General features: G+C 69.8%; 53 protein-coding genes and 5 pseudogenes. 28 read left to right on the forward strand and 30 right to left on the reverse strand.

Features of this window, described 5'->3' with window-relative positions; all coding sequences use genetic code 11:
• A partial coding sequence (locus tag AB0I21_RS45265) for a polymorphic toxin-type HINT domain-containing protein (protein WP_360570301.1) occupies window positions 1-1,029 on the forward strand: 1,029 nt, incomplete at its 5' end.
• On the opposite strand, the gene AB0I21_RS45270 is transcribed toward AB0I21_RS45265, so the two are convergent.
• The gene (locus tag AB0I21_RS45270) at window positions 1,001-1,915 is read right to left on the reverse strand and encodes an IS3 family transposase (protein WP_360570303.1); all 915 of its coding nucleotides are present in this window, start codon (window positions 1,913-1,915) and stop codon (window positions 1,001-1,003) included. The genes AB0I21_RS45265 and AB0I21_RS45270 overlap by 29 nt on opposite strands.
• Window positions 1,912-2,223 carry a transposase gene (locus tag AB0I21_RS45275; RefSeq protein WP_360570304.1) on the reverse strand — a complete coding sequence of 104 codons (312 nt, stop codon included), beginning with the start codon at window positions 2,221-2,223 and terminating at the stop codon, window positions 1,912-1,914. Before AB0I21_RS45275 ends, AB0I21_RS45270 begins: the two co-directional genes overlap by 4 nt.
• Window positions 2,224-2,290: 67 nt before the next feature.
• Between AB0I21_RS45275 and AB0I21_RS45280 the strand changes: the two genes are divergently transcribed.
• From AB0I21_RS45280 to AB0I21_RS45370, 19 genes and pseudogenes are all read left to right on the forward strand, one after another.
• Window positions 2,291-2,554: an RNase A-like domain-containing protein gene (locus tag AB0I21_RS45280; RefSeq protein ID WP_360570306.1), complete on the forward strand. Its 264-nt coding sequence runs from the start codon at window positions 2,291-2,293 to the stop codon at window positions 2,552-2,554.
• 10 nt (window positions 2,555-2,564) lie between these two features.
• On the forward strand, window positions 2,565-3,179 hold the full coding sequence (locus AB0I21_RS45285; protein ID WP_360570308.1) for a hypothetical protein: 615 nt from the start codon (window positions 2,565-2,567) through the stop codon (window positions 3,177-3,179).
• 162 nt (window positions 3,180-3,341) lie between these two features.
• Window positions 3,342-3,867 (forward strand): annotated as a pseudogene (locus AB0I21_RS45290) (transposase); the annotation flags it as partial.
• 160 nt (window positions 3,868-4,027) lie between these two features.
• Complete coding sequence (locus AB0I21_RS45295; RefSeq protein WP_360570310.1) at window positions 4,028-4,561, forward strand: hypothetical protein; 534 nt, start codon at window positions 4,028-4,030, stop codon at window positions 4,559-4,561.
• Window positions 4,562-5,281: 720 nt separating this feature from the next.
• A complete protein-coding gene (locus AB0I21_RS45300) occupies window positions 5,282-5,476 on the forward strand; it encodes a hypothetical protein (RefSeq protein ID WP_360570312.1) in 195 nt (64 codons plus the stop codon).
• A gap of 587 nt (window positions 5,477-6,063) precedes the next feature.
• Window positions 6,064-6,891 carry a polysaccharide deacetylase family protein gene (locus AB0I21_RS45305; RefSeq protein ID WP_360570314.1) on the forward strand — a complete coding sequence of 276 codons (828 nt, stop codon included), beginning with the start codon at window positions 6,064-6,066 and terminating at the stop codon, window positions 6,889-6,891.
• 498 nt (window positions 6,892-7,389) lie between these two features.
• Window positions 7,390-8,343, forward strand: coding sequence for an ABC transporter permease (locus AB0I21_RS45310; RefSeq protein WP_360570316.1), 954 nt, complete (start codon window positions 7,390-7,392; stop codon window positions 8,341-8,343).
• Window positions 8,344-8,472: 129 nt separating this feature from the next.
• Complete coding sequence (locus AB0I21_RS45315) at window positions 8,473-9,264, forward strand: ABC transporter ATP-binding protein (RefSeq protein WP_360570318.1); 792 nt, start codon at window positions 8,473-8,475, stop codon at window positions 9,262-9,264.
• Entirely contained in the window at window positions 9,264-10,073 is an 810-nt protein-coding gene (locus tag AB0I21_RS45320) for an ABC transporter permease (RefSeq protein WP_360570320.1), read from the forward strand. The genes AB0I21_RS45315 and AB0I21_RS45320 overlap by 1 nt, the downstream gene beginning before the upstream one ends.
• A gap of 55 nt (window positions 10,074-10,128) precedes the next feature.
• On the forward strand, window positions 10,129-11,280 hold the full coding sequence (locus tag AB0I21_RS45325) for an ABC transporter substrate-binding protein (protein WP_360570322.1): 1,152 nt from the start codon (window positions 10,129-10,131) through the stop codon (window positions 11,278-11,280).
• A gap of 121 nt (window positions 11,281-11,401) precedes the next feature.
• The gene (locus AB0I21_RS45330) at window positions 11,402-12,193 is read left to right on the forward strand and encodes an IclR family transcriptional regulator (RefSeq protein ID WP_360570324.1); all 792 of its coding nucleotides are present in this window, start codon (window positions 11,402-11,404) and stop codon (window positions 12,191-12,193) included.
• 50 nt (window positions 12,194-12,243) lie between these two features.
• Window positions 12,244-13,728, forward strand: a complete 1,485-nt coding sequence (locus AB0I21_RS45335; RefSeq protein WP_360570326.1) for an NAD-dependent succinate-semialdehyde dehydrogenase — start codon at window positions 12,244-12,246, stop codon at window positions 13,726-13,728.
• Window positions 13,725-14,552 (forward strand): nitrilase family protein, encoded by an 828-nt coding sequence (locus tag AB0I21_RS45340; RefSeq protein WP_360570329.1) that lies wholly within the window; start codon window positions 13,725-13,727, stop codon window positions 14,550-14,552. Before AB0I21_RS45335 ends, AB0I21_RS45340 begins: the two co-directional genes overlap by 4 nt.
• Window positions 14,553-14,642: 90 nt before the next feature.
• Window positions 14,643-15,206, forward strand: coding sequence for an amino acid synthesis family protein (locus AB0I21_RS45345; RefSeq protein WP_360570331.1), 564 nt, complete (start codon window positions 14,643-14,645; stop codon window positions 15,204-15,206).
• Entirely contained in the window at window positions 15,203-16,570 is a 1,368-nt protein-coding gene (locus AB0I21_RS45350) for an aminotransferase class III-fold pyridoxal phosphate-dependent enzyme (RefSeq protein WP_360570333.1), read from the forward strand. Before AB0I21_RS45345 ends, AB0I21_RS45350 begins: the two co-directional genes overlap by 4 nt.
• A 32-nt stretch (window positions 16,571-16,602) precedes the next feature.
• The gene (gene hydA, locus AB0I21_RS45355) at window positions 16,603-18,021 is read left to right on the forward strand and encodes a dihydropyrimidinase (RefSeq protein ID WP_360570335.1); all 1,419 of its coding nucleotides are present in this window, start codon (window positions 16,603-16,605) and stop codon (window positions 18,019-18,021) included.
• Window positions 18,022-18,038: 17 nt separating this feature from the next.
• A complete protein-coding gene (locus AB0I21_RS45360; protein WP_360570337.1) occupies window positions 18,039-19,046 on the forward strand; it encodes an LLM class flavin-dependent oxidoreductase in 1,008 nt (335 codons plus the stop codon).
• Complete coding sequence (gene npdG / locus AB0I21_RS45365; protein WP_360570339.1) at window positions 19,043-19,759, forward strand: NADPH-dependent F420 reductase; 717 nt, start codon at window positions 19,043-19,045, stop codon at window positions 19,757-19,759. The genes AB0I21_RS45360 and npdG overlap by 4 nt, the downstream gene beginning before the upstream one ends.
• On the forward strand, window positions 19,756-20,586 hold the full coding sequence (locus AB0I21_RS45370; RefSeq protein WP_360570341.1) for a nitrilase-related carbon-nitrogen hydrolase: 831 nt from the start codon (window positions 19,756-19,758) through the stop codon (window positions 20,584-20,586). Before npdG ends, AB0I21_RS45370 begins: the two co-directional genes overlap by 4 nt.
• An 85-nt stretch (window positions 20,587-20,671) precedes the next feature.
• Here AB0I21_RS45370 and AB0I21_RS45375 read toward each other — a convergent pair whose 3' ends face one another.
• The 4 genes from AB0I21_RS45375 to AB0I21_RS45390 all read right to left on the reverse strand — a co-directional run bounded on the left by AB0I21_RS45375 (window position 20,672) and on the right by AB0I21_RS45390 (window position 23,819).
• Entirely contained in the window at window positions 20,672-20,986 is a 315-nt protein-coding gene (locus AB0I21_RS45375; RefSeq protein ID WP_360570343.1) for a hypothetical protein, read from the reverse strand.
• 53 nt (window positions 20,987-21,039) lie between these two features.
• Complete coding sequence (locus tag AB0I21_RS45380) at window positions 21,040-21,246, reverse strand: hypothetical protein (RefSeq protein ID WP_360570345.1); 207 nt, start codon at window positions 21,244-21,246, stop codon at window positions 21,040-21,042.
• Between the two features lie 182 nt (window positions 21,247-21,428).
• Entirely contained in the window at window positions 21,429-22,739 is a 1,311-nt protein-coding gene (locus AB0I21_RS45385; protein ID WP_360570346.1) for a ricin-type beta-trefoil lectin domain protein, read from the reverse strand.
• 213 nt (window positions 22,740-22,952) lie between these two features.
• Entirely contained in the window at window positions 22,953-23,819 is an 867-nt protein-coding gene (locus tag AB0I21_RS45390; RefSeq protein ID WP_360570348.1) for a carbohydrate-binding protein, read from the reverse strand.
• Between the two features lie 72 nt (window positions 23,820-23,891).
• Between AB0I21_RS45390 and AB0I21_RS45395 the strand changes: the two genes are divergently transcribed.
• Window positions 23,892-24,152: a hypothetical protein gene (locus AB0I21_RS45395; protein WP_360570350.1), complete on the forward strand. Its 261-nt coding sequence runs from the start codon at window positions 23,892-23,894 to the stop codon at window positions 24,150-24,152.
• Between the two features lies 1 nt (window position 24,153).
• Here the strand turns inward: AB0I21_RS45395 and AB0I21_RS45400 are convergent, their stop codons facing one another.
• The 6 genes from AB0I21_RS45400 to AB0I21_RS45425 all read right to left on the reverse strand — a co-directional run bounded on the left by AB0I21_RS45400 (window position 24,154) and on the right by AB0I21_RS45425 (window position 33,970).
• Window positions 24,154-29,112 (reverse strand): carbohydrate-binding protein, encoded by a 4,959-nt coding sequence (locus AB0I21_RS45400; protein WP_360570352.1) that lies wholly within the window; start codon window positions 29,110-29,112, stop codon window positions 24,154-24,156.
• Between the two features lie 8 nt (window positions 29,113-29,120).
• Complete coding sequence (locus AB0I21_RS45405) at window positions 29,121-29,882, reverse strand: cobalt transporter (protein WP_360570354.1); 762 nt, start codon at window positions 29,880-29,882, stop codon at window positions 29,121-29,123.
• 168 nt (window positions 29,883-30,050) lie between these two features.
• Window positions 30,051-30,704 carry a hypothetical protein gene (locus tag AB0I21_RS45410; protein ID WP_360570356.1) on the reverse strand — a complete coding sequence of 218 codons (654 nt, stop codon included), beginning with the start codon at window positions 30,702-30,704 and terminating at the stop codon, window positions 30,051-30,053.
• Between the two features lie 576 nt (window positions 30,705-31,280).
• Window positions 31,281-32,981: a helix-turn-helix domain-containing protein gene (locus tag AB0I21_RS45415; RefSeq protein ID WP_360570358.1), complete on the reverse strand. Its 1,701-nt coding sequence runs from the start codon at window positions 32,979-32,981 to the stop codon at window positions 31,281-31,283.
• A 550-nt stretch (window positions 32,982-33,531) separates the two neighbouring features.
• A complete protein-coding gene (locus AB0I21_RS45420; protein WP_360570360.1) occupies window positions 33,532-33,759 on the reverse strand; it encodes a hypothetical protein in 228 nt (75 codons plus the stop codon).
• Window positions 33,760-33,796: 37 nt separating this feature from the next.
• A complete protein-coding gene (locus AB0I21_RS45425; protein WP_360570361.1) occupies window positions 33,797-33,970 on the reverse strand; it encodes a hypothetical protein in 174 nt (57 codons plus the stop codon).
• A gap of 42 nt (window positions 33,971-34,012) precedes the next feature.
• Between AB0I21_RS45425 and AB0I21_RS45430 the strand changes: the two genes are divergently transcribed.
• Window positions 34,013-34,204 (forward strand): hypothetical protein, encoded by a 192-nt coding sequence (locus tag AB0I21_RS45430; protein WP_360570363.1) that lies wholly within the window; start codon window positions 34,013-34,015, stop codon window positions 34,202-34,204.
• Between the two features lie 60 nt (window positions 34,205-34,264).
• On the opposite strand, the gene AB0I21_RS45435 is transcribed toward AB0I21_RS45430, so the two are convergent.
• Entirely contained in the window at window positions 34,265-36,253 is a 1,989-nt protein-coding gene (locus AB0I21_RS45435) for a DUF4153 domain-containing protein (protein ID WP_360570365.1), read from the reverse strand.
• Between the two features lie 492 nt (window positions 36,254-36,745).
• Complete coding sequence (locus AB0I21_RS45440; RefSeq protein ID WP_360570367.1) at window positions 36,746-37,123, reverse strand: hypothetical protein; 378 nt, start codon at window positions 37,121-37,123, stop codon at window positions 36,746-36,748.
• Here AB0I21_RS45440 and AB0I21_RS45445 point away from each other — a divergent pair.
• Window positions 37,116-37,327: pseudogene (locus AB0I21_RS45445) on the forward strand (IS21 family transposase); the annotation flags it as partial. The gene AB0I21_RS45440 and the pseudogene AB0I21_RS45445 sit on opposite strands and share 8 nt — an antisense overlap.
• 105 nt (window positions 37,328-37,432) lie before the next feature.
• Here the strand turns inward: AB0I21_RS45445 and AB0I21_RS45450 are convergent.
• The 3 genes from AB0I21_RS45450 to AB0I21_RS45460 all read right to left on the reverse strand — a co-directional run bounded on the left by AB0I21_RS45450 (window position 37,433) and on the right by AB0I21_RS45460 (window position 38,792).
• Complete coding sequence (locus AB0I21_RS45450; RefSeq protein ID WP_360570369.1) at window positions 37,433-37,645, reverse strand: hypothetical protein; 213 nt, start codon at window positions 37,643-37,645, stop codon at window positions 37,433-37,435.
• 196 nt (window positions 37,646-37,841) lie between these two features.
• Entirely contained in the window at window positions 37,842-38,012 is a 171-nt protein-coding gene (locus AB0I21_RS45455) for a hypothetical protein (RefSeq protein WP_360570371.1), read from the reverse strand.
• Between the two features lie 465 nt (window positions 38,013-38,477).
• Window positions 38,478-38,792 (reverse strand): STAS domain-containing protein, encoded by a 315-nt coding sequence (locus AB0I21_RS45460; protein WP_360570373.1) that lies wholly within the window; start codon window positions 38,790-38,792, stop codon window positions 38,478-38,480.
• Between the two features lie 744 nt (window positions 38,793-39,536).
• Between AB0I21_RS45460 and AB0I21_RS45465 the strand changes: the two genes are divergently transcribed.
• Both AB0I21_RS45465 and AB0I21_RS45470 read left to right on the forward strand, forming a co-directional pair.
• On the forward strand, window positions 39,537-39,839 hold the full coding sequence (locus AB0I21_RS45465; protein ID WP_360570375.1) for a MerR family transcriptional regulator: 303 nt from the start codon (window positions 39,537-39,539) through the stop codon (window positions 39,837-39,839).
• Between the two features lie 457 nt (window positions 39,840-40,296).
• Window positions 40,297-40,620 (forward strand): hypothetical protein, encoded by a 324-nt coding sequence (locus tag AB0I21_RS45470; protein ID WP_360570377.1) that lies wholly within the window; start codon window positions 40,297-40,299, stop codon window positions 40,618-40,620.
• A 300-nt stretch (window positions 40,621-40,920) separates the two neighbouring features.
• Here the strand turns inward: AB0I21_RS45470 and AB0I21_RS45475 are convergent.
• From AB0I21_RS45475 to AB0I21_RS45495, 5 genes and pseudogenes are all read right to left on the reverse strand, one after another.
• A pseudogene (locus tag AB0I21_RS45475) lies at window positions 40,921-41,163 on the reverse strand (transposase); the annotation flags it as partial.
• A gap of 103 nt (window positions 41,164-41,266) precedes the next feature.
• The gene (locus tag AB0I21_RS45480) at window positions 41,267-42,256 is read right to left on the reverse strand and encodes a tyrosine-type recombinase/integrase (RefSeq protein WP_360570379.1); all 990 of its coding nucleotides are present in this window, start codon (window positions 42,254-42,256) and stop codon (window positions 41,267-41,269) included.
• On the reverse strand, window positions 42,253-43,161 hold the full coding sequence (locus AB0I21_RS45485) for a tyrosine-type recombinase/integrase (protein WP_360570381.1): 909 nt from the start codon (window positions 43,159-43,161) through the stop codon (window positions 42,253-42,255). The genes AB0I21_RS45480 and AB0I21_RS45485 overlap by 4 nt, the downstream gene beginning before the upstream one ends.
• A gap of 38 nt (window positions 43,162-43,199) precedes the next feature.
• Window positions 43,200-44,465, reverse strand: coding sequence for a site-specific integrase (locus tag AB0I21_RS45490; protein ID WP_360570383.1), 1,266 nt, complete (start codon window positions 44,463-44,465; stop codon window positions 43,200-43,202).
• Between the two features lie 157 nt (window positions 44,466-44,622).
• A pseudogene (locus tag AB0I21_RS45495) lies at window positions 44,623-44,898 on the reverse strand (transposase); the annotation flags it as partial.
• A gap of 592 nt (window positions 44,899-45,490) precedes the next feature.
• On the opposite strand from AB0I21_RS45495, the gene AB0I21_RS45500 reads away from it, so the two are divergent.
• Window positions 45,491-46,456: a histidine kinase gene (locus tag AB0I21_RS45500; RefSeq protein ID WP_360570385.1), complete on the forward strand. Its 966-nt coding sequence runs from the start codon at window positions 45,491-45,493 to the stop codon at window positions 46,454-46,456.
• A 423-nt stretch (window positions 46,457-46,879) separates the two neighbouring features.
• Window positions 46,880-47,089: a hypothetical protein gene (locus tag AB0I21_RS45505; RefSeq protein ID WP_360570387.1), complete on the forward strand. Its 210-nt coding sequence runs from the start codon at window positions 46,880-46,882 to the stop codon at window positions 47,087-47,089.
• A gap of 184 nt (window positions 47,090-47,273) precedes the next feature.
• On the opposite strand, the gene AB0I21_RS45510 is transcribed toward AB0I21_RS45505, so the two are convergent.
• The 5 genes and pseudogenes from AB0I21_RS45510 to AB0I21_RS45530 form a co-directional block, all read right to left on the reverse strand.
• Window positions 47,274-47,558 (reverse strand): VOC family protein, encoded by a 285-nt coding sequence (locus tag AB0I21_RS45510; RefSeq protein ID WP_360570389.1) that lies wholly within the window; start codon window positions 47,556-47,558, stop codon window positions 47,274-47,276.
• Window positions 47,559-47,671: 113 nt separating this feature from the next.
• Window positions 47,672-48,511 carry a M15 family metallopeptidase gene (locus AB0I21_RS45515; protein ID WP_360570391.1) on the reverse strand — a complete coding sequence of 280 codons (840 nt, stop codon included), beginning with the start codon at window positions 48,509-48,511 and terminating at the stop codon, window positions 47,672-47,674.
• Between the two features lie 780 nt (window positions 48,512-49,291).
• A pseudogene (locus AB0I21_RS45520) lies at window positions 49,292-50,619 on the reverse strand (ISL3 family transposase).
• A gap of 163 nt (window positions 50,620-50,782) precedes the next feature.
• Complete coding sequence (locus AB0I21_RS45525) at window positions 50,783-51,259, reverse strand: nitroreductase/quinone reductase family protein (protein ID WP_360570393.1); 477 nt, start codon at window positions 51,257-51,259, stop codon at window positions 50,783-50,785.
• Window positions 51,256-52,035, reverse strand: a complete 780-nt coding sequence (locus tag AB0I21_RS45530) for a glucose 1-dehydrogenase (protein WP_360570395.1) — start codon at window positions 52,033-52,035, stop codon at window positions 51,256-51,258. The genes AB0I21_RS45525 and AB0I21_RS45530 overlap by 4 nt, the downstream gene beginning before the upstream one ends.
• 145 nt (window positions 52,036-52,180) lie before the next feature.
• Here AB0I21_RS45530 and AB0I21_RS45535 point away from each other — a divergent pair, with 145 nt between their 5' ends.
• Entirely contained in the window at window positions 52,181-52,825 is a 645-nt protein-coding gene (locus AB0I21_RS45535) for a TetR/AcrR family transcriptional regulator (protein ID WP_360570397.1), read from the forward strand.
• Between the two features lie 219 nt (window positions 52,826-53,044).
• Here AB0I21_RS45535 and AB0I21_RS45540 read toward each other — a convergent pair whose 3' ends face one another.
• The 3 genes from AB0I21_RS45540 to AB0I21_RS45550 form a co-directional block, all read right to left on the reverse strand.
• Window positions 53,045-53,941: an MEDS domain-containing protein gene (locus AB0I21_RS45540; protein ID WP_360570399.1), complete on the reverse strand. Its 897-nt coding sequence runs from the start codon at window positions 53,939-53,941 to the stop codon at window positions 53,045-53,047.
• A 55-nt stretch (window positions 53,942-53,996) separates the two neighbouring features.
• A complete protein-coding gene (locus tag AB0I21_RS45545; RefSeq protein ID WP_360570401.1) occupies window positions 53,997-54,437 on the reverse strand; it encodes an STAS domain-containing protein in 441 nt (146 codons plus the stop codon).
• A 64-nt stretch (window positions 54,438-54,501) separates the two neighbouring features.
• Window positions 54,502-56,838 carry a LuxR C-terminal-related transcriptional regulator gene (locus AB0I21_RS45550; protein ID WP_360570403.1) on the reverse strand — a complete coding sequence of 779 codons (2,337 nt, stop codon included), beginning with the start codon at window positions 56,836-56,838 and terminating at the stop codon, window positions 54,502-54,504.
• Window positions 56,839-56,852 lie beyond the last annotated feature (14 nt).

Here is a 56,852-nt window from a genome sequence, read left to right on the forward strand (position 1 = left end):
GGCCTGTCCTTTCTGCTCGACTTCCTCGGCATCACCGACATCGTCAACTGCATCACCAAGGGCGACGTCGGCGCCTGCGTGAACACCCTCATCGGGATGATCCCGTGGGGCAAGGTGTTCAAGGCCGGCAAGGCCATCGTCAAGGGCATCAACAAAGCGTTCGTCGCATACAAGTCATGGCAACGCGCGATCAAGATCGCCGACGACGTCATCCGACGCACCGACGACCTGATCGCCGCGGCCAGGAAGAAGGCCGACGAACTCGCGCAGAAGGCCGGCGCGGCCGCCAAGAAGGCCGACGACGCACCAGGTGGCCTCGCCGACGACACCGCCGGCGCGGCGGCCGGAGGGGGTAAGCCCGGCGGGGGCGGTGGGGGATGCAAGTGCAAGTGCCACAGTTTCGACCCTGCGACGCCGGTGCAGATGGCCGACGGTTCAACCAAGCCGATCGGCGACGTCGAGGCGGGCGACCAGGTCCTAGCCAGCGACCCGTCGTCCGGTGCGACGACGATCCAGACGGTGGAGCGCAAACACGTCAACCTGGACAGTGACCTGGTCGACGTCACCCTGGCAAACGGTGACGGCGTCGCGACCCTCCACACGACACAGCATCACCCGTTCTGGTCCGAGACCCGGCAGGCATGGGTGGACGCGGCCGACCTCCAACCGGGCGAGCAGGTCCACACCCTCGACGGCACCACGACGGTGGTGCTCGACGTCGAGTTCCGCAACGCCACGAAGGTCATGCACGACCTCACCGTGACTGACGTGCACACGTACTACGTCGCGGCAGCCAGCACGCCGGTGCTGGTCCATAACTGCGATAACCTGAGTGCTGATGACCGGGAATTTCCCGGAGCGCACGTCATCGACGAACACGTCAATCCTTCGATTCAGGAGGCGAACCGCCTGGCGCTGTCGAAGGTGAGGACCCGACGGGATGGCACGCGGACGACCGGCGTCAACAGTGTGAGCTTCCCCCGCTTTGATGGAGCGGTGGTTACCTGCCTCCGGTCGGGGCAGGGGTGAGGTTGTCTGGCTCGTTCAGGGCGTGCCAGGCGGTCTCGTATTCGTCGGGGCTGCGGTAGCCGAGTTCGCGTTGGATGCGGCGGGTGTTGTACCAGCCGTCGATGTATTCGAAGATCGCGTTCTCGGCTTGGTCGCGGGTCTGCCAGCTGGTGCGGTAGACGAGTTCGATCTTGAGCGTGGACCAGAAGTTCTCCATCAACGCGTTGTCGTAGCTGTCGCCGACCGAGCCCATCGAGGGCAGGATCCCGTTGTCGGACAAGCGTTGCGTGAACCGGAACGACGTATAGTTCGAGCCCCTGTCGCTGTGGTGGATCAATGCCTGATCCCGCACGTCGCGGGTCCAGATGCCGTACTCGAGGGCGCCGAGGATCAGGTCGGTGTCGCAGCGGTCACCGGCCTTCCACCCAACGATCCGGTTGGAGTACGCGTCGCGGACCGCGGCCAGCCAGAACACACCCTCACCGCAGCGGATCCGGGTGGCGTCAGCGACCCACAACCGGTTCGGCGCGGTAGCGGTGAACTGCCGGTTGACCAGGTCCGGCGCCGGCGTCGCGGTCGGGTCCTGGACGGTTGACCCGCCGCGCCACCCGCGGCGCAGGAACGCACCCTGCCAGCCCTGAGCGGCCATCAGCCGCTCGACACGTTTGCGGCCGACCCGGATCCCGTCACGGCGCAGCTGCCGGTGCACCCGGTCCGCGCCATACGTGCAGCCCGACGCGGTCCAGATGTCATGAATGTTGGACAGCAACCCGCGGTCGACCAGGTCCCGGTCACACGGCTCGATGAACCGGGCGCGCCACGCGTAGTAGGTGGAAGCACTGATCTGCAGGACCCGTAGCAGGAGCGCGACCGCGAAGCGGCCAGTGTGTTCGTGGATGAACGTCATGACCGTCGCCGGGTCGGGTCGAGCTCCGCGGCGAAATACGCGCTCGCCGCCTTCAGGATCTCGTTCGCCCGCCGCAGCTCAGCGTTCTCCCGCGCCAGCCTGCGGTTCTCCTCGAGGAGATCGCTGGACGGCCGGTCGGTACGCTCCCCAGCGTCAGCCTCCGCCTGCCGGATCCAGTTCCGCAACGCCTCCGGATGCACGTTGAGCTGCTCAGCCAACCGGCGGATCACCGGCTTCGGGTCTGACTCCCGATACAGCCGCACAGCGCGCTGCCGCAGATCGGGTGAGTACTTCTTCGGTGGTGCCACGGATCTTCCCTTCCCACGGCCATCAGACCATGATCAAGAATCTCCATGAAAGCGGGGGTGGCTCAGTGTGTGGCGGGATGCGCAAACAGCCCAGGCGGTGGCGACGCAAGCCATCCAAGACAACACCCGTCTGATTCAAAGGTGGCTGAGAGGATCTGACCAGCAACTGGAGATCACCGGGACCTACGGTCGCCCAGGCACTTCTCTGGGGGCGGTCTTCACCTCTGCCGGTATGAATCCGACCAGCGCCGGCAACGGCTTTGTCATGGTCCTGCAGCGTGCACGCGGCCACCGAGGTGGCTACTACATTCACACACTGATCCCGAGATAGGAATCTGGCGATGGACCAGCCATTCTCCGATCTTGACTACGGGCTGAGCTCGCTCGCGGCCTTGTTCCACCAGGACTGGATGTTGGACGGTGACCACACGGCGACGCTGGACATCGTGCTGTGGCCCGAACAGTCGCCGTCCGCGGTGTTGGCGCTTCGCGACGACGCGACGGTCGTGGGAAATCTCGCGAACGACGAAATCGAACACCTGTGGGTAGTCGCCACAGATGAGTATTTCGTATTCAACGCGGGGACGGGATCGGGTGCGGAGTGGATCGAGTCCGTGATCGATCGTTGTGATGGCTGGCTCAGGGCACACGGACTGGACCCGGCTGGGCGCCTCGCGCGCCCGCCGGGCCCGGTCTTCCGCGGGGCGGTCGTGCCGGTGGTGAACGCGATCATCGATGCGCATGTCGAGGACGGTCACCTGCTCCTCGCAAGGCCTGGATTGATCAAATGCTCGGAGCTCGGGGCCGACAATCTCGCGCTCCGGCTGCTCGTGCGAATCGCCGCGGCCAGAGTGCTGTCGCTCACGCACGATCAGTACGCACAGTTGGACGCCTTGGGAAGGCAGCTCGGCTGCGGGGAGTTCGTGGTGTCCGCTGTCGAATACCTCGTGACATAGGCGGTGAAAGACATGGTGGGCGGTGACCGCCAAGACACCGCCCACCATGCCGGTCCTTATCCCGGGTCTTTCAGTAAGCCCGTGCGCGGTTCATGATCGGAAATGAGGAAGGCGCCTGCCATCTGGGATGATCTGGCTTGTCGAAGGCGCTGATCGTCCGCCATGGAAGGCACCTGCCGAGTGAAGGCTACCGGATCGCGTCCGAAGATCATCGTGAGTGCCGACGGGCGTGGCGTGGTCGGTCACGCCGGCGCACGGCTCCTCGCCGACGTCGCGGAGGTGACCGGCCTGACCGCGGCGTGCGGCGAGGCGTTGGCCGGGTTGCGGCAGCGACGCGGTGTGCATGACCCCGGCCGGGTCGCGGTGGATCTGGCGGTGATGCTCGCTGACGGCGGTGCGACGATCTCCGATCTGGCGGTGCTGCGGGACCAGGCCGCCCTGTTCGGGCCGGGCGTCGGACCCGACCGCGTGGCGGCTGCTGTCCAACATGGACGGTGCGGTCCTCGGCCGGCTCCGCGTCGCCCGCGCCCAGGCCCGGGAACTGGCGTGGGCGCAACGCCTCGAAACCCACGGTGCTCTGCCCGAGGCGTCCGCGGCGGGCCGGACGGTCCCTGGCCTGGTTCTGGATGTGGACGCGTCCATCGTCATCTGCCACTCGGAGAAGGAAGCGGCGACCCCGACCTGGAAATGAGCCGGCGGCAGTTCAACATCTTCTCATCGGGCAGGCCCCAGATCGACGATCCGGGCGTCGCAGACGACCTCTACGGCATCCCATCGAATTTGTTCGGTGGGGACAACTTCTCTGCGCTGCTCGAGGCCGCGATTCCCGGCTCTGGGAGAGTGGTCAGATGATGTCTTCGCCGGAGCTGGCCAGGGTCGCCAGGCGTCCCGATGGCCCCCCTGAAGGATTGCTTTCGGTCTTCTATGTCGAGGTGGAGGCGTGGAACAAGGCGGAGGCCTTCGGGGAGCGTCTGAGGGAGCTGGTCGCAGCTGGGCTGAAAGCCTGCATGGAGGCTGATTTCCAAGCTGAGACGGTATCGGAGGCCGACGTCCCTGCCTGGTCTGCGGACGCCTGGTTGAAGGCGGCCCCGAAATATGCAGCACATCGGGGTGATGAAGAGTGGACGGTTCAGGACTTCCTGTTTTCGTTCGAGCCCGGCCAGCGAACTTGGGCCTGGTGGGACGTGACATTGTCATGCGGCAATGTGGCGTGCATCTGGGTCGATTCAGGTGGGGAGCCCGTTTTCGGCTGCGAGGAGCTCCGGTGGATGGCTTATGTGGCTGGCGCCCGTTCGTTGGTCGGGCCGCTGCTGAGGGAAGCGGACGAATGGGAGCGGTCAGAGAGCCTCGGGGTGAGATCGGGAAACGACCTGCAAACCTGACGCGTGAGCACCGTCAAGCGTCAAGCGCCCGGCAGGCTGCGGCGGAGAACTCGGGTAACTGAATAGGTGTCTCGCGACGGAGTGGTGCCATCACCTTGAGTGTTGATCCCACTCTGTCGGCGTCGAACTGATCACCATCAAGGAACTTCTTGGACACGCGAACACCGGAGCGCCCCGTCCCGCGGCACCCAAGCCAGGGACGGGGCGCTTCACGTCGCCAACCGATTTCTCGGTACGGCTTGGCTGCCGTCATCGCGTCCCCACCGCAGTCACAGACCCGCCTCCGCGGGCGTATCCGCCGTCCACGTGCACCGACGTGCGCCGGCGTTGATGTCGCCGCTGATGTCACCATCGCCAGTCCTCTATGTCGGATCGGAGACGGTGACTACGAAACTCCAGGTCAACGGCACCATTCGGCCAATATCCCCGCCTCGCATTCCGTGAGAACTCCACACGTACTACGTGATTGCCGGTGACCAGTCGGTTCTGGTTCACAACTGCAACACGGCCGAAGAGGGCATGGCCGATATTGAAGAGAAACTCGGAATCGTTCAAGCAGCCGATCCGACTGTAGCGGTCATGGCGAGACTTGATGTGGGCGGCCGGTCTATGGGGGAGACGCGGGGTACGCGGTCATCCGCAACCCGGAAGACACGATAACCATCACCAGTCATCGAACGACCATGACCGCTGTGCACAAAAATCAAAAGGGCAGGTGGCGTGTCTTCTGATCTCAGCGGCAAGTTCATGTGCTGCTTCTGTTTAAAAGTCATCCGTCTTGAAGAAGATGGATATGCGATGCGAATGCGGCTCGCCAGCCTGTCGGACCTGCACACCCAGCAGGAAATGTACACCCATTCGACGTGCCTGAAGGAACGGCTTTACGGCGATTTCAATGTCTGGTGGGAGGAGTAGGAGCACATCCACCGATGAATGATTGCTCCCGGGGAGGCCCAGTGGCTGGGCTTCCCCGGACGTCGAGTCCCTGAGAAGGTGCCTGAGACGGGTGTCGCACGGCGTGTCCGGCTGGTTGGCGGTTCTGCCGGGGACGCTCCTGTCGGGTGCGGTTCGCCGGGTTCGGCCTGTAACGGCCGACGGCGACGGCCCGCCGGCACAAGCACCGCAACGCCGCGATCAGGTTCTCCGCCGACCCGTGCCGCGTTGCGCCGCTGCACCCGGTTGGCCTTGACATGCTCGGTCAACCGCTCGAAATCGACGGCCGAACCTCGTCGATGCGCCGCTCCGATCAGTGCTCCAGGACCCGGTTCCAGTACGTGCCGTACGCCTGACGACTGCCGTCGGTGACCGCTTCCCGCCCGACCGGGATGTACTCGGCGAACGTCGGCGCTGCCGGCCGCCCGGCGCCGAGGAGGTCGGCGGGGGAGACGCCCGATCGTTCCGCCGCGCCGGCCGGAACCTCGGCAACCGGAGAGCTCGGGCATCCGTCTGGTCTGTAGCATCGTCGAGTCCCGACGGGGCCGGACCGAGTTTGGAGTACCTCCGTGCCGTTGCGCCGCATCGCCGTACTCGGGTTGACCATCCTGGCCCTGACGCTCGGCGGCAGCCGCGGCGACAGCGGGCCGCCCGCGTCTGCTCCGGACGCGCCGGTCGCGGCGGCGCCGGTGGTCGCCGAGCACCCGGAGCCGACGGTCCAACCGAGCGTGCCGAGTCCCACGCCCTCGCCGTCCGCGTCAGCGCCGGTCATCATGACCGGCGACGGCCCGGTCGGAACGGTGCGCAAGACCGGGTCGGACGCGGTCGCGCTGACCTTCGACGACGGCCCGTGGGACGACACCCCCGCCGTGCTGGACCTGCTGGCCAAGCACCACGTCAAGGCCACCTTCTGCATGGTCGGCCGGCAGGTCGCGGCGCGCGCCGAGATGGTCCGGCGGATGGTCGCCGAGGGGCACACCCTGTGCAACCACTCGTGGAGCCATGACGAGATGCTGCGCACCCGTACGCCCGATCAGATCAGATCCGACATGCAACGCACCAACGACGCGATCCGGGCGGTCGCACCCGGCGCGGTGATCGGCTACTTCCGCGCCCCCGGCGGCAACTGGTCGCCCGGCATCGTGAGCATCGCGGCCGGCCTGGGCATGACGTCGATCTCGTGGACCGTCGACCCGCGGGACTGGAGCGGCCCGGGTGTCCAGTCGATCGTCAACACCGTGCTGACGAAAACCGGTCCCGGCGGGATCGTGCTCCTGCACGACGGCGCGGGGCCGCAGACGGTCGCCGCGCTGCGCACGATCCTGCCCGGCCTGGCGGGCCGGTTCACCCTGATCGCCCTCCCGGCGCCGACCGGCGTGGCCCAGACCTTGCGATAGGAGACCGCCGGGCAACTCAGCCGGTCCTGACGGCGGCCGGGTCGAAGGACGCCTGGCCGGCCCAGCACGATGACGTGGTAGGGAATCGGGCCGAGACCTGACGTCGGCCCGAACCGGTGCCGCCGCGGACCGGGGTGCGCCGTCCATGGGTCCGAAGTCCAGAGACCCGGAAGCCAGGCCCGCCCGCGGTTCCGTCACGCCGGCCTCAACGGCCCACGGGTGCCCCAGGCCGAAGAACGGCACCCCCTGGGCCGATCCCCGGCCCAGCTGGACGGCCGACGCGAAACATGCTCGCAACAGGCGGAAACTTGCAGGTCAACAGCGGTATGAAGGTCCGCCGAAACGTTTGAGATCCGCGTTGCCGGATGCATTGACGTGTCGTGAGTCACGGCTCTATCGTGAACCACCAGTTCACTGAGTGATCCGATCCAACGGTTCACTGAGTGAAACACTACCGCCGGACGACGGCTCCCGAGAGGTTTCGGAGAGTGCCTGCACATGACCGCGACAAAGATCGTTCCGCCGCCGACGTCGGCCGAGACGGGGCGCGCCCAGCGCGGGCGGCAGCAGTTGGCGCAGGGCCGGTCCCTTCGCGAACCTAACGTGAAGAAGCACGTCATCAACACCGTCGGCTCGATCGGGGTCGTCGCGCTGCTCGCCGGGCTCTGGGAGGGGTACAAGGCGCTGGGCCAGGCGGTCGGCGACGTCATCCCCGGAACCAGGATCGGCTTCCCGGTGGCCACCGACGACCTGTCGATGCCCCACCTCTCGACGATCCTGCACTCGCTGATCGAGCCGGCCCGGCGCGGCGACTCGATGTCCCTGGGTGCGTACCTGATCGGCGAGACCACGGTGACCCTGCGCGAGGCCCTCTACGGCCTCGTCGCCGGCTCCGTGCTCGGCCTGCTGCTCGCGATCGTGTTCCTCAACGTGGTCCCGATCAGCAAGGGCCTGATGCCGTGGCTGGTGGCCTCGCAGACGGTGCCGCTGGTGGCGATCGCCCCGATGATCGTGATCTGGGGCGGCAAGGCCGGCGCCCCGCCGTGGATCGCCGTGACCGGCATCGCCGCCTACCTGGCGTTCTTCCCGGTCACGATCAACACCCTGCGCGGCCTGAAGTCGCCGCAGAAGGTGCACTTGGAGCTCATGCACAGCGTCGGTGCCAAACGCCGCCAGGTGCTGTGGTGGCTGCGAGTGCCGGCCTCGCTGCCGTTCGTGTTCGCCGGGCTCCGGCTGGCCGCGACGGCGAGCGTCGTCGGCGCGATCGTCGGCGAGCTGTCGGCGGGCACCGGTCGCGGCATCGGCCGGTCGATCCTCACCTTCGCCTACTACTACTCGAACGGCCCGGAGAAGCTCTACGCGGCCGTCCTCGTATCCGCGGTCGCCGGCATCGTCTTCGTGCAGCTGCTGGGCCTGATCGAGCGATTCGCGCTCCGGCACCGCCATGCGTGAGCAGTCCAGAAAGAGCCAAGAACCCATGGCTCGGACCGCGTCAGCGGCGGACCGTCGCTCCCGCCAGGTATCCCGGCGTCCGCGGTGGCAGCACCGCACCGAACCTTCGACATGTGCCTGGAGTAGCTGATGACTGAGCCCGCCATCATCTCCGTCCGCGGAGTCAACAAAGAGTTCAACAGCGGCGGCAAGCGCTCGGTGACCGCGCTGCAGAACATCGACCTGACGATCGAGCGCGGCGAGTTCGTGTCGCTGCTCGGCCCGAGCGGCTGCGGCAAGAGCACCCTGCTGCGCGTGCTGGCCGACCTCACCGAGCCGACCAGCGGCACGGTGACGATCAACGGCAAGACGCCCCGCGCCGCCCGGACCGACCGCGACTACGGGATGGTCTTCCAGCAGGCCGGCCTGTTCGACTGGCGCAGCGTCCAGCGCAACGTGGAGCTGCCGCTGCAGGTCGCCGGGGCCGACAAGCAGGCCCGCCGGGCGAAGGCGCAGGAGATGCTGGAGCTCGTCCGGCTCTCCGAGTTCGCCAAGCACTTCCCGTGGCAGCTCTCCGGCGGCATGCAGCAGCGGGTGGCGATCGCCCGCGCGCTCTCCGCCGATCCGGCGATCCTGTTCATGGACGAGCCGCTGGGCGCGCTGGACGAGATGAACCGGGAGCGGCTGCAGGGCGAGCTGCTGCGGATCTGGGCCGACACCCGGACCACGGTCGTGTTCGTCACCCACAGCATCTCCGAGGCGGTCTTCCTGTCCTCGCGGATCGTCGTCATGTCGGCCCGCCCGGGCCGGATCGCCGCGAGCATCGACGTGGACCTGCCGTACCCGAGGACCGCGGCCACCCGCACCACCGAGGCGTTCTTCGCCAAGGTGACCGAGGCCCGCACGGCGCTGCACAGCGAGCTCGCCGAGCAGGCCGTCTGATGGCCGTCACCCAGGCCGTCCAGCCGTCCCGGCTGCGGGCCCAGCTCGGCCGCGTCCTGCCGGTCGTCGTCACCGCCCTGGTGATCCTCGGCGCGTGGCAGCTCGCCGTCATCGTGTTCGACGTCCCGTCGTTCATCCTCCCGACGCCGACCGCGATCCTGTCCGCGTTCGCCGGCCAGCTCGGCACGATCATGTCGGCCTCCCGGATCACCGTGGAGGCGGTCCTGCTCGGCCTGCTCATGGGCGTGGTCTGGGGCGTCGTGGTGGCGCTGGTGCTGAGCCGGTTCCCGAGCATGTCCGGGCCCGTGCTCACCGTGGCCGTCATCGTCAACTGCGCCCCGATCGTGGCTCTGGCGCCGATCTTCAACAACTGGTTCGGCGTCACCAGCCTGGTCTCCAAGGCCGGCGTCGCCGCCGTGATGGTGTTCTTCCCCGTTCTGGTCAACACGACCCGGGGACTGCTCCAGGTCTCACCCTTGCACCTGGAGCTCATGCAGTCGCTGGCGGCCAAGCCCCGACACGTGGCGCTGATGCTGCGGCTGCCCAACGCGCTGCCCTTCCTGTTCAACGCGTTGAAGCTCGGCTCCACCCTCGCCGTCATCGGGGTGATCGTGACCGAGTACTTCGGCGGCCCGAGCAACGCACTCGGCGTCTACATCGCCTCGCAGGCGTCGCTGCCCCGGTTCGACTACGCCTGGGCCGGAATCCTCGTGGCGAGCGCGCTCGGCCTGGCCATGTTCGGCGTCGTCTCGCTGCTGGAGCGCCTCCTCATGCCCTGGCACTCCTCGCTGCACGACGAGAACCCGTAGGCGTCGCACCCCCTCCCTCAAAGCCCCCGAACTCTTCTCTGCTTTGGAGTCACCAATGTTCCTTCGTAGACGGCCGGGCCGGTTGGCAGCCGGTCTGAGCGCCCTCACCGCCACCGCGCTGCTCGCGACCGGCTGTGGCGGCATGTCCGACAGCGGCACGCAGGCCGCGTCCGACGCCGGCAAGGACTGCAAGTCGAAGACCAAGGTCCGCGTCGTGCTCCAGTGGGTCGCCCAGGCCCAGTTCGCCGGCTACTACGCGGCGAAGGACAAGGGCTTCTACGACGCGGCGTGCCTGGACGTGAACATCCAGGAGGGCGGCGTCAACATCGTCCCCCAGCAGATCCTCTCCTCCGGCAACGCCGAGTTCGCGGTCAGCCACGTCACCAAGACGATGGCGACCCGCGAGCAGGGCGCCGACCTCGTCAACATCGGCCAGGTCTTCCAGCGCGGCGCGTACCTGCAGGTCGCCTGGGCCGATTCGGGCATCAAGACCCTCGCCGACCTCAAGGGCAAGAAGACCGGCAGCTGGGGCTACGGCAACGAGCTGGTGCAGTATGCGGCGATGCGCGGCGCGGGCGTCGAGCCGGCCAAGGACACCCAGATCATCCAGCAGCCGTTCGACATGTCGCTGCTGCTCAAGCGCGAGGTCGACAGCGCGCAGGCGAAGACGTACAACGAGTACGCCCAGCTGCTGGAGACCAAGAACCCGAAGACCGGCAAGCTGTACCAGCCGTCGGACTTCACCGCGATCAGCCTGCAGGACGCCGGCTACACCAGCCTCGAGGACGGCATCTACGCCCGCGGGGACTGGCTCAAGGACCAGGCCAACCAGGACACCGCGGTGAAGTTCCTCAAGGCGTCGTACCAGGGCTGGGCCGCCTGCCGCGACGACCTCAAGGGCTGCGTCGACATCGTGCTCAACCACGGCAGCGCGCTGGGCACCGGTCACCAGACCTGGATGCTCACCGAGGTCAACAAGCTGATCTGGCCGTCGCCGAACGGCATCGGCGCGATGGACCAGAAGTCGTGGGACTCCACCATCGACATCGCGATCAAGGGCGGCGTGCTCAAGAGCAAGCCGGACAGCAGCGCGTTCCGCACCGACCTGTCCGACAAGGCCCGCGAGGAGCTCAAGGCGGCCGGCGTGGACGTCGCGGGCAGCTCCTACCAGCCCGAGACGCCGACGATCACCGAGGGCGGCAAGTAGCCGCGCGGGGTGCCGGACGGGGTAACGGCCTCGTCCGGCATCCCGGTGGCCGCCGCGCCTGCCAGGATGGCATCGAAAGAATTGCCGCTGACGATGGCAAGCGGATAACGGGAGGAACTCGATGGTATCTGGTGAAGCCGGCCTGGTCCGGCGCACCATCTGGCTGCTGCGCGCGGTGGCCGCCCACCCCGAGGGCGTCGGCCTCAGCGAGGTCGCGCGCGAGGCGGGCATTCCGAAGGCGACCTGCTACCGGGTGCTGACCGTGCTCGAGCGGGAGAGCTGGCTGACCCTCGACCCGGTGACGCGGCGGTACCGCGTGTCCCTCGGCCTGCTGTCCATCGTGGGCGGCCTGCTCGACGGCGGCGGCGCCTATGGCCACATGCGTGACGTCCTGCGCGGCCTGGCGGGGGAGACCCGGGAGACGGCGGGATTCGACGTCCTGCTCGCCCCGAAGGTGATGGTCGTGGCCCAGGTGCCGGGACCCTCGCTCATCGGCCAGACCGTCAAGCCCGTGCCGCGGACCCAGCCCGTGTGGGCCACGTCCACCGGCAAGGTGCTGCTGGCCGCGCTCGACCCGGCCGAGGTCCGGGCCGACTTCGCCGAGGAGTTCGCCGCGTTCGCCCCGCCGGAGGTCGGCGACCTGGACACGTTCATGGGCTCGCTGGCCGCGGTCCGCGCCCGCGGGTTCGCGTTCGCCTACGACGAGCTCGAGGTCGGCGCGGCCTCGGTGGCCGCGCCGGTGCGAATCCGGGGCACCACGCCGTACGCGGTCTGGATCGGCGGCCCCACCTACCGGCTCACCCGAGACCGGATCGACGAGGTGGCGGAGTCGGTCATGAAGGCCGCCCGGCAACTCAGCGAGCTGCTCAGCAATACCGACATCGAGCTGCCCAGTGGGCTAGGCCGGCTGTAACGCCGGCGATGGACCGGACCGGGGACGACCGGCCGGTGGAGGAGGAAGCAATGGCCTCATTTGACGAGGCGCTGGCCGCGGCGACGGCGGCGGCCGGCCGGGTGCCGAAGGGCCTGTACATCGACGGCGAGTGGCGGGCGGCCCAGGGCGGCAAGGCCCTGGCGGTCGAGGACCCGGCGACCGGCTCGGTGATCGCGGAGGTCGCCGACGCATCCGTCGCCGACGCGCTCGACGCCCTGGCCGCCGCCGACCGGGCCCAGCACACCTGGGCCGCCACGGCGCCGCGCGAGCGGGGCGAGGTGCTGCGCCGGGCGTTCGAGCTGATGGTCGAGCGCCGCGACGACCTGGCCGGGCTGATGACCCTGGAGATGGGCAAGGCCTTCGCCGAGTCGCAGGCCGAGGTCACCTACGCGGCGGAGTTCTTCCGCTGGTTCGCCGAGGAGGCCGTCCGTATCGACGGCGGCTACCTGCCGGCCCCGGCCGGCGGCTCCCGGGTGCTGCTCATGCGCCAGCCGGTCGGCCCGTGCCTGCTCATCACCCCGTGGAACTTCCCGATGGCGATGGGCACCCGCAAGATCGGTCCGGCGCTCGCGGCCGGCTGCGCGGTCGTGGTGAAGCCGGCCAAGCAGACCCCGCTGTCGATGCTGGCGCTGGTGGCGATCCTCGAGGAGGCCGGCGTCCCGCGGGGCGTGGTCAACGTGTTCACCACGGCCCGCTCGGGCGAGGCCAGCTCGGCGCTGCTGGACGACCCGCGGTTGCGCAAGGTGTCGTTCACCGGCTCGACCGAGGTGGGCCGGACCCTGCTGGGCCAGGCCGCCCAGCGGGTGCTGCGCACGTCCATGGAGCTCGGTGGCAACGCGCCGTTCCTGGTCTTCGGCGACGCCGATCTCGACCTCGCCATCGAGGGGGCCGTCCAGGCCAAGATGCGCAACGTCGGCGAGGCCTGTACCGCCGCCAACCGCTTCTATGTCCAGCGCTCCGTCGCGGAGCGGTTCGTCAGCGGCCTGGCCGAGCGCCTGGGCCGCCTGCGCGTCGGTCACGGGCTCGACCCGGCGACCGAGGTGGGCCCGCTCATCGACGGCAACGCCGTGAAGTCGGTCGGTGAGCTGGTCTCCGACGCGACCGCGGCCGGCGCCCGGGTCGTGACCGGGGGAGCGGCCGTCGACGGCGACGGGTACTTCTTCGCCCCGACGGTCCTGGCCGACGTGCCCGGCGATGCCCGGACGGTCCGCGAGGAGATCTTCGGCCCGGTGGCCCCGATCGTGGTCTTCGACGCCGAGGACGAGGCGGTCGGCCTGGCCAACGCCTCCGAGTACGGCCTCGCCTCCTACGTCTTCACCGAGAACCTGGGCCGCGGCCTGCGCGTCAGCGAACGCCTCGAGAGCGGCATGGTCGGGCTCAACCAGGGCGTCATCTCCAACCCGGCGGCGCCGTTCGGCGGGGTGAAGCAGTCCGGGCTCGGCCGCGAGGGCGGGCGGGTCGGCATCGACGAGTACCTGAACATCAAGTACACGGCCGTCCGGGCGAACTGGTGACCGGCTTCGTCCTGGCCGGCGTCCAGTGGGAACCGGTGCTCGGTGACGTCGAGGGCAACCTCGCGGCCTCGTCGGCCTGGATCCGGCGGGCCGCGGCCGAGGGGGCCCGGCTCGTCGTGCTGCCCGAGGCGTCCTCGGCCGGCTACGTGTTCGAGGACCGGGCGGAGGCGGTGAAGTACGCGGAGCCGATACCCGACGGCCTCACGACCACCGGCTGGGCCGCGCTCGCGGCGGAGCTGGGGATCTGGATCGTCGGCGGCCTGACCGAGCTCGACGGGGAGCGGGTCTACAACTCCGCGGTGGTGCTCGGGCCGGACGGCCACCTGGGCACGTACCGCAAGGCCCACCTCTGGAACGACGAGAAGCGCATCTACGACCCGAACACGGCCGGCTTCCCGGTGTTCGACACCCCGCTGGGGCGCATCGGCGTCGGCATCTGTTACGACGCCTGGTTTCCCGAGATGTTCCGCAGCGCGGCCGTACAAGGTGCGGATCTTCTCGTGCTGCCGTCGAACTGGGTGCCCGTGCCCGGGCAGCCCGACACCGGGCCGGCGATGGCGCACCTGATGTGCATGACGGGCGCGCACAGCAACCAGTTCTTCGTCGCCGGCGTCAGCCGGATCGGCGTCGAGCGCGGGCAGGAGTTCGTCGGGCGGTCCGTGCTCGTGGGCCCCGACGGCTGGCCGCTGGCCGAGCCCGCGAGCCGCGACCGCGAAGAGCTGGTGCTGGCCGAGGTCGACCTCATCGGCACCCGCCGGGAGCGCCGGGAGAACCCGTTCAACCAGCCGCTGGCCGACCGGCGGACCGACCTCTACTCGAGCTGAGCTTCGAGTCCTCACGGCTCTTGACAGCCCCCCGCAGTGTCTACAGTATTTGAACCGACGGTTCGTTCAATGAACCACAAAGGAGTGATCGTGATCAGGGTCCGGAAGATCGTTCGCCACATCGAGGAGACCTGGCTCGAGAACGGTCAGGACGTGCAGCCCCGCCACCGCGTCGCGTTCGTCGGGGTCGTCATCGAGAACCCCTACCCCAGCGAGTACGTGCAGGATCTGGTGACCCTCGCCGACGAGCTGGGCGAGGAGATCGGCAGCCTCATCGGCCCGGCCTGCGTCGAGCTGCTGGGCGACGAGGTCGAGGCCTTCGGCAAGGCGGCGCTCGTCGGCATCGACGGGGAGCTCGAGCACGGCTCGGCGCTCATTCACAACCTGCGGTTCGGCAACATGTTCCGCAACGCGGCCGGCGGCACCGAGCTGCTCCCGGCGGCCGAGAAGGTCGGGCTCACCGGCAGCCCGATCGACATCCCGCTCAAGCACAAGCTGGACTCGAAGACCCGCTCGCACCACCAGACGGTGACGCTGCAGGTCGCCGACGTCCCGCGCCCCCGCGAGATCTTCGTGATCGTCGCCGCGGCCAACGCCGGCCGCCCGCTCGCCCGCCTCGCCACGTTCGGCGCCGAGGTCAAGGCCGGCGCATGACCATCACCGAGAACCAGATCGGCACCGACGCCTGGACCGCGGAGCGGGTGAAGGCGGTCGACAAGGAGTACGTCATCCACTCCTGGTCGGTGCAGGGCTCGCTCGACCCGATCCCCGTCGCCGGCGGCTCGGGCTCGTGGTTCTGGGACTACGACGGCCGCAAGTACCTGGACTTCCAGTCGCAGCTCGTCAACCTGAACCTGGGCCACCAGCACCCCCGCCTCGTCGAGGCGATCCGCGCCCAGGCCGAGGAGCTGTGCTACATCGGCCCCGGCTTCGCGGAGCGCTCGCGGGCCGAGCTCGCCGAGATGATCGCGAACCTGACCCCCGGCGACCTGAAGATGAGCTTCTTCACCACCGGCGGCGCGGCAGCCAACGAGAACGCGGTGCGGCTCGCCCGCCACGTGACCGGCCGGCACAAGATCGTCGCGCGGTACCGCTCCTACCACGGCGCCACCGCCGGCGCGATGTCGCTCACCGGCGACCCGCGCCGGTGGGCCGCGGAGCCGGGCATCAGCGGCGTGGTGCGGATGCTCGACCCGTACACGTACCGCTGCCCGGCCGGGCACCCCGACCCGTGCCCCGTCTGCTCGGGCGGGCCGCACCTCGAGGAGATCCTGCAGTACGAGAACCCCGAGACCGTCGCCGCCGTCATCGTCGAGCCGGTCACCGGGACCAACGGCCTGCTCTACCCGCCGGACGGGTACCTGCAGTCGCTGCGCGAGGTCTGCGACCGGTACGGCATCATCCTGATCTTCGACGAGGTCATGGCCGGCTTCGGCCGCACGGGTGAGTGGTTCGCCTGCAACCACTGGAACGTCACGCCCGACATCCTCATCACCGCCAAGGGCCTGAACTCGGGCTACGTCCCGCTGGGCGCGATGACGGTGAACGAGCGGATCTCCGAGTGGCTGCGGACGAACATGTTCTGGGGCGGCATGACCTACGCCGGTCACCCCCTCGCGTGCGCCTCCGGCGTGGCCTCGCTGCGGATCATGCAGGACGAGGGCGTCGTCGACAACTCGCGGGCGATGGGCGAGCGCCTCGGCGCCGGCCTGGCCCAGCTGGCCGGGCGGCACCCGAGCATCGGCGACATCCGCGGCCGCGGCCTCTTCTACGGCGTCGAGCTGGTGAAGAACCGCGCGACCAAGGAGCCGCTCGTCCCGTTCAACGCCAAGGGACCCGCGGCCGCCCCGGTCGGCAGGCTGCTCAAGGCCGCGATGGAGCGGGGCGTGTACCTCACCGCCAACTTCAACGTCCTGCGCCTCACGCCGCCGCTGGTCATCAACGCCGCCGAGATCGACCTGGCGCTCGGCGTGCTCGACGAGGTCCTCGCCCTCGCCGACGAGCACTACCAGGGCTGAACGCGACACAGGCGCAGTGACAGGGGAGTGACATGGGATCGACACTGATTCGCGGCGGCACCGTCGTCAACGCCGACTCGGCGATCCGCGCCGACGTCCTGGTGCGCGACGGGCGGATCGTCGCGCTCGGTATCGGTTCGGACTGGACCGCCGCCGAGGTGATCGACGCGACCGGCATGCTCGTCATCCCGGGCGGGATCGACGCGCACACGCACCTGGAGTACCCGATCGACGGGTTCACCACCAGGACGGCCGACGACTTCTACACCGGGACCGTCGCCGCCGCGCACGGTGGCACCACGACGATCCTGGACTTCGTCAAGAAGGAGCCGGACCGGTCGCTGTACGACACGTACCTGCGCCGCCGCGACGCGGCCCTGGAGCGCTCGGTCATCGACTTCGGTCTGCACGCCATCGTCCCGCCCCGCGCCCAGCAGCCCGACGTGCTCGACGACCTGCGCCGGCTCGTCGGGGAGGGGGCGGCCAGCTGGAAGTTCTTCATGGCCTACCCGGGCACCCAGATGGTCGACGACGGCGAGCTGCTCGAGGGCTTCGACCTCGCCCGTGAGCTCGGCGTGCTGCCGATGGTGCACGCCGAGAACGGGCACATGGTGGCCCGGGAGACCCAGCTGCTCATCGACCGCGGGGACACGGCCGAGCACTTCCACGCGACCGCCCACGGCCACGACTCCGAGGCCGAGGCGGTGCACCGCGCGATCGTGCTCGCCGAGGCCGTCGGGGCGCCGCTGTACGTCGTGCACGTCTCCAGCGCCGCCGCGGCCGACGAGATCAGCCGGGCCCGGGCCGACGGCCGCCGGGTGTGGGCGGAGACCTGCCCGCAGTACCTGCAGGTCGCCTACGAGGACTACGAGGGCCTGGGCGAGAAGGCCGCGGCCTACCTGTGCTCCCCGCCGATCCGCGAGCGCAGCAACCAGGAAGGCCTGTGGAAGGCGCTCGTCACCGGCGCGGTGGCGACGGTCGCGACCGACCATGCGGGCTTCTGCCTGCACCAGCCCGACGACCTGCCCCCGCAGAAACTGCGCAGCCCCGGGTACTTCCCCAAGGTGCCCAACGGCGTGCCCGGCATCGAGGACCGGCTCATGGTGCTCTGGGAGGGCGGCGTGGCGAGCGGACGCTTCGACGCCTGCCGGTTCGTCGACCTGGTCTCGACCCGGCCGGCCAAGCTCTTCGGCCTGTTCCCCCGCAAGGGGATCGTCGCCGTCGGGGCCGACGCCGACCTGGTGGTGTGGGACCCGGCGGCCGACCACGTCATCACCACCGAGAACACCCACATGCGCACCGACTACAACCTCTACGACGGGATGCGGGTGACCGGCAAGCCGGTCCACGTCCTGTCCCGCGGCGACCACCTGGTCGGCGCCGACGGCTCCTTCTCCGGCGCCGCGGGCCGCGGAGTCTTCGCCGAGCGCGGCGCGCCGCACCTCTTCTGAACGGAGCGTTCTTCGCAATGAAAATTCCTCTTGGCATCCATGTCGGCGAGCGGCTCAGCCTCGAGCAGACCTACTGGCAGGCCGAGTTCGCCGACCAGAACGGCTTCGAGTCGGTCTGGGTCGCCGAGGGGCGCCTCGCCCGCGACGGCATCGTGCCCGCCGCGATCATCGCGAGCAAGACCCGCAACGTGAAGATCGGCACCGGTGTCGTCAACAACAAGAGCCGCAACGCCGCGCTCATGGCGGTCACCTTCAAGACCCTCGACGAGGTCGCGCCCGGCCGCGCGATCCTGGGCATCGGCGCCTGGTGGGAGCCGCTCGCGACCAAGGTCGGGCAGCCCCTCGTCAAGCCGATCGCGTCGATGCGCGAGTACATCACCGTCCTGCAGTCGTTCTTCCGCAACGAGCTCGTCGACTTCGAGGGCGACTTCGTGCAGATGCGCGGCGTGCGGTTCGACAGCATGTACCGCGAGAACAAGCCCGTCGACATCCCGATCTACATCGGCGCCGTGGGCCCGAAGATGCTCGAGCTGGCCGGTGAGATCAGCGACGGCGTGCACATGGACTTCCTGCTGCCGCCGTCCTACCTCGTCGGCGCGAACGCCGCCATCGAGCGCGGCCTGGCCAAGCGCACCGACGGCAAGACGTCGATCGACCTCACCCAGATCGTCTCGTGCAGCATCAACGACGACGACCCGCAGGAGGCCATCGACGCCTGCAAGGCCTTCCTGACGCTGTACCTGTGCCAGCAGCCCCACATCGCCGAGCACTGCGGCGTCGAGCGCGAGCTGGTCGACCGGCTCCAGGAGATCGCCGGCTGGCCCGCGACCCCCGAGGACATCAAGCGCGCGATGCAGCTCGTCCCCAACAGCCTGGTCCAGAACGTGACCGCCTGTGGCTCGACGGACGACGCGTTCGAGAAGCTGATGTCGTACCACGAGGCCGGCGTCCGCAGCCCGATCATCTCGACGCTGGGCGACAAGGAGCAGACCCTCACCCGGCTCGCCCAGGCGGCCAAGGCATGAGCGTCACCACGATCGCCGTCATCGGCGGGACCGGTCCCCAGGGCCGCGGCCTGGCCTACCGCCTGGCTCGCGCCGGACACTCCATCGTGCTCGGCTCCCGCTCGCCCGAGAAGGCCGAGGCCGCCGCGGTGGAGCTGCGCCGCGGACTCGAGATCGCGTCCGTGGAGCTGCGGCACCAGGCCGGGGACATCACCGGTGCATCCAACCTCGACGCGGCCGCCTCGGCACCCGTCGTGCTGCTCGCCGTGCCCTACGACGGCCACACCGAGCTGCTGGAGGCCCTCGCCGGCAAGCTGGCCGGGAAGGTCGTCATCAGCTGCGTCAACCCGCTGGGCTTCGACAAGCAGGGCCCGTTCGGCCTCGACGTCCCCGCGGGCAGCGCCGCCGAGGAGGCCGCGTCCCTGGCCGACGGCGCCACGGTGGTGGGCGCGTTCCACCATCTCTCGGCCCCGCTGCTGCTCGACCCGGACGCGGACCTGAGCCACGAGGACGTCCTGGTGTGCGGCGACGACCGCGAGGCCAAGGAGCTCGTCATGGGCCTGGCCGCCGACGTGACGGGCGGCCGGGGCGTCGACGCGGGCCGGCTGCGGCTGGCCCGTCAGCTGGAACCGCTGACGGCCGTGCTCATCTCGGTGAACAAGCGGTACAAGACCCGTTCCGGGGTGTCCATCACCGGCCTGACCCAGGCCTCCCACGAGAGGGCCCCCGCGTGAAACTCGCCGCGCTGCAACTGCAGGCCTCCAACGACCGCAAGGAGACGATCGGCCGCGCCGCCGACCTGATCGACGCCGCCGCCGGCCAGGGCGCCCGGATCCTGCTGCTGCCGGAGCTCTTCGCCGTGCCGTTCGTCCAGCCGGAGCCGGACCTCGACTACTTCGAGCTGGCCGAGCGCATCGACGGCCCCTCGAACCAGATGGCCGCCGAGCGCTCGCGGCAGCACAACATGACCGTCGTCTCGTCGATCTTCGAGGCCGCCGACGTGCCGGGCGTGTACTACAACACGGCCTGCACCTACGTGGCCGGCGAGCTCAAGTCGGTGTACCGCAAGTCGCACCTGCCCTTCTCCAACGGCTTCCCGGAGAAGTTCTACTTCCAGCCCGGCGGCGCGGAGCCCGAGGTCGTCGACACCGGCGAGACCGGCGTCGGCACCATCATCTGCTACGAGCGCCACTTCCCGGAGCTCAGCCGGATCGTGGCCCTGCGCGGCGGCTCGGTGCTGTGCGTCCCGGTCGCCTCGGCCAGCGCCCCGATGCGCGAGGTCTTCCAGCTGGAACTGCGCGCGCACGCGGTGTTCAACGGCCTGTTCGTGATCTGCTCGAACCGGGTCGGCAAGGAGGGCGTCAAGGACTACTTCGGCCTCAGCGCCGTCTACGGCCCGGACGGCGACGTGCTGGCCGAGGCGGCGGACGGCGCCGACGGCCTGGCGGTCGCGGAGGTGGACCTGAGCCTGATCGACCGCACCCGGCGCAAGCGGCCGTTCCTGCGGGATCGGCGGCCCGAGCTGTACTCGCGCCTGACGAAGATGGGCCCGACGGCCTGACCCCGAGCCGGTGCGGCGCATGCGATGTCATGGCTCATTGCATGCGCCGTGCCGTTCCACCCACCCCTGCGTCCGCCTCGCGGCATCACAGGGCGAAGCGGTCGACCTGCTCCTGGATCTGCCCGGCGAAGCCCTCCGCCATGGCGAGCTGGTCGCGCAGGGTCTGCACGCGGGCCTGGGCGGCCTGGTGGAAGCCGTGCAGCCGGGCGACGGTTCGGGCTGGGTGGATGAGCAGCAGGTCGCGGCCGGGTTGGGCGAGGAGGACGACGAGGTCGCCGGCGGTGAGGTGACACAGCTGCCGGATCTGTGCCGGGGTGGCGAGGAGGCCGGTGGCGCCGATGGTGTGCCGTCCGGCAGGGTCGGAGGTCGCGGTGATGACGCCGGCCGTGATGTCGAACATGGCGGGCCGGCGGTGTGGACCTACCCCGGCAGGCTCGGGGCGCAGTGTTCCCCTCAGTCGCAGTCGTGTCCGCTTTTCGACTTCGATCCGCTCTTCGACTTGCTCTTGCTGCTGCCACCGCTCTTCCCGCCTGGTTTGCCGGCGATGCTCATGGTGATCGTGTCGCAGGTGCCGCCCGAGACGAGGTTGCAGGCGCTGAGGGCCGGCGTGAGCAGCAGGGCCGCGAAGGCGGCGGTGATGGCTTTGCGGGTGCGGGTCATGGCGGTTTCCGTCCGTGGTTGGCGCTGTCCTCGGAATGATGCACGGCGTTGTCAATTCCGTGGATCAGGTCTCCGACACACGGATGCGGCGTTGCTCACTCATCCACCCAGCAGGGCGCGGAAGGGGCGCGGGAGCGTGTCGCTCCCGCGCCCTGACCGTCAGCGTGCCCCTCGGCCGGCCGTCAGGCGGCCTTCACGAAGTACTGTGCGGCCGATCCGTTGCAGTCCCAGATCTGCAGTCGCGCGCCGTCCGCTGTCGAGCCTGACGGGGAGTCCAGGCACTTGTTGGAGTTCGGGTTGCGCAACCGGTTACCTTCCTGGACCCAGTTCTGTGCGCCGCTGCCGTTGCAGTCCCAGAGCTGCACCTGCGTGCCGTTGGCCGTGCCCGCGCCGTTGACGTCGAGGCACCGGCCCAACGTCCGCAGGGTCTGGCCGTCCCGGCTCCACTGCTGGTCCTTCGAAACAGCGGACCCCTGGCACGTCCACAGCTGCACGGCCGCGCCATTGCCGCCCGTGTCGTTTCCGGCCACGTCCACGCACTTGCCGCCCGGCCCGTTGATCTGCGTCGCGGGTCCGCCCGGCGTCGTGCCCCCGTCCTGGTAGTAGCGCACGTAGTCGATCGATGCGGTGAGCGGGAACTGGCCCTGCACGGGGTTCTGTCCGGGGTACGAGCCGCCCAGCGCCAGGTTGAAGATGATGTGGAACGGCTTGCGGAACTCCTCCAGGGTCGCCGGTGTCGTGTCGATCACGTGCGTTTGCGTACCGTCGACGTACCAGCGGATCTGTGCGGCCGTCCACTCGATCGCATAGACGTGGAAGGCCGCGGCGTTGTTGACGGCGGGGTTCGCGACGTAGTTCGCGTTCTGGCCCGCTGTCCACGGGAACACGCCGGTCCGCAGATCCCAGAAGATGTTGTTCGTGACGGTCGCGTTCGCGTTCGCGTGTTCCATGATGTCGACCTCGCCGCAACTGGCCCAGTTGGTGGGCAGGCGGTCGTAGTAGGTCTGCGCCGGGTTGTAGGCGCTCGTGGACGTCTCGTCGCACGCGTCACCGAGCATCCAGAATGCCGGCCACGAGCCGGTGGCGGTCGGGAGCGCCATGCGGGCCTCGATGCGGCCGTACTGGAAGGACCGCTTCGTGTCCGTCGTCATGCGGCACGACGTCTGGTACCAGTTGCGGCCGTTGACCACGATGGGCGTCGTGAGCCAGTTGGCGCGCATCACGAGGTTGCCGCCGGACTGCGAGCAGTTCTCGGGGCGGTACCATTCCCACTCGCCGTTGCCCCAGCCGTCGAACGTGTTGAGGCCAGGGTTGAGGCCGTTGCCGACGTTGTAGTTCCAGTTGGCGCTGCTGGGCGCGCCGGACCCGTTGAACTCGTCGGACCACACGAGGTTCCATGCGGCGTGTGCGGGCTGCTGCAGGACGACCGCGCTGCCGACGAGCGCAGTGACGGCCGCGGTGAGCAGGATCATGAGACGTCGGCGGCGGGGCATCCGGGGTGTGTGTTCCTGTCGGGTCTCCACAGCGATTGTGCCCTTCTCGAGCAGGGGCCTCACGTGGCGGCGTGAGAGCGCTCTCAGCATCGTCATCGACTGGAAACCTTGTTGTCAACAACCTGTCATGCTTCAGTAACGGACTTTGTGCAAGACGCGACGAACTGGTGTCGCCGCACGGAAGCAGGCGGCGACACCAGCGTGCGCGTCAGCTCAGCCGCGGGCCTGTCCGGTGACCTCCGGCGGGTAGGTGGGTTCCAGCCACTCGCCGTGCAGCTTGAAGTCGCCGAATTTCGCTCTGGTACGGATGTTTCCGCCGAGCGATCCCATCGATCCGCCCGCTACCGGCCAGGTCGCAGGGTTGCCGTCAGTGGTCTCCCAGGCCGCCAGGCCGGCGCCGTCGAACAATGCGATGCGCGGTACCGCAGCGACGGCGACGTTGTCGAGGTTGGCGCCGTTGGCACCCGTCGTCGTCACCCGGATCTTGCTCTGCCCGGCCGGTAGCGTCGCGGACAGCGATACGGTTCGCCAGGTGTTCCACGCGTTTGTCAGCGGGAACGAAAACGCTGGGCTGGCAGTCGTGCCGTTGACCGCGACGGCCAGCGGGCGGTCGGTGGTCCCGCCGTTGGCGTAACGGAATGCCAGCGAATAGCTTCCCGCGCTCGGCACGTTGGCGGTCCATTCGGTGTACCCGCCGGTGTTGGCCGTCGTTGCGAAGTCCGCGTAACCGGTCCCGCTGTACCCGGCATGCTCGGTCGACACGGTCGCGCCGCTGAGCGCCGCCTGCTCAGCCTCGTAGGTACTGCCAGGCAGCGCATTGAGCGTGTACCAGGCCTCCGTGCTCCACAGGGTCTGCCCCGAAGCCGAACTGAACGGCCGCGGCGACTGCACGTGGACCACCCGCCCGGCCTCCAGGCCGTTGATCCTCAACGTGACCTTCGTGCCGTCGGCCGAAGGAATGGCCGAGCTGACGCCCGGCGTTTCCAGATCGACCTTCGGCCCGCCATAGTCGGAGGTCGGCGTGTACCGCCATTGCTGGACGGCGTACCGCGACGTCAGCGCGGCCGGCCCGGCAGCCATCCGGGCCTCCGAACCGGGAGCCGATCCGCGAGCCGTCCACATGCATCGACGGTCGGTACCGTACAGAAGTAGGTGACCGCCGCGCGGGAGGCCGGCAACTACGACGGCGTGCGCTGCGCCGACCTGCGCGGCTGCCTGCTGCGCTTCGACCGGGTATGGCTGATGACCACGGCCCGGGGCGACGACCCGTTCTCCGAGATGGACCCGGCCGAGGCGCGGCTCCTGCGCGACGGGTTCTCGGTGGCGCGCATGGAGGAGTACCAGGGGGTCCGGGTCCTGCTGCTGGTGGGCCCGGCATCGGGGACGGCACCAGCAGCAGGACTGCCTGGCTGATTCAGCTGACCAGCTTCCAGGGGCCGTTCTTGTCGCCCGGCTTCTGGTTGCGGGTGTACCACTTCGCCTCGTACACGTGGTTCTGGTACGTCACCCGGTCACCGGCGTTGTAGACCCGCGTCGGTGCCCACGCCGCCGGGCCGCCACCCGGCGGCGGCGGGGCGATCTCCTCCCACGGGCCGTTCGGGTCGCCCGGAGCCTGGTTGCGGGTCCACCACATGGCACGCCACTGCTTGCCCTGGTACGTGGCGTACTCGCCGTTGTTGAAGATCCGCGACGCCGTCCACAGCGCGGCGCCGTCCTCGGCCATGGCGATCTCCTGCCACGGGCCGTTCGGGTCGCCGGGCTTCTGGTTCTGCGTCGCCCAGGCCGCCTGGTACACCTTGCCCTGGTAGGTGACCCGGGCGTTGAACTTGTACTGCGTGGTCGCGACCCAGGCCGGCGGCAGGTTCACCGTCACCGCGACGCCGGCCTCGGCCGGCTCGTAGCCGTCGGTGCCGAGGTAGGCCGCGGTCAGGTTGTGGACGCCGCCGGACAGGCCGGCCGGCAGGGGGAAGGTCGCCTTGCCCGCGGCGAGTTCCGCGGTACCGCGCGGCGTCGTGCCCTCGCGCAGCTCGACCTTGCCGGTGACCGGCAGGCCGCCGGCGGCCACGGTGACGTCCACCTTCGCCGCGGTGCCCCAGTCGACCGGCGCGGCCGTCGCCGTCACCTGCGGCTTGGCCTTGACCGTGCGGAAGACCGCCGGCTGGGCCACCGCCGCGCCGCCGTCGGCGCTCGTCGCCGAGACGATCCAGCCGTACGACGTGGCCGGCGCGAGCCCGGACCAGGTGACCGTCGCGGTCCCGTTCGCCGTGACCTCCTGCCGCGCGATCGTGCCGCCCGGCACGTACAGCGCGAGGGAGTCGGTGGCGAACGACGTCTTGCGGGTGGTGAGGTCGACCGGCAGGGTCAGGTTGTCCTCGGCCCCGTTGTACCGCGGCTTCGTCTGGCTGCCGTCGGCCCGGATGTCGTACTCGGTCGCCCCGAAGTTGTTCAGGAACGGCGAGTACGTGTCGATGTGCACCTCGGCCCGGTCGACGTCGAACTGCAGCAGGCGCAGGAAGCTCGCGCCGAACTGGAGGCGGTCGGTGGCCTTGTGGTCCACCGTGCCGTCGCCGTTGACGTCGATGTTGCCGTTCGCGTCGACCCGGCCGGGCCACAGGTCACCGGCGGACACCGTGTAGAACTGGTAGTCCGCCAGCAGCTCCACGACGTCGTGGGTGACCGTGACGCCGACCTTCGACTTCACGTTGGTGCCGACGCCGTGCTCGTGGCCGGCCAGCACCAGGAAGACGTTCGGGTTGGCCTCGACGACCTGCTTGTAGAGTGGCGAGCCGTCCGGCGCCGAGAAGTCCGCGCCGCGGCCGTCCGGGTTGACCGACGGCTTCAGGTAGTCGTGCGACAGCAGGATGCCGTTGCGGTCCTTGTACCGCTTGAACACCGAGTCGGCCCACCTGGCCTCCTGCGGCGTCACGCCGTAGGACAGGCCGACCGCGACGAAGTCCAGGCCGCCGGCGGAGAACAGCACGTAGTTGTTCTGGTTGTCCTTGCCGGGGATGACGCTGCCGTCGGCCGCGACCTGCTCGTCCCAGGCGTGGTACTCGGTGCCCGCCGGCCAGCTCTTGGCGACACCGTAGTACCGGTCGGCGCTGAACGTCTTGCTGAACCGCGAGTCCGGACCGGTCTCGGCGCCCAGCTGGTCGTCGTGGTTGCCGGCGATGACCTGGTTGACCACGCCGTTGTCGTCGAGCACCTTCTGGTACTCCGACGCCGCCGCGAGCTCCCGCTCGACCTGCTCGTTGAGGCCGGGCCGCAGCAGCGTGCCGTCCGGGTTCTTGGCGAGCGGGTCGTAGTAGTCGTTCTCGATGATGTCGCCGGTGTGCGCGGTGTACGCGATCTTGCGTCCCTCGCGGTTGTCGGCGATCCACTGGGTGGTGTTGCGGTACGCCGCGGCCCAGATCGCCTGCTCCTCGGCGGCCATCACGTCGGAGGGCTCGGCGCGGCCGTCCCAGTCGTCGTAGGTGCCGCCCGCCGCGCCCTCACTGAGGTACTGCGTGTCGGTGAAGTGCGCGACCGCGAAGTCGTAGGTGCCCGGGTCCTCGAAGCGGTCCTTGTCCTGCTGCGCCGTCGCGTCGCGGGGCGACAGGTCGTCGGCGAAGGGGTCCTCGCCGGTGACCAGGACGTGGACGGTCCCGCCGTCGCGGTGCTCGGCGCCGACCGGCGCGGCCAGCACCGTGGTGTGGCCGGCCTGCCCGCCGGAGCTGGTGAGCACCGTCCAGCGCTTGGCCGCCGGGTCCCACACGCGCAGCGCCACGACCCGCTCGGGGTCGATGCTGCCCTCCCACCGCAGGATGGGGTCCTGCGCGGTGCCGACGCTCAGGTCGTAGCGCTGGAACACCACGTCACGCCCGGACGGCGTGTCGATCGTCCGGCCGTCGAGCGGCTGGAGCGACGCCAGCTGTACCGCGGCGTCGTGGGCCACGTCGAGCGTGGTCGGCACCGACGTCGCCGTGCCCTGGTAGCCGCCGGTCGGCAGGACCTGGTCGGCCTTGGTGAAGGTCGCCGTGAGCGGCACGCCGGCCGGTCCGGGGATCTTCGCCGACAGCGTGGCGCCGGGCGCGTTGGGGTCCCCGACGGTCGCGGTCAGCTCGGACGGCACGTCCGGGATGCTCGCGCTGGTGAAGTGGATCTCCCGGGTGGCCGTGTTGCCGAGCACGTCGGCCACGGCGACCGCGATCGTGTGCGCACCGGCGGCCAGGCCTCGGCCGATCAGGGCGCCCTGCGCGACGGCCTTGCCGTCGAGCGTGATCACCGGCGTGCCGGCGACCCCGGAGGCGTCCTTGACCTGCACCACGAGCGCGACGGTCGACGTGAGCCGCTGGCCCTCGGCCGGCACGCTGTCGGCCACCTCCGGCGCGGTGTTGTCGACGGTGAACCGCCGGGTCGAGGTCTTGTCGCCGACGACGGCCGTGATGCTGTGCCCGCCGTCGCCGAGCTTGGTGGTGTCGACGTCGGCGCGCCGGCCGAGCGCGGGCAGCGCACCGCCGTTCTCGGCGGTGACGTCGAACAGGACGGTCTTGGTGAGCACGCCGTTGCTGCTGCTGCCGCAGGTGCCGTCGCCGATGTACACGGTCACCGGCTGGCCGGCCGGGTAGCTCGCCGAGCCGATCGTGACGGTGTTCTCGGCGATCTCGCGGCTCAGCAGCGTCGCCTTCGCGCCCGCCGGGGCGAGCTGGAAGTCTCGCAGCGTGAAGTCGTCGTAGTTGTCGCAGCCGCCGGCCTTGGCGCTGCCGTGGTCGCTACCGGCGACGAACTCGACGACGTTGACGCCGGGGACGAGCCACTCGTTCGGGAACGCGAGGTCGGCGACCTCCTTCTCCCAGATGCCGAGGTTCAGCGGGATGCCGTTGATCCGTACGACGTTGTCGAAGCCGCTGTCGGCGCCGTTGCCGCCGACGAACACCCGCAGGTGGGCGTCGGTGCCCGCGCCGAGCGTGTCGACCGTGCGGGTGGTGGGGGCGTCGGCCACGTCGAAGTGGAACTCGGCCTCCTTGTTGGCGCCGCAGGTGCCGTCGCCCAGGGCGAGGGAGGCGGCGGTCGTCGCCTCCCTCGTCACCGCGCCGCTCGTGGCGGTGGTGACCAGGTACGTCGGGCCGGCGGTGACCGTCCCGGACGTGCCCAGCGTGAGGCTCACCGACGCCCGGGTGACCCGGAAGTCGTCGTGGTTGGCGCAGGTGGCGCCGTTGAGGGTGCCGTTGTAGTCGCCGGTCTTGAGCACGATGGTGTTGTCGCCGGACTTGAGGTACCGGTGCGGCACCTTGAGCGTCGCGGTCTCGGCGCCGGCGACGCCGTAGTCGCCGCCGAGGTCGACCCGGTTGCCGTTGACGAGCAGGTAGTTGTGGTACTTCGCCTCGGCCGAGTTGCCGGCCTCGACGGTCAGCGCGAGCGTCGCGGTGCCGGCCGCGAGGGACTCCGCGTTTTCGGCCGGGCTGCCGTCGATGGCCAGCGACTGCACACTGCCGCCGCCGGGCGCGCCGGCGAGCGCGGCGATGACCGGCCGGCTGCCGCGCACGAGCGAACCGTCGGCCGGGGAGATCTTCGGCGCACCGGCGGGCGCGTTGTTCACGGCGACGAGCGCCTGCGCGGTGGCGCCGGACCTCGTGGTCGCGACGACCGCGTGGGCGCCGTTGTCCAGCGTACTGGTGTCGAGGTCGACGCCCAGGCCGGCGGTCGAGCCGGGCTCGCCGGAGACGACGAACGTCAGGTCCTTCACCAGCAGGTTCTTGGAGCTGCCGCAGGTGCCGTCGCCGAAGCTGTAGCTGAACGCGTTCTGCTCGCCGTCGGCGACCACGCCGAGCAGGCTGAGGGCGAGGCTGCTCAGCGGGAAGTCGTCGTAGTTCGGGCAGCGCAGGCCCTCGCCGAACGGCAGCGTCTCCACGCCCACCGCGTTGGCGTTGGTGGTGTCGACCCAGTTCGCGCCGGCGTGCACGGTGACCGTGTTGACGCCCGCGTGCAGCCAGGCGCCGGGGAACTCCAGGGCGCCGCTGCGGCCGCCGGGGATGTCCGGGAAGTAGACCCGGTCCGCCTCGGCCGTGTGGTCGTTGACGGTGATGTAGTTGTGGTAGCGGGCCTCGGTACCGTTGCCGCCCATGTCGAACGCGAAGCGTGCGGTGCCCTTCGTCGGCGCGGCCCCGACGGCCTTGCCGTCGACGGTCAGCGCGACGACGGAGTCGTTCTCCACGGTCGGCTCGGCCTCGACCCGGACCCGCCCTTCGAGGGTCTGCCCGTCGCTCAGGTTGAGCACGGGCGCGCCGCCGGTCAGCGGCGGTGCGTTCTCGGCGACGGCGTCCGTGGGCACGGACCCGCCGGCGAGGACGACGGCGAGCGCGATCGGGAGCGCGCGCCGTAGTCGGTGCCTCATGGTTCTCCTTATGTGACAGTGATGAGGTGCATCGCGGCGAACGCGACGATGCCGGCGCCGAAGACGGTGATGCCGCCGGCGGCGAGGACGGGGGCCACGCGGGCGGCGGCGTGGAGCCGGGGTGTCCGGCTGAGAACGGTGCGGCCGGCGATCGCGAGGACGCCGACGCCGAAGAGGACGACGGCCATGCCGGCGCCGAAGGTGAGCACGAGCAGCAGCGCGAACCCGGCGCGACCGACGAACAGGCCGGTGGCGAGGACGAGGAACGCGGCCGGCGAGGGGGTGAGCCCGCCGGACATCCCGAGCAGCACCAGCCCGGGCCTCTTCACCTGGCCGTGCCCGTGGTCGTGCTCATGGCCGTGCTCGTGGTCGTGGTCGTGGTCGTGGTCGTGATGATGATCGTCGCCGTGATGATGGTGATGACCGTGCAGGTTGCGGCGGATCAGCCAGATGCCGGTGCCGATGACGAGCAGGCCCGCGACCAGCTGGAGCCAGCCGGTCAGCTGCTCCATCCGGACCAGGTCGGACAGCGAGAAGAACGTCCAGGCGACGCCGATGGCGAGCACCGACACGGTGTGCATCGCGGCGACCGTGCCGCCGAGCCAGGCGGCGTCGCGGACCCGGCCGCGGGAGCCCGCGAGGTACGCCGCCGCGAGGCTCTTGCCGTGCCCGGGCCCCAGCGCGTGACCGGCGCCGGCCAGGAACGCGAACAGGAACGCGAGCGGCGCGATGCCCGGAGCGCTGACGAACTCCTGCAACCGGTCGCTCATGCCGCCACCTGCGCTGCGCTCCGGTGTCGGCCTGAGCCAAACCTGTCACATGATGAGCGGCCCGAGCCGCTTCGCTGGCCGCTCATGCCGCCACCTGCGCTGCGCTCCGGTGTCGGCCTGAGCCAAACCTGTCACATGATGAGCGGCCCGATCCGCTTCGCTGGCCGCTCATGCCGGTGTCCTCCTGCGCCGCATCCGACGGCCCACCAGCCAAACGACAGCGATCGCGACCAGCACGCCGGCGACGACCGCGCCGAGCTGGATCGCGGCACTGCTGCCGGACGCGGGCACGGTGGCCGGCGAGTCGCCGAGGGGCCAGTCGTGGGAGTCGGCGCCCTGGCGGTACACCGTCCGCTGCCCGTCGGGCCCGGTGGCCAGGGTCTGGTAGGCCGGGTGCAGGTCGGTCAGCGTCCGTACGGCGACCGACGCGGTCCCGACCGGCCCCGGGCAGGTGTAGTCGATCGTCACGCCCCGCTTGGCGAGGTCGTCGATCGGCTGCAGCACCCCTGGACAGGCCTGACGGTTGGTCTGGACCGTGATCCGTTCGAGGAGGTACTTCGCGAACGCCGGCGCGGGCGCGATCGCCGCCGCGTCCGTGTCGCGGTAGAAGACGGCGCCGTCGAGCATGACCCGGTCCTGCGGCAGGATGCCGAGCGACACCCCGAGCAGCGTCAGGTCGTCGGACCCGCCGACCCGCCACCGCACCCGCACGACGTCGGGCCGGTCGTCGCCGAGGCCGACGGCGACGGTCTGCGGGTCGCCGAACGGGTGTGCCGCCGCCGTCCCGGGAACGGCGAACCCGGCGAGGACCGCGAGCGCCACCAGGCACACCGCTCCCCGCCACTGCCGTCTTCCGCGCGTGCCCAAGGCAGTACTCCGAATAGAGGATCTTGGTTCGCGCTGAGTCTTGCCGATCGTTGGCCAGCAGGAGGGAACACCCGGATGAACATTCGGGTCCGGCAGTTTCGTCACACAACTGTCATGATCCAACGGCAATTCGGCCATCGAGGCGATCCGCGACCTCGGTAAACATCGCAGCGACGTCAGGCCACACCGGGCCCCTGCCGGCCCATGCTTTCGTAGTCGACCATCAGGCAGCAGTGCAGCGGTCCCGGCCTGCAGTCCACGAACAGGCTCACTCCGTGGCCCGCGATCGGCAGCCAGTCAGGCAGCCAGAGCCACATCGATGTCGGCGTACCCGCGGGCGCTTCGCTCAGTCGATCGAGCTCGGTGCGGAGGCGTGTTCCTCCTCCGGCCACACAGTCCACTGGGCGGAGATCCGCGCCTCCGTCGCCGGTGGCTGCGGCGCTTGCTGCGGATGCGGTCAGCGGTGCAGCGGTGTCGTTCGATCTGGTCCAGGTCGCCGCGGCGCAGGGTGCCGGAGGTCTGGGAGTAACGTCACAGGTCGCTGTAGCGGATCATGACGGGGGTTTCGGTCAGCGTGAGCTCGGCGCCGCCGGCCAGGGGCTCCGTCGTGCCGTCGAGTCGGAGCAGCGCCTCCGCCGTGGCCTCGGCGTGCAGGCGTACCGAGCCGGTGTGGGTCCAGCGGATGACGGCGCGCCGGTTGCCGGCCGGGGTCGGCACGACGAACTCGCACTGCCACGCGTTCTGGGGCAGGCCGGCGGGCTGGCCGTGGCCGCAGGAGCGGATCTGCGCGCCGGCGAGCCAGCGCTGCAACTGCTGCACGGCGAGGGCGGCCTCGGTCGGCTCGCCCTCGTCGGCCTGCAGCACGATGGGGATCTTCGTGCCGCCCCAGTTGTAGAAGTACATGCGGTACAGGTTCGTGGTGCGGGCGAGCAGCCCGACGAGGTAGAAGCGGACGGCGTAGTCGCGGGCGCGGGCCCGGTCGAGCTGGCCCTCCAGCGGGATGGCGTAGGTCGTGCCCGTGTTCCACAGCGGCGGGTGCACGCCGGCCTCGTGGAAGAGCCGGTCGATCTGCGTGGTCAGCTCCAGCATCGTCTCCGGCGGGTCCTCCGGCGAGCGCTGGTGCAGCTTGACGGCGGCGACGTGGCAGTACTCGTAGCCGCCGAGCCGGGCGAACTCCCGCAGCACCTGCTGGCCCTCGGCGCTCCACAGGTTGCCCATGCCCGGGCAGACCACGGTGGCGGCGGGATCGGTGGCGCGGATGATCGCGCTGCCCCGGCGGGTCATCTCGACCAGGGTTTCGACGCTGCCGGTGTACATCCGGGAGTCGTTGGCGAGCACCCACAGCTCGTACGCGGCGATGCGGCCCTTGTACCGGCCGACCAGCGCGCTGACGTACGCGTCCCACACCGCCAGGTCGTCCGGCGGCGACGACTTCGCGTTGTCCGGGTAGACCGACCGCTTGCCGTTGGGCGCCGCCCAGGCCGGCGTGCCGCCCATCGTGTAGAGCACCGGCAGCCTGGCGGCGCCGGCCCCTTCGACGAGCCGGTCCAGGATCGTCCAGTCGAACCGGTCCCGCGCCAGGTGCACCCGCGACCAGCGCGTCTCGCTGTCCCACAGGCGCACCGCGCCGGTGGTGAACCCCGGCATGTGCCCGGTCGCGCTGTTGATCGTCACCCCGAAGTACTCCGGCGGGACCGGTCGCGCGGGTAGCGTCCAGCTCGGGCCGCTGATCCACTGCGGGGTCGCGCTCGGCGACGCGGTCTGCGGCCGGTCTTCCCTGCCCCGCCACCACACCGCCGTGACCGCACCCGCCAGCACCAGCAGCGCCGCGGCCAGCCCGGCGTACAGGGCGAGGCGCCGCGGCACCGGTGCAACGGCGGCCTTCGACGAGGCGGCAGGTTCCGCGGTGGCGGCGGGTTCGGAGCCGGCGGCGGGTTCGGAGCCGGCGGCCGGGTCTGCGGTGACGGCCGGGTCTGCGGTGGCGGCCGGGTCTTGTCGCGGGGCCGCGGCCCACAGCGGATAGAGCCGGTCGAGCTCGTCACGGTCCGCCCCGCACGCCGTGGCGATCCGCTCCACCGTGCCGAAGTCCTGCGGCACCGCCGCCCCGGCGACGAACCGGTGCACCGCCGACTTGCTCAGGTTGGTCTTCTGCCCGATGCGGGCATAGCTGAGCCCGCTGCGGTCCTTCAGCGCGGTCAGCAGCGCGGCAAGCTCGCCGGGACGGTGCGGCATCGCCGTCATCTCTCCATGTGTCGGTGCGGGCTGCATCCTATCGACCGTCCCAAGACCGCAACATCCCCGCAGGTCAGTCCGTTTCCGCCGTCCCGCCGTCCCAGATCGGTCCCGGCGTCTGGCGCCCGTACCGCGGCGTTGACAGACTGCCAGCGCGGTGGCCCGGACCGTTGGGGGAGCGGCGGTCCGGGCCACCGGCGACGGTGACCGGATGCGAAACGGGGGCATCCGGTCACCGTCCGTCCCGAGCGCGGCATCGACGGGTTTGCACGCGAAATGCACGGGTGCTGAAACCGGAGGCGGCCACGCCGGCGGCGCGACCTGCAGTGTGCGTCCGAGACTTCGAGGCGCGCTGACCGGGATGACCCGGGTGCCCGCCGGGGTGAGGGTCGTCGAGCGGACAGCTGTCGGTGTTCGTTTACAGGACGGTGGCCAGCAGGGGCAGGGTGAGCAGCCACTTGCGGGGCCCTGTCGTCGGCGAAGAAGCCGGCGAGACCCGCCGCGCTCGCCCGGCGGCCGGCGAGGACCAGGTGCTCGACCGCCCTCGCCGTTAGGTGAACGTGACACCCCAGGGGCGCGCATGGCGCGGCGGATCAGGACGGTCGACAGGGCACTCCGGCAGCAGGAGCAGCAGGCCGCCGACGGTCGCCACGGCGCCGCCGCCGACCGGGCCCAGGAGGCGGTCGACGACCGGCAGCAGCCGGACCAGCGCCCGGAACGCGATCGCCACCAGCAAGAGCGGCAGCGCGAGGGCGTCCTGCCAGCGTGCCGAAGGCACCCAGGACACGAGCGTGTGTGCCGTGCGCAGCCCTCGCTCAAACATCCCCGGGCCCGTCGGCCGGCTCGGTGGCGAGCGCCTCGGCGGTCTGCTCGACCGTGATGGCGTCCATGCCGACCTCGACGGTGGTGTTGAGGGAGAAGACGCCGGTGGCGGGGCGCGACATCACGCCGGCGACGACCCGGATGAGGTCAAAGGCCTTCAACCACATCGGCGCCGGTTCCCTGTCCGGCACGCCGGCCGGTGCGCCCTGGTGGTGTCCTCGGACCATCCCGACGCGGCCGACTTCGCCAAGGACCTCTACGACCGGATCGGCTTCGACACGGTCGACGTCAGCCCGCTGCGCGAGTCGTGGCGTGTCGAGCGCGACCGGCCGGCGTATGTCGTCAAGCAAACGAGGGCCGAGCTGGAGGCGAACCTCGCGAAGGCGACCCGCACGGTCTGAACGCAGCCGAACGGCCCGGACCGGGCCGCCGCCGTGCTGGGGCGGCCCGGGGGCGGGGCGTCAGCGCGTCTTCGGCAGGTCGAACTGGTCGGCCCGGTGGCAGTCGCTCGAGCCGCCGATGCCGGAGGAGCCCACGCGGTCCAGGGCGTCGCGGGCGTTTTCGCGGCCGAGGTTCCAGCCGTACCACGGGTCCGGCTCGTCCAGGTCGTCGACGATCCAGCTCAGCGCGCAGCGGCGGACCGAGTCCGGGAGTGTTGACAGGGCTGGGGTGGCGTCGGAGGACAGAGCGCGCAGGTACCAGGCGTCGATCTTGCCGGTCTCCTGGTAGCGCGCGATGTTGCGGCGGGCCGCGTAGTCCTCCGGGTTGAGCACCGCGAGGGTGAGCAGCATGACGACCGCGAGACCGACGATCGTCGACGGGATCCAGGTGCCGCGCCAGCGGATGCCGGCCACCATGATCATGATGAAGACGGTGCCGAGGAGCAGCTCGAACGCCATCACGAAAATGCGCTCGCCGGTGAAGCTGTAGACCTTCTGGTAGGCGTACATGCGGGACAACGCCGACACCACGATCACGATGCTCAGCGACGAGAGCAGGCCGAGCAGCGTGCGCAGCAGGATGCGGTCGACCCGGTCCTCGCGGCTAGCCCAGCGGGTCACGCCGCCCAGCACGGCGATCGTCAGCACGGTGACGGTCGCCAGCTGCCAGAAGCCGCTGCGGGCGTATTCGGCGTAGCTGAGGCCGGCGGTCTGCAGCACGTGGTGCTGGCCGCCGAACAGGACGGTGGCCTGCACGACGACGAATCCGCTGTACAGCAGGACCAGCGCCCCGATCGGCAGCCCCCACTCCAGGCGGCGCAGCCGCGCGGTGCCCGGCTTGTCGATGGTGGACAGGTCCGGCGGCGCGGCGACGGTGTAGACGGCCGCGACAGCGATCAGCGCGCACAGGATGAACAGGAACACGCGGCCGACGCTGACCGTCGGCACGACGGCGGAGAGTACCTGCGAGAACGCGGCGTCGGCGGAGGAGAGCAGCGCGCCGAAGACCAGCACGAACAGGACGGTGATGATGACCGACCAGGCGACGCGCTGGGTGTGGCGGGGCAGCTCGCGCCGGTCGCCGGTGGCGCTGAGGTGCTTGGCCACCCACGGGATGCCGCGCAAGGCCGCGAACGGCGCCGCCACGAGGCTGAACAGTATGGAGCGGACACGTCGGCCGCCGACGATGGCCAGGGCGGCGCAGCCGAGCGCTCCCAGCACACAGAACGTGACGAGCCACCAGGCGTTGCGGAACGCCAGCACCGACAGCAGGACGACCGCGGAGCCGGCCCAGACAGCCCGCATCACACGGTCGGCCTTCGGCAGCGCTGCGGCGGCCGGCCAGATACCGACGATGACGGCGGCGACGAGCGCGAACCCGCCGAGGAACCAGCCGATGCCGACCCGCGTGCCGGGCAGGACGATCGCGGCGACGAGTCCGCCGGCGAGCACGGCGACCGGTACGCGCCAGCCCCTCGCGGGCTCCGGCCCGGGCCAACGTGCTTCCAGGAACCCGGGCGGCAGCGGTCGCGGCGGCCCCATGACCCGCGGAACAGTCTGATAGGGCCGGAACGGGGGCACCACAGGATGCGGCGGGAAGGGCGCGCCAGACGGTGGCGCGAAGTGCCGTGTTCCCGACTGGTGCTGCACCAGCGGCGGTGCGACAGCCTCCTCGTCCTGTTCCTCGTCTTGTTCCTCGTCTTGTTCCTCGTCTTCTTCGAGCTCGTCGTCTTCTTCGAGCTCGTCGTCGGGCAGTTCCTCCACAGGCGCGGCGGCCGTGGCCACAACGGGCGTGACTGGCTCGGGCTGAACGGGCGCGGCCGTCATGCCCTCGACAGGCTTGGCCGCCGCGCCCGGGACCAGCGGCACGAACACGGCGAATCCCGGGGCCCCCGCGGGAATCGTCACCGGAATCGCCCACGTCGTCTGCCCCTCGGCGGTGCCGGGCCAGGCGACCGGCTGCGGCCGTCCATCGCCGCCGGGCATGACCAGCAGATACGGTACGGCCACGGACGGTTGGACGGTTGGATCGACTTCGTCGGGTACGGCGTCGGTCATTGGGTAGCTCCACGTGTCGGTGGACAGTTGCCGGACCACGCCCGTGCCCACCGTCCGTCGTCGCCCCGCCGATGAGCCCAGACCGGCGGGTTGTCACGAACAGTGACGGCGTGTAACACGAAAGTGCGGAGATGGCGGGGCGTGGCGCCAACTGGCGCTTTGGTCCGGACCGGATTTCCCTGCATGGCCCGGCGGCAGGGATCATGGCACGGCGGCGCGGCCGCGGACCAGCCCGTGGCGCACACCTGGGACGGTGGGACGTTGCACCACCGTCCACCTGCGAAGACGCGGCCTCCCGGGGACGAGGCGCCGGGCCCGGTGTGGCCGCCGAACAAAGGGACTGCGAGTGGAGCTGAATCCCGAACCTCGCATTCGACCCGAACAACGCCGGCAACGCCGACGCCGCCTTCAGCTCGCAGACGGCTCTGGACCTTCGGCTGCGACTCATCGCGCAGCTCCCGTCCACCCACCACGACCCGCGGCCCACGGCAGCGGGCTGGCGGGTGTCAGTGCCCGCCGGGTGCTGGGCAGCCGCCCGGGCTTGCCGACCCGGTGGGCAGGGCTGTCTGCTGCCTGGATGAGGCCATCGGCGATGGCCTGGTTGCAGTAGGCGCGGGCGGCGGCGATGAGCAGTTCGCCGGCGTGGCGGCCGCCGCGACTGTTGTGCCGGGCTCGGGCGTTGGCGACGATGCGTCGTTGGAGCGCCTGGATGTCGCTGGCGGTGACGCTGTCGATGGGGAGGTCGCCCCAGGCGGTGGTCATCCGCTGCCAGTAGCTGCGGTAGGCCCGCAGTGCGCCGGGACCGGCCGCGGCGCTGCGCAAACCCGGGGCCCTGCCCGGCTCCACCGCTCTCGAGCAGGCCGCGCCGCAGGCAAGTTCACCCCGGTCCACGACGCCTGGTGGGAAGCCGTCCGCAAGGCCCACGGCGACGCCGCGGGCACGCGCGCACTGATCGAGGCGAGCGTCTGGGCCGGTGGCCAGGCCCTCGCTCGGTCCGTCCTGGACCACCCGCAGGTGGTGGCCGGCCGGCGGGCGCTCGACGTGGCGTCCGGCCTCTGGCCGGGTCATCATCGCCGCGCGGGCACCCGCCCCAACGGTGGCTGAAGGTGAGCGCGCTGCGGCGCCGGCCGATCAGGGTGCTACGACCTGCCACGGGCTCTGCCCGCCCATCCATGCCCCGGCCAGGATCTCCGCCGACTGCCGGCCCGGGCACTGGTATGTCTTCGACCGGCCGCCGCCGGCTCGGGCCTCGACCTCCCACGACTCGCCATCGGTGCGGATGTACACGTCGCGACGCCCCCGCATGGTGCGGTCGCCGTTCCACCAGTGACGCTCGATTCTCACGCACCGACCGTATAGCACCAGGTCCGAGCGCGGAACTTTGGCGATCTTGGGACGGCCGGCGAACGCGTACGATTGCCGTAGCGCACAGCGCCAAGAACCAGGTTGACCTCGTATTGGTTCGCTGTCCCGGCTGGTGCGACGACACCGGCTGCGCCGCGAACACCACCGCCTCCTCGGCAACGGCTACTGCACCCGATCACCCGAACTCGACTGCGCCTTCGAAGCCATCTGCGAAACCTGCACCTCCTTCCAGACCAGCATCGAGTTCCGACCCACCCTCATCCGGCAACGCAACCACGCCGCCGAACACGACCAAACCCACCGCCCTGACCTGTTCAACCGACTCCTCACCCGCCTCGACGACCAAGCATCATGACCCCCAGCGACGCCGACGGCACACCCTTCCATCCGGCGACCCCAGAACCAACCACACAACACGATCAACTACCCACCCCTTGGCAAGGATTACCTGCATATTGCCGATGAGCGCGCACGTGACCATGGCGGCTCCTCGAACCCCTCGCCGTGTCGCAGTCACCGGCGATGTCGGCCGCGATCGCCTCCAGTCGCAGCCTGTGGCGGATGGCTTCCGGCCCCGATCTGCAGGCCCGCCGCGGGCTCGGCCGCCACCCCGCGATCCGTGACGCACATTCCGGCCCGGCCGGTGTCGGACGATGGCGGCGGGCCTGTCGAGCCGATCACCGTCAAGCGATCCTGTGACGACACCTGACCCTGAAGCAGCCCGGGATGTTCCCGTATACGGTCGCGTCGGCAGGCCCAAGGCGGGTGGTGCACCGTGCCAACGCCCGAAGGGGGCGCCGTCGCGGCGTTGTCATGCCGGTGGTTCCGGCAGGCCGAACAGGTCGGCGAGGCCGCTGACCTGGAACCGTTGGTGCATCGCGGGGGTCAGCGCTTCGAGGCCCAGGCTGCAGCCAGCGTCGTCGCACCAGCGTTTGGCGGCCACGATCGCGCCGAGGCCTGACGAGTCCATGAACGTGATCAATGCGAGATCCACTGCCAGCACGGCCGGCTCCAGCTGCAGTGCTGCACGGACCGTCGTGCGGAACTGATCAGCGGTCTGCTGGTCCAGCTCGCCATTGAGGACGATCGTGACCTTGTCGGCCGACAGTATGCCGATCTCGGTCAAGAGCGGCATCGTTCACCTCGATCCATTCCGGTGCTCGGGCTCGACGATACCGACCCATTTGTCCCCCGCAACTCGATGCGACAGGAGATGGATGCGACTGTACGGCCGGGATTCCCGGGCCGGAGGCGGTGGTCCCAGGGGCGGCGGGCGTGACTGCTCAGAGAGGGTCGGGCAGGTGACACCGCCCCGAGGCGCTGACGACCGGCCGAGAAAATCTATGGTGGCGAAGCTAGACATGCTCACGGCCGTCGGTTAACGTTCTTCAGGTCAAGAGGAGAGAACACAAAGACGCTGACGAACCGCCCCACCCGTTGGGCGCAGGAGCAGAGCCGGCAGCAACACCGCAGGTTCGCTCAGCACGGCAGGACAAGAGGGTGAGCCAGAGAAGGTGTTGGTGGCATCGCCCGTAGAACGGTTCCATCCGCAGGTGAGGGTCATGAAGTTGCGTGGACCCGCAGCACCGGCGGAGCCCGGCACGCGGTAAGACACAGAGAACAGAGGAAAGGGAGGGCCGTACACCGTTGGATCGCCCGCACCGGCAGCAGTTCCGCCGGGGTGGACACCGCAGTCTCCATCGAACGAGAGGTGGTCTTCGGTCACGCTTACGCGATCCTCGCGCCCGACGCTGTCTGTGGCGTCCGGTGCGGACACGACAAACCGGCGAACGTGCCGGTAGATGGTGTTTGACCCATAAACCCTTGGGCCCCGGCGCTACTGCGCCGGGGCCCTCGACCTGGAGGCTCCATGACCCAACCCGATGACATGTTCGGTGACGAGGACTACCCGGCCTACACCATGGGCCGCGCCGCGGAAATCGTCGGTACCTCGCAGGGCTTCCTGCGCCGCCTCGACGAGCTGAAACTCATCACCCCGCACCGCTCCGGCGGCGGACACCGCCGCTACTCCCGCTATCAGCTCCGCCTCGCCGCCCGCGCGCGGGACATGGTCGATGAGGGCACCGCCGTCGAGGCCGCCTGCCGGATCATCATCCTCGAAGACCAGCTCGAGGAAGCGCTGCGCATCAACGCGGCCCGCGACACCACCTGACTGGCCAGCCCCGTCCAGGCCGGTACGGGCGTCAAACGGACGCCGTGCCGGCATTCGCGGTCGCCCAGCCGTTCAGCGTGCCGGCTGCGATACCCCCCGGCCAAGGTCGCAGCGATCGCGATGGAGATCATTGCATGGCGACGTATGGGTGCTCGGCGGCTTCTCGTGCGATGTGGATGTTCCAGTTGTACTCGGCGATGGTGTCGGGCTGGGGTTCGGGTCGGTCGAATACCGGATCAGGTTGTCGATCATGGCATCCAGACATACCGCGATACGCTCGCCACCAACGTGACGGCAGGGCCGGCAGACTGGTCAACAACTCGGCATCGCACTACAGGAGCGCAGCGGCATTCACCGAGGCGAGGTCGATGAGCGCAAGGGTAGTCCTCTTGTCATGGACACACCTGTTGCGCGCGGTCGTCGACCCCGCCGGCAAGCCGTTCGACGAACTGCTCGCATGGATGCTGCGCTTGATGGCATCAGTGACTTCACGCCGTTCAGTGCGGACCGTCTCCGTCAGGCGATCGAGGAGCGCGGTCATGCCGTGGAGGGGTGGCTGCGGGACGTTGACGACCTGATGCCGCTGTTGCGGTACGCGCTGACCCGTGACGATGCGCGCCTGCACCTGGCTGCCGAGGATCTCATGACTAACATGGAATGGGAGGCGGTACCGAATGCGGTGCCGACGCCCGGCGGGCACGAGGTGATCCGAGTAGCGCACGCAGCGGGCAAACCCGTGGCGATCGCCAGTGACGCATCGCAGACGGCGATCGACGGCTAACTGCAGCGGCACGACTTGGCCTCGCTGGTGACCGCCGTCGGCCGGTGCAACTACTCACCCGCGGCGTTCAAGCCGACCACATGATCGGCCTCACTGGCTGCGAGGCTCGTCAAGGTTGACGTCAACGCGTGCGTGTTCGTCGGCGCCACACCACTGGACGTGCGGATAGCACGGGAGCTGGGCATGCGCAGCATCGGTCTGGTCGCGGCGCGGGCGGATGCGGCAACGCTGCGAGCCGCTGGCACGGACCTAATCCTGTCGTTGTCGTGCGGGTCAGTGCACAGATCCATCGTCTGAGGTCAGGCGGGTGCCAATCCGCGGTCGGATGGCCGATTCCGGCGAGAAATACACGACCGCTGCTTCCGCCCTTGCTCGACCGCCGCGTTCCGCACACCATTTTCGGGCCGTCTGTTTCGGCTGCCGCAAGGACATTGCTGCGGGCAGCCGTCCCCGCGGACTCGAGTAGGCCAGGAACACGCCGAGCTGGCAGTTCTCGACCCGGCCGGCGGTGCCGGAATACTGGCGCTGGACACCGGCTGACTTGATGCCTTATGACGAGCCCACGGTTATGCCGCGGTCGGCGGGATTTCCGCGTGGTTGTGCGGGTTTCGCGGTCGGACGCGGCATAACCGGTGGCGGGCTCGGGTCAGAGTTGTTCGAGGAAGACGAGTAGGTCGTCGCTGGCCTGGTAGCGGGCGGGGTTTGTGTTCGGCGGTGCGGTTCGGGCGATGGCTTGTTCTTTGAGGGCCATGTCGGCGTGCAGGTAGATGCAGGTCGTGGCCGGGGTTTCGTGGCCGAGCCAGAGCGCGATGACGGTGATGTCGACGCCGGCGTGGAGCAGATTCATCGCTGCGGTATGGCGCAGGGTGTGCGGGGTGACGTTCTTGGCCTGCAGTGATGGGCAGGCGCGCGCGGCGGTGGCGGCGTGTTTGGCGACGAGGCTGGCGACGGCGTCGTGGGACAGCGGTGTGCCGCGACGGGTTGCGAACAGCGGGTCGGTGTCGGCTGGTCGGCGGGTAGTGAGCCAACCGGTCAGGATGGCGCCGGTGTGCGCGGTCAGCGGGGTGCAGCGGTCCTTTCGGCCTTTGCCTCGGCAGTAGACGTGCGCGCCGACACCGAGGTGGAGGTCGCCGGTGGATAGCGCGGTCAGTTCCGCAACGCGGAGTCCGGTCTGCGCGGTCAACACGAGCAACGCGTGATCGCGGCGGCCGTGCCAGGTCGTGGTGTCGGGCGCGGCCAGCAGCGCGTCGAGCTCGGCTCGGTGGAGGAAGTTGACGATCGTGGTGGTGGCCCGTTTGGTTTGGATGGCCAGGACTCGGCTGATCAGGTCGGCATGTTCGGGCGCGCGCAAGCTGGCGTAGCGGAACAGAGAGTGGATCGCGGCGAGGCGGGTGTTGCGGGTGGCGACGCTGTTGCCGCGCACCGTTTCCAGGTCGTGCAGGAACTCGCCGATAGCGACGGCGTCCAGATCGGTCAGCTCGAGTTGAGCGGGAAGCCTGCCGGTCCGCTGGTGGATGTGGGTGAGCAGCAGCCGCAGTGTGTCGCGGTAGGAGGCGATGGTGTGGGGGCTGGCGCCGTACTGGGTCATCAGCCGGTCGGTGAAGAATGCCTGCAGCAGCGGTGCGAGCACGGTCACGGCCCGGTCACCTCGCTCCGCTCAGGTGGCCTGTCCTGGTGGGCTGCCGCGTCGAGGCGTTGCGCGGCCAAGGCCAGCAGCCGCGGGGTGGCCTGCAGATACCAGTAGGTGACTTCCGGACTGCTGTGGCCGAGAAACGCCGACAGCACCGGAAGCCGGGCCGACACGTCGAGGCCAGCCTCATACCAGCTGATCAGGACGTTGACCGCCAGCGTATGCCGCAGGTCGTGGATGCGGGGGCGGCGGCGTCCGGGTGGGGTATGGATGTCCGCGGCGATCAGGAGCCTGGTGAAGATCTGGTGGACGCCGCGGTGCTGGACGCGATGGCCGGCGGCGGTCAGGAAGAACGCCGCCGAGACCGGGGTGGGGCAGAGCCGATCGCGGCGCGCCTCGTAGCCGGCGAGCATCGCTGTTGTGGTGGCGTGCAGCGGGACCAGGCGGGTCTGGTCGTTCTTGCCGGTCACCGCCACCATCGCCGCGTGCTGGTCAACGTCGTCGCGGTCGAGGGCCAGTGCCTCGCCTACCCGCATTCCGCTGGCGGCCAGCAGGCTGATCAGGGCCTGCATCGTGGCCGCGGGCAGCGGCGCGGCGATCGTGCCGGCCGCGTGCACCAACGCCGCGATCTCCTCAGCCGTGTAGTGGTAGGGAGTCGGACGATGCGCGCGGCCGGGTAGTAGCCCGGCTGGTGGAATCTGGCAGTCCGGGTCGAACGCGGCCAGATAGCGGGCGAAGCAGCGCACCACCGCCAACCGCCGGTGCGCAGCCGTGGCGCCGATGGTCTTGCTCGCCCACTCCACCGCCGCGGTGACGGTGACGGTCGGCTGGCCGGTGTGGTCGAGCCGGTCGGCGAACTCCAGCAGCATCCGGCCCTCGCCGCGCAGCTTGAATCCCAGGCTGCGGCGCATCGCCAGATACTGCTCCGCCCTGGTTCTCACGCTCATGCTCATCGTGGTGCTCCCTGTGGGCAGGGCCTGGCCAACTCGGCCAGCCGGGCCTGGTCCAGCCGGGCATAGATCGCGGTGGTCCGCTGCTGGGCGTGCCGCAGCAACTGCCCGATCTCCTCCATCGACGCGCCCGCCGCGAGCAGGTCACAGGCCGCCGCGTGCCGCATCCCGTGCGGCCCGAACCGGGACACCCCGGCCCGGGCGCAGGCGGCACCGACCAGCACGGTGACCGAGGAAGTCGCCAGGCCGGTGAACGGCGCCTTCACCGTGACGAACACGTTCCGCGCGGTGGTGGCTGGCCTGGCGTGCATCAGGTAGTCAGCGATCGCCGCGCCGACATCGGCCGGCAGCGGCAGCACGTCGACCCGGCCGCCCTTGCCATGGACGGTCAGTTCGCCCGCGCGCCAGTCGATATCGGCCAGCTCCAGCCGGGCGACCTCGCCGCCGCGCACCGCCAATCGGGCCAGCATCAGCAGGATCGCATAGTCCCGGCGGCCGACCGCGCTATCACGGTCACAGCCGGCCAGCACCGCTCGGACCCGAGCGCCGCCGGCCGACCGCGGCTGGACCAGGTTACGGGGGCGACCCCGCCCGGCCGGGACCGCACCGGCCAACCCCACCGGGACGTGCCCGGCCACATGCAGGAACCGCAGCAGCGACCGCAACGCGGGCAGCGTGACCATGTCCAACGCCGTACTCTGCCGCCGGATACTCCAGTCCCGCACGAAATCGATGACCTGTCCGGCCGACAGCCTCGGCAGCGCGCCCTCCACCGGCCCGGACAGCCCAGTCAAGAACGTCCGAGCGCACCGCAGGTAGTGCTTCACCGTCCCCGCGGCCAGCCCGCGCTCGTCTTCCAAGTACCGGCGGTACTCGCTCAGCAGCACATCCACCGGTGCCACTGCGACCACCACGGCAGGCGGCGGGACCGTTCCCAGCCGGCGCAGATAGCCCAGCAGCGGAGCCCACGCCCGGTCACTGGTTCCGGTCCGGACGCCAGCCGACCGGCGCTCACGCAAGAACTCCTGCACCACCTGGCTGGTCACCTCGCCCGTGACCAGATCACGACCGACCAGCCAGCCACTCAGATCCGCCAACCGGTGCACATGATCGACGATCGTGTCCGGCGAGAACCCCTGCCCCGCCAAATCCTCGCGCAGCCCGTCAGCGAACGGCGCGAGCGGCCCCCGCACCACGATCCGCCAGCGGGCCCGTCCAACATCATTCGAGTCCATGATCTTCTCCTGTCTGTCGATGGACTCCATCGACCAGACACGAGAAACCCTCAACCACGACGGACAACCACTGCGCAATGCCGCGCGACAACCACAAAATCAGCGCCCTGAACAGCATCAATCAGGCGCTACGCGGCATAACCGTGGGCTCGTCATAAGGCACATAATGCCGAACTCGGCATTAGATGCCCTTCTTGACGAAGCCGGTCTCATCCACGATCAGGACCCCGGCGGGGTCACCGGCCTGCTCGGCGGCATAGTCACGCAGGTCGTCGCGGACGGCGTCAGCGTCCCAGCAGGCCGCGTTCAGTAGGCGTCGCATCCGATCCGGCGTCCGATCGCCCGCAGCCTCCGCGAGGGTCCAGCCGTTCTTGTCCGCCAACGGCGACAGCAGCCCCAGCACATAACTGCGGGCCTGCCGACGCGGTTCCACCCGACCGAACCGAGGCGCCAGCACGCCCATCAGAGCGTCGAACCCGACATCCATCCCGGCACCGAGTCGATCGACACGAGCCGGTAGTCTACATAGGACGATCACCAGCGCCGGACCAGCCCGTGGCACCACATGAAACCGCCTCTGACCTGCAACAAGGTCAGAGGCGGAAGTGCGGCTGGAGTACTAGCTCGCTCGTCGGCTGCTGCGCCGGGTCAGCTCCCGCCGGTGCCCGGGGTTGTTGTCCCAGCCGTGTCGGTGGCGGCGTCCTGCGCTGGACCGAACACCTGGTGGATGGGCGTCCAGCCTTCGCCGAGTTCCTCGCCGAGGTCTGGCCGTCAGGGTGGCGTAGTCGGACATGGCGTTGTCGGCGTGCCGGTGTCCGTCGAGGCGCACGTCGAACCGCCCGAGAACGCTGATGTCGACAGTCACCGGCTCATGGTGGCGCACCCGGCCGTGACCGCCTGTCAACTATCGGTCCCCAGCACCGCCTCCATCTCGCCGGTCGCCGAACCTACGAGGGGACCTGCTGGCGGGATGCCTGCCGGATCGCCCACGCAGCTCGGGTGAGGTATCCGGGTGGTTATGCCGCAATCCTCAACCTAACGACCGTTGCGTCGAATTGCTCGTCGTTTTCGGGCTAGGTTCAATCGGAACGCTGTTTCCTACATCCCCGGAGTGCCACATGGACCAAGTAGAGCAGGCGAACGCCACCGCCACGATGAACGACCGACTGCACAACGGCGGTACGGCGGCGCCCGCCTCGCTCATCCGGCGCCTGGCCGACGAACTTCACCCCGGGGAGCGGCACGCCACCGATCAGGCCGCCATCCAGCAGTTGGCGGTCCTCATCGCCCGCTGCGTGCCGGCGGACGACGCGATGGCCGTGGTCGCCTCGACGACGGCCGCGCTGCTCGATGCCGAGAGCTGGATGCAGCTCAATGCGTCGCGGGCCCGCATCGTCCTCGCCGCCGACGAGGCGCGCCGCGGGTTCGAACGCGACCTGCACGACAGCGTCCAGCAGCGCCTCGTCTCGCTCGGCCTCGAACTGCGCACCCTGGAAGCGCTGATAGGTGACGACCGCCGCGGGCTCAAGCCCCGGATCGGACGGACCATCGACGGCTTGACGCGCGCCTACGAGGATCTGCAGGAGATCTCCCGTCGCCTGCACCCGACCATCCTCACGCAGCGCGGCCTCCCGTCGGCGCTCAAGGCGCTCGCTCGCCGCAGCCCCATGCCGGTCACCGTCAACGTTCGTTGCGAACGCCGGTTCTGCAGCAGCGTCGAGACGGCCGCCTACCACGTCGTGTCGGAGGCGCTCACCCTCGTGGCCGAGCATGCACAAGGCTTCGCCGTCACGGTCGACGTCAACGTCAAACCCGCCACCGCGACCACACGCGAAATGCTCGCGCTGTCGATCCACGGCGACGGCATCGGCGGCGATGACGCGGCCCTCGACTCGCGGCTCGTCGGCCTCGTCGACCGGGTCGAGGCACTCGGCGGACACGTACGGCTGGCAGGGCCGCCGCCCGGCAGAACGCCGCTGCTGGTCACGCTGCCGGCCGATAGGCGACCGCTCCTCGGGTGAACGCCGTCAACGGTCGCCGGCCATGCCGCCGGCCTGGTCCAGAACTGGCGTCGTTTCTGGCCGGTGGGCGGTGGAGCGACCATCCGGTCTGCACCCACCCGTTGCTCGCCGGGGTGGCCCGTCTCGTCAACGACAACACCTCCGATGCCGGCCGTCAGCAGCTGGCCGGCCTGGTCCCGTCGGTGATCGGGTTGGTCAGTGCCGACCTGCGCGTCGACGCGCGGATCGCGCTCCGGCTGGCGACGGCGGCGCTGCCGGTCGTGGCCGCGGAGCGGCAGTGCGCCATGGCGGTCTCCGTGCTGGCCTGTGATCACATGCTCGCCGTTCTCGACGGGCGGTCGCCGGACACGCTGGAGAAGCTCTCAGGAGGCGCTGGCGCAGGCCCCCAGGGCCACCCGGTGGGCCGGGAAGTTCACCCGTGGCGTGCCTGCGGCATCGGCGGCGGCCTTCCGCCGGCGGGTCGCGCCGCACGCCGTCCGCTCGGCGGTGGAAGGGGTCGCCGCGACCTGCACGCCGCATCGGGACCGCCTGCTGCGCGCGCTGCTCGTGGACGCGATCGAGGAGTGCGCCGCCTGGGTCGGGCGGGAGGAAGAGCGTCGCGACGCGCAGTCGTCCGGAGCCGGCCGCAGCTGAGCCGATCAGCTGCGCCGGCAGGTGGCGGCAGCGGCAGCGGTGGCTCGCGTTGCGGTGCTGCGGCCGTCCGGAGCGCCGGCGCCGACGGTCATCGCGGGTCGCGCCGCAGCGGGTGGTCGGCAGGGACCTCGACGAGCACGATCGGCACGCGGTCCGGGTCCTCGATCCACACCTCGACCAGCCCCTACGACTCCCGCCGGGGCTCCCGGAGGACCGTCGCCCCCGCGGCCCGCAGGCGCCCGTACTCGGCCCGGACGTCACGGACCTGCAGCCACAACCGCAGCGGTCCGCCGGGCTCATCGTGCGAACCGGACACTTCGAGGAGCCCTTGGCCGAGGAAGAGGACCACGCCCGGGTGCTCGGCCGGTCCGAATTCACGGTAGATCGCCAGGCCGGGGATGTCGCGGTAGCAGCTCCTGCTGCGCCCGAATCGCCGGCGCAGCAGAATGCGGCTGCTCAGTACCTCCACGGCTCGATCATCCCCGCCCTCCGGCCACTCCGCAGCGGATCTACGTGGTGCACGCGGCGACCGGTCGGTCGGCGAACGGGCAGGGATGCTCCTCGCCGGTGCGAGGCGTGTCGCTACGCCACCGGGAAGTCAAAATATGTGCTTGGATACGGCTCGTTGTCGAGCGTGTAGTGCCACCATTCCTTCGGGTAGTTGGTGAACCCGCCTTGTGCCATCAGGCCGGTGAGCAGCGCCCGGTTGTTCCTCGCCAAGCCGCTCAGGCCCGCGGTGATCGTGTGTGCGAGTGGGTCGAAGCAGTCGAAGCCGGTTCCCATGTCGATGCTGTTGTCGGGAAACCGCTGCGCCGCCGGCGCGGTGCAGGGCAGGAGCGGTTCGCCCGTCCGGTAGGAGGGTTCCGCGCGCGAGGGGGTGGCGACCAGTGTCAGGTCCATCGTGCTGCCCCGGCTGTGCGCGGTGGGCCCGCCGATGTATCCGTCGTCGAACAGCACGGACTTGTCGACCTCGGGGTAGAACTCCGCCTTCATCCGCTGGTCGGCTGTCGTTGCCCAGTGCACGAAGTCGTCGACGCCCTGCTGGGGCCGGTAGCAGTCGTACACCTTGAGGCTGTACCCCTTGCTGAGCGCGGTTGTCTGCACCCGGTGCAGCGCCTCGGCGGCCTGGCGGGTGAGCAGGCAGCGTGGCCGCTGGTAGCCGGTGATCGGCCGGCCGACGAAGTTGTGGGCGGTGGCGTAACGGATGTCGGTCAGGATGCTGGGATCGATGTCGGGCAGCGAGACGAATCCCGGCGGGAGCTGAGCCGCGGCGGCCGTGGACGGGCTCGGCGGTGCCGGCGGGGACGTGTCGCCCGCGGCGGGCGGGGACGACTCGCGGGCCGGCGCCGGGATCGTCGGGGCGGGCGGCGGTTGTGTCGGCCGGGCAGGTCCGCCGCACGCGGCGATCAGTGTGCAGGCCACAGCGGCGGCTAGGACGCGGACGCGGTGCCCGGCACGCCGGCGTGCGCCGGCCCCGGTCGCCGCCGCCCGACCGGACGCTGTGGGCCCGCCTGTCGTGAGGTACATGCGCAGATTATTGTGCTTTGTACGGTGGTCGATGCCCGCGAGCCGCGCGGTCGGCGCCCCTCCCACCTGCCGCAGGGCGGTGCTGCTACCTGGTCGCTCCGGGCCGCAGCGGCTCGGGCGCTCGCCTGTGGTTCGTCCGGAGACCACGTTCAAGGCCCTGCGCGGAGTCGGCTGGCATCGGATAGACGATCACGGCGTCGAGGTCGGGACGCGCCACCACCAGGACACGGTCTCCGTCGAGCAACCCCACGGCGTGCCGGGCCTCGGCCGGCACGCGGACATGTCCTGCTTCGTGACGGCAAGGCTACCTGCCCCGCCCGTCGTGAGGCGCACTGTGCCTGCCGAGACCGTGGCATCGACTGGCCGGCCAGGCAGCCATCCGAGCCTCCGAACCGGAAACCGATCCGCGATCCTCCCGTGTGCATCGACGGTGGTTACCGTGCAGACGCAGGTGACCGCGACTGCCTGCGCCGGTCGCAATGCCGGCACAGGCAGCCCGGCGCGGGCCTCCCGCCCGATACCTCTGGGAACCGATGTCACGATCCGAGGTCTCGACCCACGTCAGGGTGGTGTGCCGCAGCCAGTGGGTGCTGATCCGCTGGGTGGCCACCCACGGCAGGTCATCGCTGGTCCGAACCCACAATGTGTCGTAGCGGCGACGGGTAATCGGGCTCTTCACAGACCAGGGTGTAGTCGTGGCCTGAAGCCGCCGGTCTCGAGCAGGGACCTGGCGATGTAGTTGGTGATGTTGCGGAATCCGAGCGCGGAGCCGCGGAGGTGTTCGAGCCGTCCGTTGATCGCCTCGGTCGGGCCGTTGGATGTGCCGGGCCGGTCGAAGTAGGCCAGCACGTCGTCGGCACGCTTCTTCAACGTCCGGCCCAGCGTGATGACCTCGCTCAGCACGGCCGGGACGCCGGCGCTGACCGAGTCGATCAGCGCGGTCATCAACACGCGGCCACGAGCTCGGTCGGGCTCTCGGTAGGCCGCGATCATCCGCTGGTAGATCCCCCAGGTCGCCTCGACCTGCACATGGTCATCGACCGCGAACAGCGCCCGCAGACGGCTGCGCTGCTTGTCGGTGAGGAGGTCGGCGCCGGTGTGCAGGGTCCGCCGCGCCGAGTAGAGCGGGTCGCCCTTCATGCCGCGGTGACGGTGGGTGGCTTGCTGGACCCTGCGTCGGCACTGGTCGAGCGCGTCGCCGGCCAAGCGGACCACGTGGAAGGGATCCATCACCGCGACCGCGTCAGGGAGGTCTTCGGTGGTGGCGGTCTTGAAGCCGCTGAACCCGTCCATCGCGACGACCTCGACCGCGTCACGCCAGGCATCGGTGCGGGCGACGAGCCAGGTCTTGAACACTTGCTTGGAGCGGCCCTCGACCATGTCGAGGAGCCGTGCTGGGCCTGTCTTGTCGCGGATCGGGGTGAGGTCGATGATGACCGTGACGTACTTGTCACCACGGCTGGTGTGGCGCCAGACGTGCTCATCGACGCCGACGACCCGGACGCCGTCGAACCGTGCCGGGTCGTCGATCAGGACCCGCTTGCCCTCGGCGAGGACTGCGTCGTTGGCGGTGTTCCACGCGACGCCGAGACCTTCGGCGACCCGGGCGACGGTGAGGTGTCCGACCACAATCCCTTCGAGTGCCCACCGCAGCCCGCGCCGTGACAACTTCGACCGGGGCTCGGCCACCCGGGAGGTGTCCTGGCGCCAGACATGCCCGCAGCCACCGCATCGGTAGCGGCGGATCGTGACCAGCAGTGTCGTGGGCCGCCAGCCGAGCGGCTCGTGGGCAAGTTGCCTGGTGACCGTGTCCCGGGGGTCCCTTCGCAGCCGCAGCGGCGGCACCATTGGTCGGGTTCGAGGACCCGGCACGCGAGGACCGCGCGGTCGTGCTCGAGGCGTTGGCCGGTGACGACGAGGCCGAGCTCGTCGAGTCTGCAGAAGGTCGTTAGATCGGGGTGGGCGAACGCGTGCGAGCGGTCGCCGACGGTAGCGTCGGGCACGTGACGGTTCTTTCAGGATGAGCGCGTAGGAGCCTTCCCTCTGGAAACCTCGACATCCATCTGGGACCGCCGCGCCAGCTACACCCTCATCTGGCGAAGAGCTGCTCTAGCCGCGACTACTCCTCAGTCCCTGGGAGTAGGTCATCTGTCGAGGGATCCGCGATCACGGCCGATGGCGGAAGCTGATGCGCATCAGCCGGCTGTCAGCCCAGTCTTCGAGCCGAGTCGGCCGGATGGTGCCGGGGTCGTGGGGCTGATTGAGATCCGCGACGATCTCTGCCAGCACGGCCTGACGTTCAGTTGGGTCGGTGACGGGCGTGGCCCGTGCAGGCAGATCTGCGCGGATCCCGTTCTTGAGGTGGAAGGTGAAGTTGGGATTGGCGAGAAGGTTCGCATGCCAGTCGGTCGCGGCACCGCCGGCGCCGCTGCACAGGTAGGTGGTGCCCGCAGCTCGGTAGAAGAAGATCTCGATGCGGCGTGGCCGGCCGGTGCGGCGCCCCAGCGTCGTGATGTCGATGATCCGTTCGCTGGTACCTGCGGCGGGTGTGATCTCGATGGCTCGCCGGATGTGATCGGGCAGGTGCGACAAAGACGCGTCACCTGCGGAGTCGTTCCATCCGGTCGTGTCTGGACTGCTCATGCGGTCTCGGTCTGAAGGGCGGGCCCGAGGAGGAGTCCACCGTCAATGACGTACTCCGACCCCGTGATGAACGACGCGTCTGATGACGTGAGGAACAGGAGAAGCCGGGTGACGTCGGTCGGCTCTCCAAGTCGGGGGATGGCGAACGGCTCGGGTGAGTAGAAGTCGGCGATTGCCGCGGTGGCGCCGGCTGCTGGTTCTTGGATGAAGGGGGTCGCGATCACGCCGGGGTGGATGGTGTTCACGCGGATGTGGTCCCGGCCGAGCTCGAGCGCTGCCGTTCGGGTAAGGCCTCGCACGGCCCACTTGCTGGCGACGTACGGCGCGTAGTGCGCCGTGCCGCCCAGGCCCATCGTCGAGGCGATGTTGACGATGGCTCCCCCTGTTGCGCGGCGCAGAGCGGGGGCGGCGACCTTGATGCCGAGGAAGGTCCCTGTGAGGTTGATGTCGAGGATGCGCGACCACGTGGCTTGGTCCGTGTGCTCAATTGGCGCCGGCGGGTTCTGAACGCCCGCGTTGTTGACGAGCACGTTCAGGGCGCCGAAGGCGCTCTCGGCGGCTAGCACAGCAGCGGACCACGAACTCTCGTCGGTGACGTCGAGGCGGGTGAAGTGAGCGCGGCTCCCGAGCTCGTTGGCGAGAGCGGCGCCGCGTCCGGTGTCGATGTCGCCGATCACCACGTTCGCTCCCTCCGCGTGAAAGGCGCGTACGTGGCTCGATCCCTGGCCACCGGTCCCACCGGTCACGAGCACGGTCTGGTTGTCGAAGCGGTTCATCAGATGTTCCTTCGGTACGTGGGTGACTGACCGGGATCATCGACGATGAACGGCCGGCAGATGGCGAGCCGAGCGACTCACCACTGCCTTGACACTAGGCTGGCGGCAGTGGCGAGTCAAGCCACTCACCTCGTATGCTCGGTCCATGAGCAGGGTCGTACCGACGTACCACCAGCGCGTCGCCCAGGAAAAGCGCGCGCTGATCGTGGCGGCCGCGACCGCACTGTTCCTCGAGTTGGGCTACGACCGGACATCGCTGGCGCGGATCGCCGAGCGCTCGGGTGTCTCGCGGGCCACCTTGTTCAAGCAATTTCCGAGCAAGGCCGCCCTGTTCGACGCCATCGTCACCGAGTCCTGGTCAACCGCTGACGAGGAGGCTCCTCCGCCGGCAGGCAACGTCGTCGACGGGCTCAGCGCGATCGGTCGCCGTTACGCCGAGCTGTTGAGCCGGCCCCAGATGACCGACCTGTTCCGGATCGTCATCGCCGAGCTGCCGCGGTTCCCGGAGTTGGCCCATGCACAGTTCTCGCAAGGGAAGATGCCCTACTTCGAGTCCGTACGCAGCTACCTCCTGGCTGAGCACGAGGCGGGAACGGCGCGGGTCGAAGACGTGGACCTCGCAGCCACCCAGTTCCTGGGCATGATCTCCAACTACGTCTTCTGGCCAAAACTCCTGGTGCCGGGCTGGGAGGTGAGCGCCGAACGCGTCGCTCAGGTAGTCGACGAGGCCGTCCGGACCATCGCCACCCGGTACGCCGCGACTGGACCAGGGGCGTCCACCAACGACTGAGTCCCGCCGCCACCAAAGGAGCTGATGCCTAAACAATCGAGGCGTCGGCACCAAGGGCATTCGCGGGGCATCCCGGGGCGGACACCGAAGGAGGGAGGGTCGATGTGTTGACCACCTTGATCAGCCTGGCATCAGCACGGCCCGACAAGAGGTCTCAGAGGGCGGTCACGAACTGTTTAGGTTGATCTATGTGGTGACTGATTCGGAGCGGCGGTCGGGTCAACCAGGTCCTTCCAGACTGTGCCGACGCCCGGGCTGGCCGGGGCGAGGTACCGGTCGCGGCACGACGACGGTGAGGGTGGCGATGCGGCAGGCCCCGAATAGGTGCAGCAGCCGGGCGATCGCCGGTCGGCACCGGATCGTGGTCGGGGTGGCTCTGCCGGCCGCCAGGCCAAGCAATGCGCGCAGGGCGGCCGCGTCGACGAACTCAAGATCGGCGGCGTCGATGGTGAGCGGGCCACGGATCCGGGCGGCCGAGGCGAGCAGTTGTCGCAGTGCGGCGCGGTTGCCGAGGTCGGTCTCGCCCTTCAGGCAGAGGGCCGGCGGTTCGGCGCTCCACCGGCCGCGCAGCCGCGACGCCAGGCTGAACGTGTCCGTTTGCACGGTCGTGGTGTGGGCGCTGTACAGCAGCAACCGGTCGTCGGGGGTCAGGTTCCGTCCGTCGTACACGCAGCACCCGATCAGGTCACCCCCGGCGAACAGGGTGTTGGCGCGGACTTCGTAGTCGCACCAGGTGTCGAACGCGACGGTGGCGCGGCTGACCCACCGCAGATCCATGAAGACCCGCAGGACCGCGAATCCCTGGTCGTGGGCCAGCCGGAGCTCGGCGTCGAGAAGGTCCAGCACGGACTGCTGCTGGAAGCTCGCGCCGGCGACGAAGGTGCTGCGGCTGGGCAGCGTCTTCACCTGCCGAAGGACCGACCCGATGTCGTCGGCCGGCGCAGCGCTCAGGATCAGGTCGATCAGGTCGCCCCGTTCGAGGTCCGACAGCAGCAGCATCTTGTGGCCGTCGCGGAATGCCGCTTCGACGCCCCTGCGGATCAGCGCGACGAGCCGGGTCGTACCGGTGAGCGAAACGCAGATGTGGTCGCCGGTCTCGGCCTGCAGCAGTGGCAACACGAACCTCCTGGATCGGCCGCGGATCACCCGGCCGGAAACCGGTTGTACGGGGTCAGCTGCCCGGCTCGGACTGCCGGCGGTGGGTGGCTGCGGCCCCGAAGAGCATTTCGAGACCGACCGTCGACAACATCCAGCGGACCCGGCCGTCCGCGCGGCTGACGTTGAGCACGCAGCCGGCGGCGGCCAGTTCGGCGCAGACGTCGTACAGCAACCGCACGCCTTCGAAGTCGATGAAGGTCAGCCCGCTCAGGTCGAGCACGATCGAGGCTGGACGGTCCCGCGTGAGGGTCTCGATGATCGTGGTGCGGAGCGCAGCGGCGCGCCGGGCGTCCAGGTCCCCGGTGAAGACCATTTCAACGACGGAGGGCGGGGCCGGCGTCGCCGATGGCGGCCCCGCGCGGTCGGCTGCTGGCATGCTCACTCCATGCGCCACGGGTGCGGCGTCGGTCGGCCGCCGCAGATACGGATGCATCGGGAACATCGTCGCGGTCATGCCGCCGGGACGTATCGGTCACCTAACCGATTTGTGGCCGAGTCCGGCTTGCCGGTGTCGGAGGTCAGGGCGTTGCCGGACCGGCCTCAGACTGGGACTGGGACCTGACGGCGACCCACGCGGCGACCTGGGAGCGGGACGTGAAGTCCAGCTTGGTGCGGATGTGCTCGACGTGGGTGTTCGCGGTGCGCCGGCTGATCACAAGCTTGTCCGCGATCTGCTGGTTTGTCAGCCCGTCGGCGATGAGCTGGGCGACCTCGACCTCGCGACGGGTGAGCGGCGTCCAGGCCGCAGCCGAGCCGCTCGGCCGGCGCCGGGAGATCTTCTCCTCCGCGGCGTACGCCAGCCCCGCTTCGAGGTCCAGGCCGAGCCCTTCGGCGACCGCCGCGTCGAAGCGTCGCTCGCCGAGCTTCGCGCGGCCGAGTTCTTCTGCGCGGGCACGGGTGGCGAGCAGATCAGGCGAGGCCTGCCGCAGCAGCCCCATTGCCTGCCACATCCGGTGGGCGATGCCCAGCAGCCGGGCCGCCCGTTCGAGGTCTCCGTCGGTAGCGGTGGCGGTGGCCAAGATGTCCAGCGTCATGGCGATGCCGACGCTGTCGCCCAGTCGTCGCTTGGCCCGCAGCGCCTCGCGGGCGTGCCCGACCGCGGCACGGGCGTCGCCGCGACCGAGCTCGATGACGGTGTCCAGCCAGTCGGCGTACGAGCACATCCACCGGTCCCCGCGTTCCTCGCACCGGGCCCGTAGGTCCCGCGTCAGGCTGCTCGCCTCGTCGAACGAGCCCGTCAGTGCCAAGGGCAGCGCTTGCGCGCTCAGCGCGAGGAACAGTCCGGTGCCGCGATCCTCGCCGGCGAGGTGCAGACGTTCCGCCTGCTCCGCCTGGGCCAGCGCCCGCTGCAGATCGCCGGACGACACTGCGACCACGGCGGAGACGTAGCCGATCCACCCGAGTGCCGTGACGTCGTGCTGCGCCTCGGCGAACCGGCGGCACCGGGCCAGAAGGGCGCCGGCGGCGTCCAGATCGCCCTGGACGGTGATGAGCCATGCGCAGGCCCACAGTGCCCGGTTCAGGGCCGGGCCGGGCGGCGGGTCGAGCGCCAGCGCCCGGTCCAGATGATGCCGGCCTTCGCGCACGTACCCGCAGGCGAACCAGTAGTACCGCAGGGCTGCTGCCAGCTCCAGTCCGGTCCCGTGCTCCCGCGGGTCGGAGAGGCTGAAGTCCAGCGCCGCCCGCAGGTTGGGGTGCTCGAGCCGCAGTGTGGTGTACCACCTGGCCTGGTCCGGACCGCACCACTCGGCGTCGAACCGCTGCGCCATGCGCAGATAACGGTCGCGGTGGCGGCGGCGCAGCGTCCGCTCCTGCCCGGAGCCGCGGAGCAGGTCGAGCCCGTAGTCGCGGATCGTGTCCAGCAGGCGGTACCGGACGCCGGACGGCGTCCGGTCGGTGATCAGGATCGACTTGTCGACGAGCCCGGCGACCGCCGCCAGCACGTCGTGCGCGCCGAGGTGGCCATCGGCGCAGACCTCGCGCACCGCGTCCAGGTCGAAGGTGCCGGCGAATACCGACACCCGGGCCCACAACAGCCCTTCGGCGGTAGAGCACAGCCCGTAGCTGGAGTCCAGAACGGTCCGCAGGGAATCGTGTCTGCCGGCGTCGTGCGTCCCGCTACGGCTCAACAACCGCACCCGATCGACCGACCGGCTTTCGACCAGATCGGCGATCTGTTCGACCGACAGCACCCGGGCCCACGCCGCCGCGAGTTCGATGCCCAGCGGAATTGAGTCCAGCAGGCGGCACACCCGCGCCACCGCGGCCTGGTTGCCGTCGGTCACGGTGAAGGCGGGTGCCGCCGCAGCGGCCCGCTCGCCGAACAGCACCGTCCCGGGGTCGGCAGCCGCCCCGACCTCAGGAACCGGCAACGGCAGCAACTGGAATACGTGCTCGCCGGGGACCCCCAGCGGCTGCCGGCTCGTCGCCACCACCTGGAGTCCGGGCGCCGCCCGCAGCAGCGCGTCCACCAGCGCCGCACACGCGGCGGCAAGATGCTCGCAATTGTCCAGCACCAACAGCACCCGACGCGACGCCAGGTAGTCGGCGACCACCTCGACCTGCGGGCGGACCGTCTGGTTCCGGACCCCGAGGACCTGTCCGACGGCCTCCACCACCAGATCCGCGTTGCTCAGCGCGGACAGGTCGGCCACCCAGACGCCGTCGCTGTACGCTCGTTCGATCTCGGCCGCAACCCGCAACGCGACCCGGGTCTTGCCCACTCCACCGATCCCAGTGACCGTCACCAACCGCGAACCGGCCAGCAGCCGGCGCAGCTCCGCACGCTCGTCGACGCGATCGACAAAGCTCGACAGCTCCACCGGCAGATTGCCTTCGCTTCGTCGCCTGCGCACCCTCGCCACCACCG

This window comes from Dactylosporangium sp. NPDC050588, assembly GCF_040654975.1.
GTDB lineage: Bacteria > Actinomycetota > Actinomycetes > Mycobacteriales > Micromonosporaceae > Dactylosporangium > Dactylosporangium maewongense.

Excerpts from the sequence above, each read along its gene's own strand:
- AB0I21_RS45270 (WP_360570303.1), bottom strand. The coding sequence starts at position 1,915 with ATGACGTTCATCCACGAACACACTGGCCGCTTCGCGGTCGCGCTCCTG.
- AB0I21_RS45325 (WP_360570322.1), top strand. The coding sequence starts at position 10,129 with ATGTTCCTTCGTAGACGGCCGGGCCGGTTGGCAGCCGGTCTGAGCGCC.
- AB0I21_RS45360 (WP_360570337.1), top strand. The coding sequence starts at position 18,039 with ATGAAAATTCCTCTTGGCATCCATGTCGGCGAGCGGCTCAGCCTCGAG.
- AB0I21_RS45525 (WP_360570393.1), bottom strand. The coding sequence starts at position 51,259 with ATGAGCAGTCCAGACACGACCGGATGGAACGACTCCGCAGGTGACGCG.
- AB0I21_RS45405 (WP_360570354.1), bottom strand. The coding sequence starts at position 29,882 with ATGAGCGACCGGTTGCAGGAGTTCGTCAGCGCTCCGGGCATCGCGCCG.
- AB0I21_RS45315 (WP_360570318.1), top strand. The coding sequence starts at position 8,473 with ATGACTGAGCCCGCCATCATCTCCGTCCGCGGAGTCAACAAAGAGTTC.
- AB0I21_RS45310 (WP_360570316.1), top strand. The coding sequence starts at position 7,390 with ATGACCGCGACAAAGATCGTTCCGCCGCCGACGTCGGCCGAGACGGGG.
- AB0I21_RS45545 (WP_360570401.1), bottom strand. The coding sequence starts at position 54,437 with ATGACCGCGACGATGTTCCCGATGCATCCGTATCTGCGGCGGCCGACC.
- AB0I21_RS45335 (WP_360570326.1), top strand. The coding sequence starts at position 12,244 with ATGGCCTCATTTGACGAGGCGCTGGCCGCGGCGACGGCGGCGGCCGGC.
- AB0I21_RS45490 (WP_360570383.1), bottom strand. The coding sequence starts at position 44,465 with ATGGAGTCCATCGACAGACAGGAGAAGATCATGGACTCGAATGATGTT.
- AB0I21_RS45320 (WP_360570320.1), top strand. The coding sequence starts at position 9,264 with ATGGCCGTCACCCAGGCCGTCCAGCCGTCCCGGCTGCGGGCCCAGCTC.
- AB0I21_RS45415 (WP_360570358.1), bottom strand. The coding sequence starts at position 32,981 with ATGCCGCACCGTCCCGGCGAGCTTGCCGCGCTGCTGACCGCGCTGAAG.
- AB0I21_RS45470 (WP_360570377.1), top strand. The coding sequence starts at position 40,297 with ATGGATGCTGCGCTTGATGGCATCAGTGACTTCACGCCGTTCAGTGCG.
- AB0I21_RS45285 (WP_360570308.1), top strand. The coding sequence starts at position 2,565 with ATGGACCAGCCATTCTCCGATCTTGACTACGGGCTGAGCTCGCTCGCG.
- AB0I21_RS45465 (WP_360570375.1), top strand. The coding sequence starts at position 39,537 with ATGACCCAACCCGATGACATGTTCGGTGACGAGGACTACCCGGCCTAC.
- AB0I21_RS45530 (WP_360570395.1), bottom strand. The coding sequence starts at position 52,035 with ATGAACCGCTTCGACAACCAGACCGTGCTCGTGACCGGTGGGACCGGT.
- AB0I21_RS45485 (WP_360570381.1), bottom strand. The coding sequence starts at position 43,161 with ATGCGCCGCAGCCTGGGATTCAAGCTGCGCGGCGAGGGCCGGATGCTG.
- AB0I21_RS45350 (WP_360570333.1), top strand. The coding sequence starts at position 15,203 with ATGACCATCACCGAGAACCAGATCGGCACCGACGCCTGGACCGCGGAG.
- AB0I21_RS45425 (WP_360570361.1), bottom strand. The coding sequence starts at position 33,970 with ATGTGGTTGAAGGCCTTTGACCTCATCCGGGTCGTCGCCGGCGTGATG.
- AB0I21_RS45400 (WP_360570352.1), bottom strand. The coding sequence starts at position 29,112 with ATGAGGCACCGACTACGGCGCGCGCTCCCGATCGCGCTCGCCGTCGTC.
- AB0I21_RS45330 (WP_360570324.1), top strand. The coding sequence starts at position 11,402 with ATGGTATCTGGTGAAGCCGGCCTGGTCCGGCGCACCATCTGGCTGCTG.
- hydA (WP_360570335.1), top strand. The coding sequence starts at position 16,603 with ATGGGATCGACACTGATTCGCGGCGGCACCGTCGTCAACGCCGACTCG.
- AB0I21_RS45380 (WP_360570345.1), bottom strand. The coding sequence starts at position 21,246 with ATGACCCGCACCCGCAAAGCCATCACCGCCGCCTTCGCGGCCCTGCTG.
- AB0I21_RS45385 (WP_360570346.1), bottom strand. The coding sequence starts at position 22,739 with ATGCCCCGCCGCCGACGTCTCATGATCCTGCTCACCGCGGCCGTCACT.
- AB0I21_RS45390 (WP_360570348.1), bottom strand. The coding sequence starts at position 23,819 with ATGGCTGCCGGGCCGGCCGCGCTGACGTCGCGGTACGCCGTCCAGCAA.
- AB0I21_RS45295 (WP_360570310.1), top strand. The coding sequence starts at position 4,028 with ATGATGTCTTCGCCGGAGCTGGCCAGGGTCGCCAGGCGTCCCGATGGC.
- AB0I21_RS45535 (WP_360570397.1), top strand. The coding sequence starts at position 52,181 with ATGAGCAGGGTCGTACCGACGTACCACCAGCGCGTCGCCCAGGAAAAG.
- npdG (WP_360570339.1), top strand. The coding sequence starts at position 19,043 with ATGAGCGTCACCACGATCGCCGTCATCGGCGGGACCGGTCCCCAGGGC.
- AB0I21_RS45375 (WP_360570343.1), bottom strand. The coding sequence starts at position 20,986 with ATGTTCGACATCACGGCCGGCGTCATCACCGCGACCTCCGACCCTGCC.